Raw genomic sequence first — 57165 nt, 5'->3', positions numbered from 1 at the left:
GGGAGGCTGACGGCGGGCTGGCCGGAGACGTTGTAGAGCGCCGTGAACGGCGTGAAGTGCGTCTGGCGGCGGAAGTTCTCGGCCGGGTCCTGGTCGTGGAAGTGGCCGATCGGGGCGGGCGGCTGGGCGAGCGTGGGGTGCAGGACGGCGTCGTACTCGTTCATCAGCGGCATGGCCGCCCGCAGCGCGGCCTGGAGGGCGGCCAGGGACGCGATCAGCTCGGGCGCCCGCGTGGCGTCGCCGCGTTCGCGCAGCCAGCGGGTGAGCGGCTGGAGGCGGTCCTCCTGGGACGGGTCCACGGGCGTCAGCGTGGCCATGACGCTCCACAGCGTCTCGAACTGGGGGAGCAGGTCGGGGGTGAAGACGTCGGGCAGCTCGACGACCTCGTGGCCCAGTTCCTCCAGCAGGACGCTCGCCGCCTCGTAGGCGGCCAGGCAGTCGGGGTGGACCTCGGCGCCGGGCACCACGGGCTTGGCGCTGCGGGCGATGCGCAGCCGGCCGGGCGGGCGCTCGACGGCCGACAGGTAGGTGGAACCGGCGGCTTGCGGCGGGGCCAGATAGAGGTCACCCGGACGCGACCCCGTCATGACGTCGAGCAGGAGCGCCGCGTCGGCGACGGTCCGCGCGATCGGCCCGTCGGTGGCCAGGCCGAACAGGTCGGGCACGATCGGGCCGTGCGAGATGCGGCCCCGGGTGGGCTTGAGGCCGAAGAGGCCGCAGACGCTGCTGGGGATGCGGATGGAGCCGCCGCCGTCGCTGCCCTGTGCGACGGGGGCGAGCCCGGCGGCGACGGCAGCGGCGGCGCCGCCGCTGGAACCGCCGGCCGAGCGGGTGAGGTCCCAGGGGGTGCGGGCCGGAGCGGACACGCCGTTCTCGGTGTAACAGGGCAGGCCGAATTCCGGCGTGTTGGTCTTGCCCAGCATGATCGATCCCGCTTCGCGGAGCCGGACCACCACATTGTCATCGGCAAAACCGGTCAGATCGGTAAATACCTCCGACCCGAGCGTGGTGCGCACGCCCTCGGTCAGGTTGAGGTCCTTGATCGGGACCGGAACGCCCAGCAGCGGCGGCAGCAGTGCCGGATCGGACGCGTCCATGACCGCCTTCTCGGCCGCGCGCGCCTGCTCGCGGGCCAGCTCGGCGGTGACCGTCACATAGGCGCCGACCTGCTCGTTCAGCCGGTCGACGCGGTCGAGATAGTGGTCGGTGACGTCCACGGGGGACAGGTCGCGGGAACGGATCGCGGCGGCGAGCCGCACGGCCGTCAGATCATGGGTATGGGTCACACCGGTGAACGGTAGACGCCGGGCTCATGACCCTCAACGGTGGCGTGCGGGTGCGAGACTGGGAGAGCGCACGGGGAAAGAGGGGGTGAAGGCTGCCCTACCCGGCGTCTGGGTGGGCGAATCCCCCAAGTAAGGCGACAAAAGTATTAACCCGGCATGGCTAGTCGCGGAACGCGCGAACTGATTACTCTGCGCTCGGAGGATCATGCTTCCGGCGCGAAAGGAACACGGAGCGTCACCAATGTCGACCATGGAGAGAGGCGACGTGCCCCCCGACGGAGGCGACGTGTCCCCGGAGGCGGGCGGGCGCCCCCGGGGAGAGAGCGCGCACCACCCACCCGAACCCCGAACCTACGGCGATCTGCTCGGCAGCCCGCAGATCCGGCGCTGGATCCAGCGCGCGGTGATCGGCCTGGCCGTCGGCGTCGTGCTGACCGTCCTGTTCGACCTCCGCATCGGCGTGACCGCCGCCGCGCTGGTCGTCATCTACGACGTCGTCCGCCGCGCCCGCAGCACGTCCAGCGTGGCGGCGTGGCAGAAGTCGTCGGCGGCCGAGCGGCGGACCGAGAAGCAACTGCGCGCCCTGGAGCGCGACGGCTACCGCGTGCTGCACGCCCGCGCCGTCCCGCGCGACGACGAGGGCAGCAGCGACGGCCGGATCGACCATCTCGTCATCGGCCCGAGCGGCGTGTACGCGATCGACTCCGAGAAGTGGGACAAGCGGCTCCCCGTCCGGACGATGTCGCACCGCAAGCTGTTCCACGGCCCGTTCAACAAGAAGGAGAAGCTGGACGAGGCCCGCTGGGAGGCCGACCAGGCCAGCAAGACGCTGTCGGGCCGCGTCGGCTTCGAGGTGCCGGTGCAGCCGTCCGTCGCGATCTACGGCCCGGCCATCCCGTGGAAGGTCATGCGCGTCCGCGACGTGGACGTCTACTCGGGCACCCGCGCGCGCGGCTACCTGCGCGGCCGCCCCAAGATCCTCACCGAGACGGACGTGCAGCGCATCTACCAGGCGGCGGAAAGCTCGCTGCCGCCGAAGTACCCGGGCGAGGAGTGACCCGCGCGGCTCAACGACGAGCCGCGCGCCACCCGCGGAGCGCTCTACTCCTCGCTCTCCTCCAGGCGCGGATCGCCCTTGCGGAACCACTTCTCGGTCTCGGACTTGCCGACGTGGGTGATGCTCAGCGTCCTGCCGTCCTCGACGGACCTGAACCGCGAGCGGGACTTGACCATGCCGCAGTCGACCTCGCTCTCGTACCAGCCGCCGTCGATCTCTTCGAGCGGGGTGCCGGTACAGCTGAAGCCGCCCCCGGCGATGGAGACCTTGCCGTCCTCGTCGATGACCAGGGTCTCGTCGTCGGCGCCCTTCTCCATCCAGGTGCCCTGGAGGGAGGACGGCACGCCGGAGCCGCACGCGCTCAGGGACGTCAGCAGGGCCAGTGCCGCCGCCGTGGGCAGGCCGCGTCGCAGCAGGGGGGAGATCATCGGGTTCCTCTCGTCGGTCACGGTGCCGTGCGGCCCGTGGATCGGGATCACCTGCGTCGCAGGGGGACGGTTTCGAGGTCTCCGCGGGGGGTGTAGCGCCGCCAGGTCAGGGAGGCGGCCGCGGTGACGTCGAAGATCTGGGTTGAGTTGGTGGTGCAGTCGCCCTCGATGCGCCTCGTGATCCGGGTCGAGAAGATCACCAGGGGCTCGGCGGCGCTGATCAGCAGGGCCGTCGCCTCGCAGTCGGCGCCGTCGGCGGTGATCCGGATGTCCACGGCCTCGGTGCCGACGCTGCCGGTGCCGAAGGTGAACTGGCGCTGTACCGGGGAACTGCCGGGGGACGCGGTGCCGGACCAGCGTCCACGCAGCCGCGCGTCGACCTGGTCGCGCGTCACGCGGTGCAGGGTCTGCGCGCCGTCCAGCGCGAGCCGGTCGCCGCGCGCGGACAGGCGCCGCGGCTCGTCGGTGCACGCGGTGTCGCGCGGGAGCCGGTAGGTGACGGCGGGACGGAACGTGACGGAGCCGCCGTCCGCCGTCAGCGCGCCCTCGTACTCGCACAGCGCGCGGGTGGCGGCCTGGCGGTACTGCACCACGACGTCCCCGAGCCGGCCCCGCTGGATCGTGTAGCGGTGGTGCCGCTGCCCCTCGCCGTCGCCGGTCCAGCCCTCCCAGGAGCCGACCAGTGCGGCGGGGACGCCGTCGGAGGCTTCCGGTGCGGCGTCCGTGCCGGTGGCGGTGGGCGGCGCGTCGTCGTCGCGGACGGCGAGCCGGACCGCGAACGCGGTGAGGACCGTGACCGCGACGACGGCCGCTCCGGCGCCGAGCAGCCACGCGCTCCGGGCGCTCCTGCGGCGTGCCGGGGGCGGCGCCATCGGGCTCGGTGCCGGGGCGGGGGCGGGGGCGGGGGCGCGGGGGTTCTCCAGTTCCAGCAGGCGGGCGGTGTGGCGGCCCAGCGCGGCGACCAGGGCGGGCGGCAGCCAGGACGCGTCCCGCGCGTCGGCGGGCGTCGCGGCGTCGGCGTCGGCGCGGACGCGGCGCACGTCGGGGCGCGCGCGGGCGTCCTTGGCCAGGCAGCGTTCGATCAGGTCGCGGAGCGGACCGGGCGGCAGCGCGCCCAGGTCCGGTTCCTGCGTGACGACGCGGAACATCATCGCGTGCGCGCCGCTGTCGGGGTCGGTGCCGGCGAACGGGGGCCGTCCCGTGGCGGCGAACGCCAGGACGGCGCCGAGGCCGAAGACGTCGCTGGACGCGTCGAGCCGTTCGCCGCGCACCTGCTCGGGCGACATGTACCCGGGCGAGCCGATCACCGCGCCGGTGCGGGTGTGCGAGGTGCCGGCGGCGGAGCGGACGATGCCGAAGTCGATGACCAGCGGGCGGTCGATCGTGAGCAGGACGTTCGACGGCTTGAGGTCGCGGTGCACCAGGCCCGCCTCGTGCACGGCGGCCAGGCCCTCGGCGAGTCCCGCCGCCAGCGCCAGCGCCGACGCCGGGGGGAGCGGGCCGTGCTCGCGCACGGCGTCGTGCAGGGAGGGGCCGGGGACGTAGCCGGTGGCGACCCAGGGGACGGCGGTGCCGGTGTCGGCGTCCAGCACCGGTGCCGTCCACCGGCCGCCGACCGCGCGGGCGGCCCGGACCTCGGCGTCGAACCGGCGCCGGAACTCGGGATCGCGGGCCAGTTCGGGGTGGACGAGCTTGACCGCGACCATGCGCCCGCCGGGCGACCTGCCCAGGAACACCCGGCCCATGCCGCCCGAGCCGAGCCGCGCGAGCAGCCGGTACGGGCCGACTTGCGGCGGGTCGTCGTCGCGCAGTGGCCGCATGAACGCGAACCTTCCTCACGGTGTCGGCGCGGCGGACATGCTCCCCGCCGGAACGTGATCATCAGATGTGCCCGCCGAAGATAGTTGAAATTGTGACAACTGGGAAGGGCACCCGGACCCTGGACGGCCGGATGCGGCGCGGAAGCCGCGCTTGGAGCGCGTCGCGCGGGGCATGAGGCAGGCGTGGCAGACGATGGCGTGGACGGCCTGTCCGACGACGAGGTGATCGAGCGCGCACGCGCGCACGGGGTCGCGACCCGGTACACCGACTGGCGCGACCGCGAGACCGAGGTGCCCCCGGCGACGCTGCGCGCGGTCGTCGCCGCGCTCGGGCCGCCCCCGGCGGGCGAGCGCGACGGCTGGACGGTCCCGCCCGTCGTCACCTGCCGCGTCGGCGGCTCCGGCGAGGCGACCGTCTCCGGCATCGAGGTGGACGGCCCGGTCGAGGTCATCGTCGAGATCGGAGACCCGCCCCCCGCGCCGCCCCCCGGCCCGGACGTGGTCGCGGGCCGAGCCGTGCCCCACGAACTCGACCCCCGCGCCGACTCCCGCCCGACGCCCCCACCGAGCACCACCCCCGACGCCGCCCCCCAGGGGCCTGACTCTCGCCCGAACGCGCGTTCGGCGGTTCCGCCGGGCGACGCGAACGGCGCCCCCGACGGTGGCACGGCGGCCGTTTGGGAGGAGTCGGGCTCCCGCTCGGCGGTTCCGCCGGGTGGCGGTGCCGTGGTTGCGGGTGGGGCTGTTCCGCATGAGCTGGACTCGCGGGCTGACGCGCGGCCGGGTGCCGTGGGGCGGGGGCGGGCGCACGGTGTGTGGCAGAGCGAGAGCGGCGCGCACGGGCACGTGACGGTGCCCGGTGATCTGCCGGTGGGGTGGCATCGCATCCGGCTGCGCCGGGGTGGGCGGGAGGAGAGCGCCGCGCTCGTCGCGGCGCCCGCGCGGTTGCCGGACGTGCCGCCCGCGTGGGGACTGACGACGCAGCTCTACTCGGTGCGGTCGCGGGAGTCCTGGGGCCTCGGTGACCTGCGCGACCTGGCGGAGCTGGCGCGCTGGGGCGCGGGCCGGGGCGCCGGGTTCGTCCTGATCAATCCGCTGCACGCGGCCGAGCCGCTGCCGCCGATCACCGCGTCGCCGTACTCGCCGCTGAGCCGCCGCTTCCCCAGCCCCCTGTACCTGCGCGTCGAGGACGTCCCGGAGAACGGCGACGTCGGTGACCGCGCCGAGCGGCTGGGCGAGACGTGCCGGAACGTCACCGCCGACCCGCTCGACCGCGACGCGGCGTGGAAGGCGAAGCGGATGGCGCTGGAGTCGCTGTTCCGGGTGCCCCGCGACGACGCGCGCGAGGCCGCGTTCCGCGCGTTCCGCGAGCGGCAGGGCCGCGAGCTGGAGGACTTCGCGACGTGGGCGGCGCTCGCGGAGGAGCACGGCGCCGACTGGCGCACCTGGCCCGCCGACCTGCGCTCGGCCGACGCGCCGGGCGTCCCGGCGGCGCGGGAGCGGCTGGCGGCGCGCGTCACCTACCACGCCTGGCTTCAGTGGCTCCTGGACGACCAGCTCACCGCCGCGCAGCGCGCCGCCCGCGACGCGGGCATGCCGATCGGCATCCTGCACGACCTGGCGGTCGGCGTCCGCTCCGGCAGCGCCGACGAGTGGACGCACCCGGAGGTGTTCGCGGCCGGGATGAGCGTCGGCGCCCCGCCGGACGCGTTCAACCAGCAGGGCCAGGACTGGGGCCAGCCGCCCTGGCATCCGGCGCGGCTCGCCGAGGCCGAGTACGGCCCGTACCGGGCGATGCTGCGCGCGGTGCTGCGGCAGGGCGGCGGCCTGCGCCTCGACCACGCGATGCAGCTCTCCCGCCTGTGGTGGGTGCCGGAGGGGGCGTCCCCGGCGGACGGCACGTACGTGACGTACGACCGTGAGGTGCTGCTCGCCATCCTCACGACGGAGGCGGAGCTGGCCGGCGCGGTGATCGTCGGTGAGGACCTCGGCACCGTCGAGCCGGGCTTCCGCGAGGACCTGGCCGACCGCGCCGTGCTCGGCACGTCGCTGCTGTGGTTCGAGCGCGACGAGCGCGGCCCCAAACCGCCCGGCCAGTGGCGCGAACGGTCACTGGCGACGGTCGGCACGCACGACATGCCGCCCATCATCGGGTTCCTGCACGGCGACCACCTCGCCCTGCGCGACCGCCTCGGCCTGCTGACCCGCCCGCTGGACAGGGAACTGGCCGAGCACCGCGCCGAGATCGCGGAGTGGATCGGCCTGCTGAACGCCGAAGGGCTGCTCGCCACCGATCCCGGCACGATCCTGGCCGCGCTGGCCGACGGCTCGGGCGCGTACGACGAGGAGATCACGCTGGCGCTGCACGCCTTCCTCGGCCGCACCCCGGCGCGGCTGCTCGGCGTCGCCCTCCCCGACGCGGTGGGGGAGCGCCGCACGCAGAACCAGCCCGGCACGGTCGACGAGTACCCCAACTGGCGCGTCGCCCTCGGCCGCGCGGACGGCACCCCGGTCGCCCTGGAGGACCTGAACGACGACCCGCTCGCCGCCCAGGTCCTGGACCTCGTCGCCCGCGCCCGCCCTGCGGGCTAAGGCGGGTCGCGTCGGGCCGGGACGGGCTGGTCGGGGCACGACGACTCGCTGGTGGCGGGTGTTGGAGGTGGTGGGTCGCGCGCGTCCGGTGGGTTGAGGCGGGGCGTCAGGTCAGGGCTCGGGAGAGGCGGGTGCTGACGTCGTCCAGGAGGGTGTCGGGGAGGATCGGTGCGGCGGCCACCGCCGAGAACAGTGCGGGGAGGCCGGGCAGCGGGTAGCCGTCGTCCGGTCCGGCTAGGGCCTGTTGGCCGAGTGGCCGGTGCCGTAGTGACGCGCGTGCCCGGTTCCACGCCGTGCGGACCTCCTCGGGGGAGGGGACGCCGAACCCGTGCCCGACCGGCGCGGCGTGCCGGAGGCGGACGACGGCGGTGTCCCCGAAGTCCAGCGCGAGCCCGCACCGGGCCGCCAGGTCGGCGCGGACGCCGTCGTCGAGCCGTGTCACCACCGAGCACGGGGTGCGGCAGCGGGCCGCGCAATCACCGAGGGCGGACGCGACCTGGCTGTGCTGCCGGTCCAGATAGGCGCGCCAGCCGGACGGGGGTTCGGCCGCGACGCGCAGCGCCCGGTCGCACGCCGACCGCTCGGGCCGGGTGTGCTCGCAGTCGCGCGGTCCGCCCTGCTCCAGGGGCGCGCCGAACCGGCTGCCCTCGCCCGTCACGGCCGGGCCGATGAGCGCCGGGTCGCCCGCGTGGCCGAGGACGGTCTCCCACGCGAGCAGCGGCAGGTACTCGGCGGCGATGTGCACCGCCGCGACCAGCGCCGCCATCTCGCGCCGCCGCCACCGGATGTCGATCACCTCCAGCAGCAGCGCGTAGGCGGGCCGCAGGCTCGCCAGCGCCCCGCGCGGGCGCTCGCGCGGCGCCTGCGGCATCCGGGACGCGCGCGCCCGGTCGAGCAGGTCGCGGGGGACGTCCCCGGCGGCCTCGGGCATGCCGAAGTCCTCGGCGTCCAGGTCGAGCACGCGCTGCCCGAACGCGCACAGCCCCGCCAGCCCCGCCGACGACGGCGCCGCCCCGACCAGCGCCTCCAGGTCGCCGAACGCGTGCCGCCGCGCCAGCACGCCCAGCACGTCCCGCGCCGTCTCCATCGCGCCCCCTCACCCCTCCGCGCCCATGCTGGCACGCCCGGACGCACCGCGTGCGCCGGTCCGGGGACCGGCGCACGCGGAGCCGGTCAGGACGCGGCGTCGCGGGCGCGGGCGCGCAGCGCGCGGGCCACGCCGTCGCGGCCCTCCGACAGCAGCCGGGCCAGCGCCGCCGGAGGCCGCTCGGCCGCCAGGTACTCCTCGGTGCGGTCGACCGTGGACGGCTCGATCACCAGGAACGGGTAGGCGACCTCGGCGAACGTCTGCGCCATGTCGCTGCTCCACGCCGACCAGATCCGGCCGACCTCGGCGAAGTACCGCTCGACGTAGGGGACGAGCAGCTCGGCCTGGTCGGGGTCGACGAACCCGCCGAGCGTCGCGCGGTACACGGCGTTGGGCAGGTCGCCGGAGGTGACCGCGCCCCAGGCGGCGGCCTTGGCCTCCGCCGACGGGATCGCGGCCCGGCACGCGGCGGCGTTGCGCTCACCGGCGGCGGTCGGGTCGCGCTCCAGCTCGGCGCCGATCGCGGCGGCGTCGGCCCGGCCGGTGACGACGAGCCGCCGCAGCAGCGCCCACCGCAGGTCGGTGTCGACGGTGAGGCCGTCCAGCACGACGGACCCGTCCAGCAGCGCCGCGACGTAGTCCAGGTGCTCGGCCGACCGCGCGACGGCCGCGAACGCCTGCACGAACGCGAGCTGGAAGTCCGAGCCGGGCTCGGCGTCGCGGGCCAGGTCGTACAGGGCGTCCGCGAGGAGCTGGAGCCCCTCCTCGCGCCAGGCCGGGTCGGCGTACTGGTGGACGGCCGTGCGCGCCTGACGCAGCAGCGTCTGCGCGACCGAGATGTCGCTGACGCCCCGGATGCCGCTGACGACGAGCTTGACGTAGTCGCGGGTGGCCATCTCGGCGTCGCGCGTCATGTCCCACGCCGACGACCAGCACAGCGCGCGCGGCAGGCTGTCCTTGATGTCACCGATGCCGGACACGAGGGTGCGGAGCGAGTGCTCGTCCAGCCGGACCTTGGCGTAGGTGAGGTCGTCGTCGTTGACGAGCACCAGGTCGGGCCGGGCCTCACCGACCAGCTCGGGCACGTCGGTGCGGGCCCCGACGACGTCGAGTTCGACGCGGCGCCGCCGCACGATGCCCGCGTCCGTCCGGTCGTACAGGCCGATCGCGACGCGGTGCGAGCGCAGCGTCGGGTGGTCGGCCTTGGCCTCCTGGAGCACCGTGAACGACGTGAAGTTCCCGTCGCCGTCGACCTCGTAGGACGGGCGCAGCGTGTTGACGCCCGCCGTCTCCAGCCACTCCTTCGACCACGACGCCAGGTCGCGGCCGGACGCCTGCGCGAGCGGGTCGAGCAGGTCGGCCAGCACCGTGTTGCCCCAGGCGTGCCGGTCGAAGTAGTGCCGCACGCCCTCCAGGAACGTGTCCCGGCCGACGTAGGCGACGAGCTGCTTGAGCACGCTCGCGCCCTTGGCGTAGGTGATCCCGTCGAAGTTGACCTCGACGGCCCGGATGTCGGGGATGTCGGCCGCGATCGGGTGCGTGGACGGAAGCTGGTCCTGCCGGTACGCCCACGCCTTCTCCACGTTGGCGAACGTCGTCCACGACCCCGTCCACTGGGTGGACTCCGCCTGGCACAGCACGCTCATGTACGTCGCGAACGACTCGTTCAGCCACAGGTCGTCCCACCAGCGCATGGTGACCAGGTCACCGAACCACATGTGCGCCATCTCGTGCAGGATCGTCTCGGCGCGGCGCTCGTAGGCGGCGTCGGTGACGCGCGACCGGAAGACGTAGTCCTCCAGGAACGTCACGCAGCCCGCGTTCTCCATCGCGCCCGCGTTGAACTCCGGCACGAAGAGCTGGTCGTACTTCGCGAACGGGTAGGGGCGCCCGAAGACGTCCTCGAAGTACGCGAAGCCCTGCCGGGTGACGTCGAGGATGGCGCCGGCGTCCAGGTGCTCGGCCAGCGACGCCCGGCAGAACACGCCGAGGGGGATCACGGTGCCGTCCGCGCGGCGGTACTCGTCGCGGACGACGTGGTACGGCCCGGCGACCAGCGCCGTGATGTAGGTGGAGATCTCCGGGGTGGGCGGGAAGTGCCACCGGCCGCCGCCGGAGGTGTCGGCGGCCTCGTTGGTGACGACCTGCCAGCCCTCGGGGGCGGTGACGTCGAGCTGGAACGTCGCCTTCAGGTCGGGCTGGTCGAAGCAGGTGAACATGCGGTGCGCGTCGGCGGTCTCGAACTGCGTGTACAGGTACACGCTCTGGTCGACCGGGTCGACGAAGCGGTGCAGGCCCTCGCCCGAGCGCGAGTACAGCACGTCGGCGACGACGCGCAGCTCGTTGTCGGCGGCGAGGTCGTCCAGCGGGATGCGGCCCCGGGCGGCGTCGTACCGGGCCGGGTCGATGGCGGTGCCGTTGAGCGTCACCTCCCGGACGACGGCGTCGTGCAGGTCGACGAAGGTGGACGCGCCCGTCTCGGCGCTGGAGAAACGGACCACCGTGGTGGAGCCGAAGCGCTCGTCGCCGGCCGTCAGGTCGAGGTCCACCGCGTAGGACGCGACGGTGAGCAGCCGCGCCCGTTCCCGCGCCTCGTCGCGCGTGAGGTTGCCTGCCACAGGGACTCCTTGTTCATCGGATCGGCATGGGTGTCTTCGCAGTGCCCCCATGTCTACCAACCGGGCGGGCCGGGCGGCGGGAATGGGCGGGCGGGACGCGCGGTTGCCGCCAGAGAGACTGATCAATGAGAGAGGCGTGGCATGTCTGACGGTTCCCGGGAAGTGTCGTTCTGGTTCGATCCGCTGTGCCCATGGGCGTGGATGACGTCGCGGTGGATCACCGAGGTGGAGCGGCAGCGGCCGATCACCGTCCGGTGGCGGGTGATGAGCCTGTCGGTGCTGAACGAGGGCAAGGACGTCCCGGCGGAGTACCGGGAGATGATCGAGCGCGGCTGGGGCCCGGTGCGGGTGAGCATCGCCGTGGAGCAGAAGTACGGCACCGAGGCGCTGGGCCGTTTCTACACCGAGCTGGGCACGCGCCGGCACGTGGAGAAGGCCGAGTTCGACCGGGCGACGCTGGAGGCCGCGCTGACCGCCGCCGGGCTCGACCCCGAGCTGGCCGCCGCCGCCGACTCCACCGAGTACGACGCGGCGCTGCGCGCGTCGCACGCCGACGGCATCGACCGCGTCGGCCAGGAGGTCGGCACGCCCGTCATCGCGGTGGGCGAGAACGCGTTCTTCGGCCCCGTCGTCTCGCCCGCGCCGCGCGGCGCGGAGGCGCTGAAGCTGTGGGACGGCGTGCTCGCGGTGTCGGAGGTCGACGGCTTCTTCGAGCTGAAGCGCTCCCGGACGCGCGACCCCATCTTCGAGTAAAGAGTGACGCATCCGGTACCTGCATATGCCTTGCATCTACCACTTCGCCGCGATCACACTGGCGGGCGGAAGGATGGTGAGGTGCGGTGCACGTACCGGATGGATTCTTCGACGTGCCGGTGTCGCTGGCGGGCGGCGCGATCGCCGTCGCCGGCGTCGCCGTCGCCCTGCGCGGCTCCCGCCGCGAGCTGGACGAGCGGACCGCGCTGCTGGCGGGCCTGACCGCCGCGTTCGTGTTCGGCGCGCAGATGCTCAACTTCCCCGTCGCGGGCGGCACCAGCGGCCACCTGCTCGGCGGGGCGCTGGCCGCGATCCTCGTCGGGCCGTGGACGGGGCTGCTGTGCGTGTCGGTCGTGCTGGCGGTGCAGGCGCTGCTGTTCGCGGACGGCGGGCTGAGCGCGCTCGGCGTGAACATCGTGCTGATGGCGATCGTGACCGTGATCGTGGGATACGGGGTGTTCCGGGGGCTGCTGCGGGTGCTGCCGAAGACGCGCCCGTCGGCCGTCGCCGCCTCGTTCGCGGGCGCGCTGGTGTCGGTGCCCGCGTCGGCCGCGACGTTCGTGCTGCTCTACGCCGTCGGCGGCACCGCCGACGTGCCGCTCGGCACCGTCCTGTCGGCGATGCTCGGCGTGCACGTCCTCATCGGGATCGGGGAGGCGCTGATCACCGCCGTCACCGTGTCGAGCGTGCTCGCCGTCCGGCCCGACCTCGTCTACGGCGCGCGCGACCTCGCCCGGCCCCTCGAACTGCGCACCTCGCCCGTGGAGACGTCATGACCACCAAGCGGTTCTTCGTCGCTTTCCTGCTCGTCTCGCTCGTGCTGGCCGGAATCGTGAGCTTCTACGCGAGTTCCAGCCCGGACGGACTGGAGAAGGTCGCGGGCGACAAGGGCATCGCGGCGGAGGAGAAGGACCACGCCCTCGGTGACGGGCCGCTCGCCGACTACGGCGTCAAGGGCCTGGACAACGAGCGGCTGTCCGGCGGGCTGTCCGGGGTCGTCGGCGTCGGCGTCACGCTGCTCGCGGGCGGCGGCCTGTTCTGGGCGCTGCGCCGCCGCGCGGGTGCGCCGGACCCGTCCTAGATGGGCGCGGGTCACGCCCACCGCCTCTACGTGCCGGGGGCGTCGCCGGTGCACCGGCTCGCGCCGCAGTGCAAGCTCGTCGCGCTGCTGGCGTTCGTCACGGCCGTGGTCGCCACGCCGCGCGAGCGGATGTGGGCGTTCGCGGCGTACGCGGTGCTGCTCGCGGCCGTCGCGGCCGTCGCGCGCATCGGCCCCGGGCTCATCGCGCGGCGGGCGCTGATCGAGCTGCCGTTCGTGACGTTCGCGCTGCTGCTCCCGTTCGTCGCGCACGGCGAGCGGGTGAGCGTGCTCGGCGTCGCCGTCAGCCAGGACGGGCTGTGGGGCGCGTGGAACATCCTGGCCAAGGGCACGCTCGGCGTCGTCGGGTCGATCCTGCTGGCCGCCACGACCGAGCCGCGCGCCCTGCTGCTCGGCGCCGAGCGGCTGCGCGTCCCGGCGCAGCTCGTGCAGATCGCGGCGTTCATGCTGCGCTACCTCGACGTCGTCGCCGGGGAGCTGGCGCGGATGCGCGTCGCGCTGGCCGCGCGGGGCTTCGAGGCCCGCGACGTGCGGGCGACCCGCGTCCTCGCCCGTTCCCTCGGCGCCCTGTTCCTGCGCACCTACGAGCGCGGCGAGCGCGTCCACCTGGCGATGCTCGCGCGCGGCTACGACGGCCGGATGCCCGCGACGGGCGCCGTCGCCGCCACCCCCGGCCAGTGGGGGACGGCAGCCGTTCTCCCGGCGGCGGCGGCGCTGGTCGCGGCGGCTGCTTGGATGGGGGGATGACCCCGTCGCTGACCGTCTCCGGGCTCGCCTACGCCTACCCCGACGGGACGCAGGTGCTGTTCGGGATCGACGTCGAGATCGGGCGCGGCGAGCGGGTCGCGCTGCTCGGGCCGAACGGCGCCGGGAAGACGACGCTCGTCCTGCACCTCAACGGCATCCTGTCCGGCGGGCTCGGGCACGTCGAGGTCGGCGGGCTGCGGGTCGACGCCAAGGACCGCAAGGTCCTGCGCGAGGTGCGGCGCCGCGTCGGCATCGTCTTCCAGGACCCCGACGACCAGCTCTTCATGCCGACCGTCCGCGAGGACGTCGCGTTCGGCCCCGCCAACCTCGGGCTGCGCGGCGCCGAGCTGGACCGCCGGGTCACCGGCGCGCTGGAGCGCGTCGGGATGGCGGCCTTCGCGGACCGGACGCCGCAGCACCTCAGCTTCGGGCAGCGGCGGCGGGTGGCCGTGGCGACCGTGCTGGCGATGGAGCCGGAGATCCTCGTGCTGGACGAGCCGTCGTCGAACCTCGACCCGGCGAGCCGCCGCGAGCTGGCCGAGATCCTGCTGTCGCTGGACGTCACCGTCCTGATGGTGACCCACGACCTGCCCTACGCGGCGCAGCTCTGCCCCCGCTCCCTGGTCCTGTCGGACGGCGTGATCGTCGCGGACGGTCCCACGCCCGAGGTCCTGTCGGACGCCGGGCTGCTCGCCGCCCACCGGCTCGAACTGCCCTACGGCTTCGATCCCGCCGGTCGTCCGGGCTAGCCGGGCCGTACCGCCCGCGCTATTTCTGGACACGAAATATCCTGGACATATAGCATCCAGAAATGGACATCATCACGCACCCGCCCGGCCTGCACGACCCCGCCGGATACGGCTACAGCCATCTCGCCGCCACGTCCGGCCCGGTCTTCGTCGCCGGGCAGTACGCCTCCGACGCCGAAGGTCACGTCGTCTCCGCGGACTTCGCCGCGCAGGTCGAGCGATCCTTCGCCAACCTCGGCACGGCCCTGGCCGCCGCCGGGCTCGGCTTCGAGCACGTGGCGCGGCTGGGCACCTACATCGTCGGCCACGAACCGGCCCGGCTCGACGCGCTGCTCGCGGTGATCCGGCGGCACTGGGGCGACCGCCCGCCCGCGCAGACGCTGCTCGGCGTCGCGGCGCTGGCGCTGCCCGACATGCTCTTCGAGGTGGACGCGGTCGCCGTCCGGCCCTGACCCGGCGCACGACTCCCGGTGGCAGGCCGGGTCGGCCGTTCGGCTTGCCACCGGGGACGCGGTTCGGAAGACTGCCGGGCGACAATGGCAACGGTTTTCATATCCGATTCGGGGGCAAAAGTGAAGATTGCGTTCGTGGGCAAGGGCGGCAGCGGCAAGACGACCTGCTCGTCGCTGTTCGTCCGGCACCTGGCGGCCAAGGGGCTGCCGGTCGTCGCGGTGGACGCCGACATCAACCAGCACCTCGGCGTCGCGCTCGGGCTCGACGAGGACCGCGCCGCCAAGATCCCCGCGATGGGGGAGCGGCTCACCGAGATCAAGGACTGGCTGCGCGGCGAGAACCCCCGCATCCCCTCGGCCGCCGGGATGGTCAAGACGACGCCGCCCGGCAGCGGGTCGCGGCTGCTGCGCGTCGGCGGCGACGACGCCGTGCACGCGCTCGGGCAGGAGGTGGACGGCGTCACGCTGCTGGCCACCGGCCCGTTCAACGACGACGACCTCGGCGTCTCCTGCTACCACTCCAAGACCGGCGCGGTGGAGCTGTACCTGAACCACCTCGTGGACGGGCCGGGCGAGTACGTCGTCGTGGACATGACCGCCGGGGCGGACACGTTCGCGTCCGGGCTGTTCACCCGGTTCGACCTGATGTTCCTGGTGGCCGAGCCGACCCGCAAGGGCGTCGGCGTCTACAAGCAGTACACCGAGTACGCCCGCGACTACGACGTCGCCATCGCCGTCGTCGGCAACAAGGTCCAGAACGACGGCGACGTGGAGTACCTGCGCGAGCACGTCGGCGACGACCTGCTCACCTGGATCGGCCAGTCCCCGGCCGTCCGCGCGTTCGAGCAGGGCCGCACCGGCGTCACCCTGGAGGACGGCAACACCGCCGCGCTCGACCGGATGCTCGCCGCCGTCGACGCCCGCGCCAAGGACTGGGACGAGTTCCTGCGCCAGGCCGTCGAGTTCCACGTCAAGAACGCCCGGAGCTGGGCCAACCGCGCGGTCGGCACCGACCTGGAGGCCCAGATCGACCCGGCGTTCCGCTACCCCGCCTGAGCCCGCCCCCGCCCGCGCTCCGCGTCCCGGCGACGCGGAGCGTTCCAGGGCACCCCGCGGCCCGAGCGGTGCGGGGACCTGGGAGAATCGTGGGCATGCGCGTGTTTCTGGGATGTGACCATGCCGGCTACGAGCTGAAAGAGCACCTGCTCGGCTGGCTGAAGGACAACGGTCACGAGGCCGTCGACTGCGGCGCCTTCGCCTACGACGCCGTCGACGACTACCCGCCGTTCGTGCTGCGGGCCGCCGAGCGCGTCGCCGCCGAACCGGGCACGCTCGGGATCGTCCTCGGCGGCTCGGGCAACGGCGAGGCCATCGCCGCCAACAAGGTCGCGGGCATCCGCGCGGCGCTCGTCTGGAGCGACGCCACCGCCACCCTCGCCCGCGAGCACAACGACGCCAACGTCATCAGCCTCGGCGCCCGCCAGCACGACGCCGCGACCGCCACCCGGTTCGTCGAACTGTTCCTCGGCACCGCCTACTCCGGCGAGGCCCGGCACACCCGGCGCATCGAGATGCTCGGTGACTACGAACGCACGGGCGAGCTCCCGCCGCTTCCGCAGAGCTGATCCCCTTCCCCGACTTTCCGCGACTTCTCCGTCGCGGAAGGTCATGGGAGGGCATGATCTCCGCCGTGCGGGCCCGATGCTCGCTACAGTTCCAAGCGTCATGCTCGAACGTCTCGTCCAGGTCCTACCGCTGCGGGTCCGCGCCTTCCTGCGCCGGATCCCGGTGCTCGTGCGCCTGTACCGGTGGCTGCGCCGGGGCAAGCTCGTCCGCGAGCGGTACGTCTTCGTCGCGCTCGCGGTGCTCGCCCTGGCCGTCGGCATCGGCGGCGCCGACTCGCGGGCCTGGGCGACGTCCGGCACGCTCGTGCTGATCGTCCTCGGCGGCGGGCTGCTGCTGCGGGTGCGCAGCCTCATCGCGCTGCTCGCGGTCGCGGCGTTCGTCGTCGGCTACGACTCCTGGCTCGCCTGGGACCGCGACGAGCGCATCAGCATGGGCCTGATCACCACCGTCGTCATCTCCGGCATGCTCGCGTTCACCCTGGCCCGCACCCGGCAGCAGCTCGGCGTCCAGGGGCTGCGCGGCGACTCGATGCTGCTCGAACTGCGCGACCGGCTGCGCCGCCAGGGCGAGATGCCGCCGCTGCCGTCCGGCTGGGACTCCCAGATCGTGCTGCTCCAGGCGGGCGGGTCGTCGTTCGGCGGCGACTTCGTCGTCTCCGCGCTGGACGGCGACCGGCTGGAGGTCGCCCTGGTGGACGTGTCCGGCAAGGGCACCGACGCCGGAACACGGGCCCTCATGCTCTCGGGCGCCTTCGGCGGACTTCTTGGATCGGTCCAGCCGGACGACTTCCTCGCCGCCTGCAACCGCTACCTGCACCGCCAGCGCTGGGACGAGGGCTTCGTCACGGCCGTCCACGTCGAGGTCGACTTCGTCACGGGGGAGTACCGCGTCGAGTCGGCGGGGCACCCGCCGGCCGTCAAGTTCGACGGCGGCACCGGCACCTGGCGGGTCAGCCCCGCCAAGGGCGTCGTCCTCGGCGTCGTCCCCGAGGTCGACTGCACGCCCGACCGGGGCATCCTGCTCCCCGGCGACGCCCTCCTGCTCTATACCGACGGCCTGGTCGAGGCCCCCGGCAGCGACCTGGACGCCGGGATCGACCGGCTCCTCGGCGAGGCCGAACGGCTCGTCCCGCGCGGGTTCCGGGCCGGGGCCCGCGAGCTGGTGGAGATGCTGTCGGCCGAGCGCGACGACGACTGCGCGCTCGTCGTCATCTGGCGCACCTGACGGCGCCTGGGCGGTATGCCGGGCTCCGGCGAACTGGAAACCTGAATGTCATATCGCTGTAGCCCCCAGTGCACACCCGCCCGGCAGAGTGGTCCTCAGTTCGGCAACCACCTCGGACTCGTCGGATCCTCCTCGGCGCGCGAGGCTCCGGAGCGGTTGACGGCACCGAAGGCGATGCCCGCGCGATACGGCACCCCAGGGGTGGGAGGCGCCGTACGCGCGGGCATCGGTCGTCTCATATCCCGACATAACCTATTGACTTGGTAGGAATATTGCCCTTAGATGGGTGACGTGAGCTTCCTGGTCATCGTCGGAAACCCCCGGCCCGCCTCCCGCACCGCGACGGCCGCACGGGCCGCCGCGCACGCGGTGGCACGGGCGGCGGACCTTCCCGGCACCCCCGAGATCCTCGACCTTTCGGAAATCGGCCCGCGTCTCCTGGACGCCGACCCCGGACCCGAGGCCGGCGCCGCCCTGGACCGCGTCCGCGCCGCCGACCTGCTGCTCATCGCCAGCCCCACCTACAAGGGCACCTACACCGGACTGCTCAAGTCCTTCCTGGACCGGCTGCCCGGCGGCGCGCTCACCGGCAAGGTCGCGCTGCCGCTGCTCGTCCTCGGTGCCCCGCAGCACGCCCTGGCCGTGGAGGTCCACTTCCGGCCGCTGCTCGTCGAGCTGGGCGCCACCGTCCCGACCCCGGGGCTGGCGCTGCTCGAATCCGATCTCGACCGGCTCGACTCCGTCACCGCGGACTGGGCCGGTCATGTCTCCCCCGCCGTGAGGGGCGCTCTGTCGGCGGGGGCCGCCCGGTGACCGGGACGGCGACGGCACGGCCCGTCCCGGTCACCGGCGACTCCTTCCGCGACGCGCTGGCGCGGCACGCCGCCGGCGTCGTCGTGGTGACCGCCCGTCCCGCCCGCGACGAGCCCGCCGGGCTCACCGCGACCTCCTTCACGTCGGTCAGCCTCGACCCGCCGCTGGTGTCGTTCTACGTCGCGGCGTCCTCGTCCACGTTCCCCCGGCTGCGCGCCGCCGCGACGTTCGCGGTCAACGTCCTCGGCCACGACCAGGCCGAACTGGCCGCCCGCTTCGCGTCCCGCGACGTGGACCGCTTCGCCGCCCCGACCCGCTGGCGCCCCGGCCCCGGCGGCGAACCCCTCCTGGAGGGCGCGGCCGTCCGCCTCCGCTGCGACTGGCACTCCCTCCGAGAGATCGGCGACCACCTCCTGGTCGTCGGCCGCGTCATCGGCGTGGAGGTGGGAGCCACCGAAACCCCCCTCCTCTACCACCACGGCCGCTTCGGCCACTTCACCGCCCACCGCCCCCACTGACCCACCACCCCACCCACCCGGCCCCGCGCGCAGCCTGCGACGCGCCCGTACGGACAGCGTGCGGCGCGCCCCTGCGTGCGACGTCCGGCACGCTCCTGCGAACGGCGTCCGGCACGCTCCTGCGTTTGGCATGCTCCTGCGTGCGGCGTGCGGCGTGCGGCGTGCGGCGTGCGGCGTGCGGCGTGCGGCGTGCGGCGCGCCCCATGAACTGCGTGCGGCGTGCTCCTACAGGCGGCATACTGCGCGCCCCGAAGGACGGGCGTGCAGCACGCTCCTGCGTGCGATGTGGCGCGTGCCCCTGCGTGCGGTGTGCTGCGCAGCCCTGTGAGTGGCATGGAGCGCGGCCCATCACGCGGCATGTCGCTCGGCTTCGCGGGCGGCGTGCTGCGGGCCCCTACGAACGGCGCTGCTGCGCGCCCTGAGAACGGCGCGCTGCGCGCTGCTGCGGGCGGCGTGCGGTGCACCCCTGTAAGTGGCGTGCTGGGCACCCCTGCGGGCGGCGCGCAGTGCGGCCCTGTGAGTGACGCGCCCCACGGCTCATCACGCGGCATGTTGCGTGGCTGTGCGGGCGGCGCGCAGTGCGGCCCTGTGAGTGGCGTGCTGCGCGGTGCATCACGCGGCATGTTGCGTGATGCGCGGGTGGCGTGCTGCGCGGCCTGTCACGCGGCGTGCTGTGCGGTCCTGCGGGCGGCATATTGCACGGCTCCGCGGGCGGCATGTTGTGGGCCTCTGCGGGCGGCGTGTTGCGTGGCTCTGCGAGCGGGCTTCGGCGTGGCCGCCTGCGGGCGGCCGTGGCCGTGGCCCTGGGGCGGGTCTATGGGGTGAGTGTTCGGCGGATGCGGGCGAATGCCGCGTTCAGGTCGGTGGAGGCGGTGGGGTTCCAGGAGTGGGTGGTCACGGTCATGTCCTCCGGGCGGGGGTGTCCGACGCAGTGCGGGGCCAGGGCGGTGAAGAAGGCGTCGGGGTCCAGGAGGGTCTCGGGGGTGGCGACGCCGGGCGGGCGTCCGGCCAGGAGGCCGACGGCCGCGCCCAGGGGGATGCCGGTCGCCGCGCCCATCGTTAGGTCGCCGGGGACCTGGGCCAGCGCGCAGCCCACGGCCGCCGGTGCGCCGTCGCGTGCGCCGGTCGCCAGCGCGAACAGGGGCGGGAGCCGGCGCCGCCGGAACGCGCGGGCCGGGTCGGCGGGGAACCGGCGGTCGGCCCATTCGGCGACCGTCGCCGCGCGGTGGGGCGACACGAGTCGGTGGTCGACGGCGCGACCGAGCGCGCGCAGCCCCGCGACCGTCATCGCGTCCGCGAACGTCACGTTCACGCTGCCGCGCACCGACGGGAACGCCGCCGGGAGCGTGAGCGCCTCGGGGTGCCCGAACGTCCAGGCCGTGTGCCGTCCGGCGCCCGGGTAGTCGACGACCGTGCGCCGCAGGGGCCGTTCGTCCACCGCACGGCCCCGCCGCGTCACGCGGATCGTCCCGGTCACCTGCCGGACGGCGTGCACGACCGCCGCGTTCGGCACCCCCGGCCTGGCGGGGCCGTCGAGCCCGCCGAGCGTCAGGTCCCAGCCGGTGACGATCCGGTCGACACGGTCGAGTTCCCGCGCCGCCGTGACGGCCAGCAGGTTCGACACGCCGGGACTCGCCCCCATCCCGACCAGCGCCGTGACGCCCGCCGCCCGCGCGGCACCGTCGAGCCCGAGCATCTCGACGGTGGGCTCCCAGTAGTCACAGATGTCGATGTAGTCGCACCCCGCCGCGATGGCCGCCCGCAGCACGGGCACCCCGAACCGGAAGAACGGCCCGACGGTGTTCACGACGACGTCGACGCCCCGCATCGCCGCCGCGAGCGCCACCACGTCCCGCACGTCCAGCCCCAGAGCCCGCACCCGCACGCCCGCATCGCGCGGGACAGCCCCGAACGACGCACCGTCCCACGCGTCCGGGTCGAGGGCTCGTGTACTCGCGTCGTGGGGCACACCGTCGCGCGTGTCCGGGTCGGAGGCTCCTGTGCTCGCCTCGTCAGGCGCACCGTCCCGTGCGGCCGGGGTCACGGCTCGTGCGCTCGCGTCGTGGGGCGCACTGTCCCGTGCGGCCGGGGGCAGGGCTCGTGTGCTCGCGTCGTCGTCGGCGTCGTGTTTCTTAGCGCCGAGCGGCGTGCCGTCCCGCATGGCGGGGCCGGGAGGATTTGCCTGCGTGCCTGCGTCAGGCTGCGCTGTAGGCGTTGCCGCCGCCTGTGCGTCCGGGTTGGGCGATTGCACGCGTGTGCGGGTGTCGGCGGCGTCGCGTTGTGCGGGCGCGCGGGTGTCGCCGTCCTTTGGGCTCGGGCCGCTAGGACGCGTCCGCGCGTCTGTGCCGGGGGAGCGGGGGCCGGTGGTGGGCGTGGTCTCCTGTAGGAGGCGTGCGGCTGCGGCTGCGGCGCGGGCGGGGTCCAGGTCGGTGACGATCAGGTCGATATCGCGATGAAGTGCCAGCAGCGTGCGGCAGGCGTGCAGGCCCATGGTGCCCGCGCCGCCGAGGGCGAGGATGCGCATCCGGTCCACCTCGAATATATTGACTGACGTGACAGTCAAGAAATTAGGCCGCCCGTCCCTGGCGCGTCAACGGCGCGACGAGATCCTGCTGGCCATGGCCACCGTCGTCGCGCGTGACGGACTGCCGGCCACGACGCTCGCCGCCGTGGCCGAGGCCGCGGGGCTGCGGCGTACTCTGGTGCTGCACTACTTCCGCAGCCGGGACGAGCTGGTGGCGGCCTTCGTGGAGGAGGTCGTCTCCGCCTACGGCCGGGAGATGATCTGGGGCGACCCGTGCCTCCCCGCCGCCGACCGGCTGGACGCCCTGTTCGCCCCGGGCGCCTACGCCGACGAGGCCGACCTGCGCGTGTGGACCGAACTCGTCACGCTCGCCTCCCGCGACACCGCCGTCCGCGACCGGCTGCGCCATCTGTGGGCCGACCACTGGCTCCCCGAGGCCGAACGCCAGCTCGCCGCCGAGTACCCGTCGGCGCCGAGCGAAGACATCGCCGCGACCGCCTACACCCTCGCCTGCCTGGTCGAGGCCCACTGGACCTTCCACCTCCAGGGCATAGCCGAACCCCGCCGCCACCACCTCCACGCCACGGCCACCGCACTCCTCACCCGCCTAAGCCCCCCGGCAAACCACCCCGATCCGGCCGCACCCTGACCGGCGCAGACGCCGCCCAACCCGCACCGAGGCGCGCACTGCTCGGGCACGTGCTGCTCGGGCACGTGCTGCCCGTGGTCGACGTGCGCCGAGGCGGGCACCGACCGGGCGTGCGTTGATCGCGACCGATGTCGTCTCGGCGTGCGCGGAGGCGAGCACGTGTCGTCCCGGGCGCGCACTGATCTGGGTTGGCGCTGTCCGGGCGTGTGCCTAGGTGGGCGCGCGCTGGCTCGGTCCTGGGTTGGCTTGGCCGCGCACTTGATTTGGGCGCGTGCTGATTGGGGCTGACGCCGTCTAGGTGCGCTGAGGCGGTCGCGCTCTGACCGGGCGCGCTGGCTCGAGTGCGCCCTGGCTCCGGCGTGCACTGGCTCGGGCTGATGCTGTCCGGGCGTGTGCTGACTCGGGCGCGTGCTGGCTCGGTTGCGCGTTGGCTTGGCCGCGCGCTGACTCGGGCGCGTGCTGATCGGGCTGACCCCGTCTCGGTGTGCGGAGGCGGGCGTGCGCTGGCTCGGGCGTGTGTTGGTCCGGGTGCGTGGTGATGCGGGTTGGCGTCGTTTTGGCATGAGGTGGGCGGGCACTTGTTGGCTCGCGTGTGCGCCGGTCGGGGTGTACTTGGGAGGGCTCCTGTTGGCGGGGGTGGGGGTTGGTGTGGTGCGGGTTGGTTTGGGGGTTTGTTGACCTGGGTGGGTGCTGCTGGGGACGTTTCGTGGCGGCGTGGGGTGGCTAGGTAACGGACGACTGATCGTCCGCCCCCCGGTGACGCGCACGCCCGGCTGGGGGAGGTGGGATGGCGTACCGCCACAGGCTGTGGCCCCCCGCGTGCTGGTCGTTGCGGCTGCGGGTGACGGTGGTCGCCACGGCCGTGTTCGCCGTTCTGGTGCTGCTCGGCGTCTTCGGGTTCTACACGCTGATCCGCGCCACCCTTTACAGCGAGCTGGAGGGCAACGGCGCCGTCGCCGTCAGCGACGTCGCGGCCGCCGCCCGCAAGGCCGCACCGGGCGCGCTGGTGCCGCGCCGCCCCGGGTTCTCCCTGTTGCAGGTCGTGGACGAGAAGGGGCGGGTGCTGGCCGCCAGCCCCGAACTGTCCGGTGAGCCGCCGATGACGCGCGACCGCCCGCCCGGCCGGGAGGAGCGGCTGAGTCAGATCGTGTCAGTGCCCGGCGCGGGCGACCAGGTGTACGTCGTCGCGTCGTGGGTGCGGGCGCCGGACGGCTGGCGCGTCGCCTACGCGGCGGCGCCGCTGCCCGCGCTGGAACGTACCACGCGCACCCTCATCGGGGCGCTCGCGCTCGTCGTCCCGGTCACGCTGGCGATCGTCGCGTGGGTCGTGTGGCACGCGGTGCGCCGAGCGCTGCGGCCGGTGCGGCGGATGCGCGCCGAGCTGTCCGCGATCACCGGCGGCGACGACGACGGGCGCGTCAGCGTCCCGTCGACCGGCGACGAGGTCGCCGCGCTGGCCGAGTCGGTCAACGTCACGCTGCGCCGGTTGAACAAGGTGCTGGAACGGCAGCGCGCCTACGTCGCGGACGTCTCCCACGAGCTGCGCAGCCCCCTCACCGGCCTGCGCACCGAACTGGAGGCGGCCCTCGAACACCCCGACGACGAGGACTGGCCCACCGTCGCCCGCGCCGCCCTCGACGACGCCGAGCGGCTGCACCGGCTCGTCGCGGACCTGCTCACGATGGTGAAGCTCGACGCGGGCGTGCCGCTGGAGCGCGAGGCCGTCGACCTCGGCGATCTCGTGGCGAAGGTGGCGCACCGGCGCAAATGCCGGGTGTCCATCGGGGTTGAGGAGAAGCCGGGCATCCTGGTGTGGGCGGTGCCGTCCACGCTCGTCCAGGTCATGACGAACCTGCTGGACAACGCCGAGCGGCACGCGCGCAGCCGCATCGAGGTGCGGGTCCGGGTGCTGGGCGACGAGGCCGTGGTGACCGTCGCCGACGACGGCTCGGGCATCGCCGCAACAGACCGCGAGCGCGTCTTCCGGAGGTTCGAGCGGCTGGCCGAGAGCCGCGCCCGCGACCGGGGCGGCAGCGGCCTCGGCCTCGCCATCTCCCGCGAGATCGCGGAAATGCACGGCGGCAGCCTCCAGATCACCGACGACGGCCTGACATCCGATCCGCGCGCCGAGCCGGGTAGCGATCGGGACGCCGAGGCAGGCCCCGAGTGGGGCGCCGAGCCCGGCTCCGCGCGGGGTGGTGGGCCGGGCGTTGAGCCGGGTGCCGAGCCCGGGTCCGAGCGGGGCGTCAAGCGGGACGGTGGGCCGGGCGGTGAGCCGGGTGCCGAGCCGGGCTCCGAGCGGGGCGCCGAGCGGAGCACCGAGCCGGGTGTTGAGCGGGGCGTCGGGCGGGGTGTCGAGTGGGGTGCCGAGCCGGGCGGTGAGGCGGGCGCCGGGCCGGGTGTGGAGGGGGGCGCCGGGCGAGGCGCCGGGCGGGGCATCGAGTGGGGCGCTGAACCGGGCGGTGGGCCGGGTGCTGGGCGGGGCGCCGAGCCGAGTGCTGGGTCGGGCGTCGCGCGGCGTGCCGAGCGGGGCGGCGCGCCGGGCTCCGGGCAGGGCGGCGAGCAGGGCGGCGCGGGGGGCTCCGAGCGGGGCGGCGAGCGGAATGCTGGGCAGGGTGCCGGGTCGGATGGTGAGCGGGGTGTCGGGTCGGGCTCCGAGCAGGATGCCGCGCCGGGCTCCGAGCGGGCCGCCGGGCAGGGCGGCGAGCAGGGCGGCGCGCTGGGCTCCGAGTGGGGTGCTGGGCGGGGCGGTGAGCCGGGTGTTGAGCGGGGTGTCGCGCGGGGTGCTGGGCGGGGTGCCGGGTCGGGTGGTGAGCGGAGTGTCGGGTCGGGCTCCGAGCGGGGCGCCGGGCGGGGCTCCGAGCGGGGTGCTGCGCCGGGCTCCGAGCGGGGCGCCGGGCGGGGGGCTGCGCTTGAGCTTCGGTTGCCGCTTTCTACCGCGCATCGGCACCTGCCCAGTGAGCGGGGGTGATTCGGGTGCGTCGTTGTCGGGGGCGTACAAGAAGTTTCTTCATGTTTGTGGCAGGTGCGCTATAGCGTCGGCGCCGGGGATGGTCGGATCGTCGGAGGTGATCGCACCCTTCCTCCCCCCTGCGAGGTGCGCATGTCGCGTCGTCCGCTCGTGCTGCTGCTCGGTGTCCTGCTCGCGGGGGTGATGTCCGCCGGGCTGGTCGGCGTGCCCGCCGCCGGGGCCGGGGCGGTGCCCGAACCGTCCACCGGCGTCACCGGCGTCCCGTTCGCGGGCACGACGCCGTCCGGGGAGGTGCGCGGCTACCTCGACGCGCACAGCCACCTCATGTCCTACGAGGCGTTCGGCGGCAAGCTGATGTGCGGCAAGCCGTTCGACGAGAAGGGCGTCGCCGCCGCGCTGCGCGACTGCCCCGACCACGAGCCGCACGGGGTTCCGGCGTGGTTCGAGAACTTCACCCGGCACGGCACGCCGTTCGGGACGCACGACACGCGTGGCTACCCGGACTTCCCGTCCTGGCCGGCCGCGAACTCCCTCACCCACCAGCAGACCTACCACGCGTGGATCGAGCGGTCGTGGCGGGCCGGGCAGCGGGTGCTGGTGAACCAGCTCGTCGCGAACCGGGTGCTGTGCGAGATCTACCCGCTGAAGAAGAACGCGTGCGACGAGATGGACTCGCTCCGCCTCCAGGCCAAACGCACCCGTGAGATGGAGGCGTACATCGACCGGCGCGCGGGCGGGCCCGGCAAGGGCTGGTTCCGGATCGTGGAGAGCCCCGAGCAGGCCCGGCAGGTCATCCAGCAGGGCAAGCTCGCCGTCGTGCTCGGCGTCGAGGCGTCCGAGCCGTTCGGGTGCGGGCTGTCCAACGGGGCGCCGCGCTGCACCGAGGCGCAGATCGACAAGGGGCTGGACGAGCTGCACGCGCTCGGCGTCCGCTCGATGTTCGTCTGCCACAAGTTCGACAACGCGCTGTGCGGGGTGCGGTTCGACTCCGACGCGCTCGGCGTCATCCTCAACCTCGGCAACTTCGTCGGGACGGGCCGGTTCTGGCAGGCCGACGCCTGCTCCGCCGACGCCCCGCACGACAACCCCATCGCCCCGGCGGGCGGTCTCGGCGATCTCCTGGCCGGGCCGCTGCGCGACCTGCGCGGCCACGGGATCACCGCGCCGCTGTATCCGAGCGGGACGCACTGCAACGTCAACGGCCTCACACCCCTCGGTGAGCACGCGATCAAGGGGATGATGCAGCGCAAGATGATCGTGGAGCTGGACCACATGAGCGCCAAGGCGGCCGACCGGGCGCTGACGCTCCTGGAGGAGGCCCGCTACTCGGGCGTCATGTCGTCGCATTCGTGGACCGACGAGCGGTACGTCCGCCGCGTGTACGGGCTCGGCGGGATGGTCGCGTCCTACGGCCACGGCGCCGAGGCGTTCATCGCGACGTGGCGCCGCACCAAGGCGCTGCACGACGGCGGCTCGTTCGGCTTCGGCTACGGCCTGGACGCCAACGGCATGGGCCCGCTGCCGCCGCGCCGCGCGGGCGCCGAGAAGAACCCGCTCCGCTACCCGTACCGCTCTCCGATCGACCCGGGCGTCACCGTCGACCGGCAACGCACCGGCAACCGCACCTGGGACGTCAACACCGAGGGCGTCGCCAACTACGGCCTGGTCCCCGACTGGATCGCCGACATGGGCAACCTCGCCGGCGAACCGATCATCACCGACCTCTCCCGGGGCGCCGAGGAGTACCTGCGCATGTGGGGCCGCACGACCCGCTGACCAGACGGCCGCCCTGCTCGGCCTCGGGCGAAAACTTGGAGGTCGTCCAAGGCGTCCCCGGCATGGACGGGCGGCGCGCGCGGGCGGCACGACGCCAGCGTCGCGGAAGCCGCAGGCGGTCCGGCGGCACGAGAATGGCGCAGGGCGGTAGTCGTACGGAGTGCGCCGCTGCCTATGCTCGGCGGGACGGATCGGGGAGGCGTGGTGGTGGAGAAGGTCGGGGCGCGGGAGTTGGTGCGGCGGATTCTGGATGGGTTCACATCGTGGGATGTGGCGCCTCGGGTCGTTGCCGTGCCTGGGTCGGGGTATGCGGCCGATCTGGAGCGGGCGGCGGCGCGGAGCGGGTGCGACGAGGCCGTGCTGACGGGGGAGGGGACGCTGCGGGGGCGCCGGGTGGCGGTCGTGGTGTCGGAGTTCGGGTTCCTCGCCGGGTCGATCGGGCGGGCCACGGCCGACCGGATCGTCGCCGCCGTCGAGCGCGCCACCGACGCCGGGCTGCCGCTGCTGGCCGCGCCCTGCTCGGGCGGCACCCGGATGCAGGAGGGCACCGCCGCGTTCGCGCAGATGGCCCGGATCACGGCGGCCGTCGCGCGGCACCGCGCGGCCGGTCTGCCGTACCTGGTGTACCTCCGGCATCCGACGACGGGCGGCGTGTTCGCGTCCTGGGGGTCGCTCGGCCACCTGACGGCCGCCGAGCCCGGCGCCCTGATCGGCTTCCTCGGCCCGCGCGTCTACGAGGGCCTGTACGGCGAGCCCTTCCCCGACGGCGTCCAGACCGCCGAGAACCTGGCCGACCAGGGGCTCGTCGACGCCGTCGTCCCCCTCGACGCCCTCACCGACGTGGCCTCCGCCGCCCTGGCCGTCCTCGCCGCCGACCAGCCGCCCGGCCCCGCCGAGCCCTCCGCCGTGGACGCGCCGCGCCCGGCCGGCGGGGCGGCGACGGCGCCCGCCTCGGCGTGGGAGGCGATCGAGCGGTCGCGGCGCCCGGAGCGGCCCGGAGTACGGGAACTGCTGCGCGTCGGCGCGGCGGACGTGACGCCGCTGTCGGGCACCGGGCAGGGGGAGGCCGACCCGGGGCTGCTGCTGGCGCTGGCGCGGTTCGGGGACGCGCGGTGCGTCGTCGTCGGGCAGGACCGGGTCAGCCAGCGGACGGGCCATCCGCTCGGCCCGGCGGGGCTGCGGGTGGCGCGGCGCGGGATGCGGCTGGCCGCCGAGCTGAGCCTTCCGCTGGTGACGTTCGTGGACACACCGGGCGCGGTGCTGTCGGCGGAGGCGGAGGAAGGCGGCCTGGCCGGAGAGATCGCCCGCTGCCTGCACGACATGCTGGTGCTGCCCGCGCCGACGCTGTGCGTCCTGCTCGGCGAGGGCACCGGCGGCGCGGCGCTGGCGCTGCTCCCCGGCGACCGCGTCCTCGCGGCGACGCACGGGTGGCTGTCGCCGCTCCCGCCGGAGGGCGCGTCGATCATCGTGCACCGCACGCCGGACCGCGCGGCGGAGATGGCCGAGCAGCAGGGCGTCGCGTCGCCCGCGCTCGTCGCGGCGGGCATCGTGGACGCCCTCATCGACGAGCGCCCCGACGCCGCCGACGAACCCGAGGCGTTCTGCCGCCGCGTCGCCGCGACGATCGCCGCCGAGCTGCCCGGCCTGCGCGCGGGCGACGCGACGGCCCGCGCCGCCCGCTACGCGCGCTGACCTCAGAGCGTGAGGCCGGTGAGCACCATGACCTTCTCCTCGGTGTAGTCGTCCATGGCCGAGCGCAGGCCCTCGCGGCCGACGCCGGAGTCCTTGACGCCGCCGTACGGCATCTGGTCGGCGCGGTAGGACGGGACGTCGCCGATGACGACGCCGCCGACCTCCAGCTCGCGGTGCGCGCGGAACGCGACGTCGAGGTCGCGGGTGAAGATGCCCGCCTGGAGCCCGAAGGCGGAGTCGTTGACGCGCGCGAACGCGTCGTCCACGCCGTCCACCGGTTGCAGGACGAGGACCGGCCCGAAGACCTCTTCGCGCAGCACCCGGGCGTCGTGCGGGACGTCGGTGAGGATCGTCGGCGCGTAGGCGGCGCCGTCGCGCGTGCCCCCGGCCAGCACGCGGGCTCCGGCGGAGACGGCCTCGTCCACCCAGGACTCGACGCGTTCGGCGGCGTCGCGGGAGACGAGCGGGCCGACCTGCGTCTTGTCGTCCCACGGGTCGCCGGTGACGAGCCCGTTGACGGCCTCGACCAGCTTGGGGGTGAACGCGTCCAGCACGGAGCGGTCCACGTAGACGCGCTGCACCGCGATGCACGACTGTCCCGCCTGGTAGTTGGCGAACAGGCCGATCCGCGCCGCCGCCCAGTCGAGGTCGGAGTCGGGCAGGACGACCGCCGCCCCGTTGCCGCCCAGCTCCAGCGTGACGTGCTTGCGCGGCACCTGGTCGTTGATGGCCCAGCCGACCGGCACCGAGCCGGTGAACGACACGATCGGCAGGCGCGGGTCGTCCACGAGGGCGCCCGCGCGGTCGTTGGGCACCGGCAGCACCGAGAACATGCCGGGCGGCAGGTCGGTCTCGGCGAGCAGTTCACCGAGCAGCAGCGCCGACAGCGGCGTGGCCGGAGCGGGCTTGACGACGATCGGCGCGCCGACCGCGATGGCCGGGGCGATCTTGTGGGCGGTGAGGTTCAGCGGGAAGTTGAACGGCGAGATGCCGAGCACCGGCCCGCGCGGCACGCGCGTCACGTACGCCATCCGCCCGTTCGCGGCGGCCTCGGTGTCGAGCCGCTGCACCGAGCCGGACCAGCGGCGCGTCTCCTCCGCCGCGAAGCGGAACGTCGCGATGGCCCGGTTCACCTCGGTACGCGCCCAAAGCAGTGGTTTGCCGTTCTCGCCGGTGATGAGGCGGGCGACCTCGTCGTGCCGCTCGGCCAGCCGCCGCGAGACGTGCAGCAGCGCGTCCGCGCGGACGTGCAGCGGCAGCGCCGCCGCCTCCTTGCGGACGGCGTGCGCCGCCGCGAGAGCCTCTTCGACCTGCGCGGGCGTCGGCACCGACGCGACGCCGACGCCGCGGCCGTCGAAGGGGTGTGAGACGGCCAGTTCCCCGTCACCGGTCGCGGCGCGCCCGGCCAGCCAGAAAGGTGTCACGTTCATGTCGTCTGCGGCGCCCGGGGCGCCTGCTCCCTTCGCTCGGCGGCTACGGCTTTCACGCTATCTCCGCACGTGCCGCCGCGCGCGGGGCGAATCCGTAGATCTCGCTCACGAGCGCGTAGGAGCGCAGGCGGTCGGCGTGGTCGAAGACGCTGGTGGTGATCATCACCTCGTCGGCGGCGGTCCGCTCCAGCAGCGCGTCGAGCTTCGCGCGGACGGTGTCGGGGCCGCCGATGATCTGGTCGTCCAGGCGGGACCGGACGAGGTCCTGTTCCACCGGGCTGAGCGGCTGGTCGGCGACCTCCCGCGGCGTCGGCAGCGGCCCCGGCAGGCCCTGGCGCAGGCGGAGGAACTGGAGGGCCTGCGGGCGGGCCAGCTCGCGGGCGGTCGCGTCGTCGTCGGCGGCGGTGACGGACACGCCGATCAGCGCGTACGGGGCGTCCAGCACCTCCGAGGGCCGGAACGAGTCGCGGTAGAGCCGGAGCGCGGGCAGCGTGTGCTGCCCGCTGAAGTGGTGCGCGAACGCGAACGGCAGCCCGAGCAGCCCGGCCAGCCGCGCGCTGTACCCGGACGAACCGAGCAGCCACACCGGCGGCCCGTTCCCCGCCGCCGGGGTGACCTTGCTCGCGGGGTCGAAGTAGGAGCGCAGCTCGGCGACCTGCTCGGGGAAGTCGTCCACCGACATCGCCTCGGCGCTGCGCCGCAGCGCCCGCGCGGTCGGCTGGTCGGTGCCGGGCGCGCGCCCGAGCCCGAGGTCGATCCGGCCCGGGTACAGGCCCTCCAGCGTTCCGAACTGCTCGGCGACGACCATCGGCGCGTGGTTCGGCAGCATGATCCCGCCCGATCCGACGCGCATCCGCCCGGTCGCGGCCGCGACCTGCCCGATGAGGACGGCCGTCGCGGAACTGGCGATTCCCGGCATCGCGTGGTGCTCGGCCAGCCAGTACCGGTGGTAGCCGAGATCCTCGGTGTGCCGGGCGAGGTCGAGCGTGTTGCGGAGGGCTTGCGCGGACGTCGATCCCGACACCACGGGCGCCAGGTCGAGCACGGAGAACGGAACGGTCATACCAGTGGCAACCCGGCCCCCTACCGGCGTGTTCCCGGCGGACCTACCGCCGTTCGGACGGGGACCGGGGGAGGCGGCCGAGGCCCGGGAGGAAGCGGCCGACGCGGGCGGCGTAGTCGAGGTAGGCGGCGGGGTGGGCGCGTCGCAGGTAGGGCTCCTCGACCGCGCGGACCTGGAGCTGGATCGCCGCGACGGTCGTCGCGAAGCCCGCCAGCGAGACGACGTTGGGCACCATGAGGGCCAGGCCGCCCGCGGTCACGATCATCGCGGTGAAGATGGGGTTCCGGGCCAGCGCGAACGCGCCGCCGGTCACCAGCTCGGTGCGCTCGCTCTCCCGGACGCCGATCCGCCAGGACGCCCCCATCGAGCCCTGCGCCGCCGATGTCGCCACCACTCCGGCGACGGCCGCCACCACGCCCGCAACGCGCACGGCGCCGTGGTTCAGGAAATCGACGGCGGGCAGCCCGGCCAGCGCGGCGACGGGACCGGCGGCGCCGAGCAGCAGCGCGCCGGTGAACACCACCCGCGCCCACCACTGGAGGCTCCCGGCGGTCATTCCGCCGCCGCGCCAGCCGGTGTCGCCGGTGCGGCGCCACTGCACCAGCGTGCGCAGCCCGAACGCCAGCGCGGCCCAGACGAGATAGATCAGCAGCGCGGCGACGGCCACGACGACCTCCGGTTTCACGAGCACGTCCCCACCGGGCCGCCGCCCTCGGCGCCGTACGTGGGGCACAGGACGACGGCCCGGTCCGTGGCGGTCAGAAGGTGCTCGGCGGAGCGCAGCAGGTCCAGCAGGGCGGGGGCGGCGAGGAAGTAGAACGACTGGCGTCCCTCGGGGCGGTAGTCCACGAGGCCGCAGCCGCGCAGGCACCCGAGGTGCTTGGACACCGTGGACTGCGCCAGCCCCAGCTCACCGGTCAGGTCGACCACGCGCGCCTCGCCGCGCGCCAGGCGTTGCAGGATCGACAGCCGCACGGGGTCGGCCAGCGAGTGGAACAGCGCCGCCGCCGGGTAGAGCGGAGCGGCCCCGGACGCGTCCGGCTGCGGCCCGGACCACGGGCGGCCGGGCGCGCCGCCGAACTGCGCCGCTACGGGCGGCGCGGGGCGCCGGCTAGTCGTCGTCCTCGTCGTCCAGGCGGGCGAGCCAGGTGGCGAGGCGTTCGACGGGGGTCTCGAACTCGGGGTTGAGGTCGACGAACTCGCGCAGGCGCTCGGCGAGCCAGGTGAGCGTGACCTCTTCGGAGCCGCGGCGGTCGGCCAGTTCCTCGATGCCCCGGTCGGTGAAGTACATGGCGTTTCGCTCCTTTGCGACGACAAGGGCCCCGGCGCGTACGGAACGCGCCGGAGCCCTTCGGGACCGTCGTTACTTCTTCGCGCCGAACAGACGCTCGATCAGCGCGTCCTGCTCGGCCTGGTGGACCTTCGTCGAACCCACCGCCGGGGACGACGACGCCCGGCGCGAGACGCGGGACATCCGCAGGCCCTCGATGTGGTGCGGCAGCTTCAGCGCCATGAACGGCCAGGCGCCCATGTTGGCGGGCTCGTCCTGCACCCAGACGACCTCGGCGTCCGGGTACTTGGCCAGCTCGGCCTTCAGCTCGTCCACCGGCGGCGGGTACAGCCGTTCGACCCGCACGACCGCCGTGTCGAACGCGCCGCGCTCGTCACGCTCCCGGGCGACGTCGTAGTAGATCTTGCCGGTGGTGAGCGCCACCTTGCGGACGCCGGACGGCTCCACCTTCGGGTTGCTCTCGGCGATCACCGGCTCGAACCGGCCGGACGTGATCGCCTCGACCGGGGACGTGGCCGCCTTGAGCCGCAGCAGCGACTTGGGCGTGAACACCACGAGCGGCTTGCCCCGGCCCGACAGCACCTGCCAGCGCAGCAGGTGGAAGTAGTTCGCCGGGGTCGTCGGGTAGACGACCGTCATGTTGTCCTGCGCGCACTGCTGGAGGAACCGCTCGATGCGGGCCGACGAGTGGTCGGGCCCCTGGCCCTCGTAGCCGTGCGGCAGCAGCAGCACGACGGGGGACCGCTGGCCCCACTTCTGCTCGCCGGAGGAGATGTACTCGTCGATGACGGTCTGCGCGCCGTTGACGAAGTCGCCGAACTGCGCCTCCCACGCGACGAGCGCGTCGGGACGGGTCATCGCGTAGCCGTACTCGAAGCCCATCGCCGCGTACTCGCTGAGCAGCGAGTCGTGCACGTAGAACTTCGAGACGCCCTGCCCGAACTGCTTGAGCGGCGTGTACTCGGCGCCGGACCTGCGGTCGACCAGGACGGCGTGCCGCTGCCCGAACGTGCCGCGGCGGCTGTCCTGCCCGACGAGCCGCACGGGCCGCCCGTCGATGAGCAGCGAGCCGAACGCCAGCAGCTCGCCGGTCGCCCAGTCGATCGCGTCGTCGGAGATCGACTGCACGCGGCGCTGGAGGATCGGCTGGAGGCGCGGATGGACGCTGAACCCCTCGGGCAGGCTGACCTGCGCGTCGATGAGCCGCTTGACGGTCTCCGCGGAGATCGCCGTGCCCGCCGACGCGTGGTCGATCGGGATGCGCTCCTCGACGTCGGGCTTGACGACCGACCCCGGCTCCAGCGGCTTCTTGACCGCCTCGCGCGTCTCGGTGAAGGCGCGTTCGAGCTGCTCCTGGTAGTCGCGCAGCGCCGCCTCGGCCTCCTCGACCGTGATGTCGCCGCGCCCGATCAGCGCCTCGGTGTACAGCTTGCGGACCGAGCGCTTGGCGTCGATCAGGTCGTACATGAGGGGCTGCGTGAACGAGGGGTTGTCGGACTCGTTGTGGCCGCGCCGCCGGTAGCAGACCATGTCGATGACGACGTCCTTGTGGAACGTCCGCCGGTACTCGAACGCGAGCTGCGCGACGCGCGCGCACATCTCGGGGTCGTCGCCGTTCACGTGGAAGATCGGCGCCTGGATCATCCGGGCGACGTCGGTGGAGTACACCGACGAGCGCGAGTACTCCGGCGCGGTGGTGAACCCGACCTGGTTGTTCACGATGACGTGGACGGTGCCGCCGGTGCGGTACCCGCGCAACTGCGACAGGTTCAGCGTCTCCGCGACGACGCCCTGGCCCGCGAAGGCCGCGTCGCCGTGCACCAGGATCGGCAGGACGGTGAAGCCGCCCTCACCGGCGTCGAGCATGTCCTGCTTGGCGCGGACGACGCCCTCCAGGACGGGGTCGACGGTCTCCAGGTGGGACGGGTTCGCGACCAGCTCGATGTGGATCTTGGAGTCGTCGTCGGCGACGAAGTCGCCCGAGGCGCCCAGGTGGTACTTGACGTCGCCGGAGCCCTGGGCGCTGCGCGGGTCGAGGTTGCCCTCGAACTCACCGAAGATCTGCCCGTAGGACTTGCCGACGATGTTGGCGAGGACGTTCAGCCGGCCGCGGTGGGCCATGCCGACGACGACCTCGTCCAGCTCGTCCTTGGCGGCCGAGGAGATGACCGCGTCGAGCAGCGGGATGAGCGATTCGCCGCCCTCCAGCGAGAACCGCTTCTGCCCGACGAACTTGGTCTGGAGGAAGGTCTCGAACGCCTCGGCGCTGTTCAGCCGCCGCAGGACGTGGAGCTGCTCCTCGCGGGACGGCTTGTCGTGCGGGATCTCCACGCGCTCCTGAATCCAGGCGCGCTCCTCGGGGTCCTGCATGTGCATGTACTCGATGCCGACGGTGCGGCAGTAGGCCATGCGCAGCACGCCGAGGATGTCGCGGAGCTTCATCGTCGCCTTGCCGCCGAAGCCGCCGGTGGCGAACTCGCGCTCCAGGTCCCACAGGGTGAGGCCGTGCTGGAGGATGTCGAGGTCGGGGTGGCGGCGCTGGCGGTACTCCAGCGGGTCGGTGTCGGCCATGAGGTGGCCGCGGACCCGGTAGGCGTGGATCAGCTCGTGGACGCGGGCGACCTTGGCGACGTCGTCCTCGTGGGAGGCCGAGATGTCCTTGACCCAGCGGACCGGCTCGTACGGGATGCGCAGGGCCTCGAAGATCTCGTCGTAGAAGCCCTCCTCACCGAGCAGGAGCTGGTGCACGCGGCGCAGGAAGTCGCCGGACTGGGCGCCCTGGATGATGCGGTGGTCGTAGGTGGACGTCAGCGTCATGACCTTGCTGATGCCCATGCGCGCGAGCGTGTCGGTGGACGCCCCGGCGAACTCGGCGGGGTACTCCATGGCGCCGACGCCGACGATCGTGCCCTGCCCCGGCATGAGGCGCGGCACGGAGTGGACCGTGCCGATGGTGCCGGGGTTGGTGAGGCTGATCGTGGTGCCCTGGTAGTCCTCCAGGGTGAGCTTGTTGCCGCGCGCCTTGCGGACGATCTCCTCGTAGGCCGCCCAGAACTGGCGGAAGTCGAGGGTGTCGGCGCCCTTGATGCTCGGCACGACGAGCTGCCGCTGCCCGTCGGGCTTTTGGAGGTCGATGGCGAGGCCGAAGTTGACGTGCTCGGGCCGGACCAGCACCGGCTTGCCGTCGACCTCGGTGTAGGCGGCGTTCATCTCGGGCATCGCGGCGAGCGCGCGCACGATGGCGTAGCCGATGAGGTGGGTGAAGGAGACCTTGCCGCCGCGCCCGCGCTTGAGGTGGTTGTTGATGACGATGCGGTTGTCGATCAGCAACTTGGCGGGGACGGCGCGAACGCTCGTCGCGGTGGGGACCGCGAGGCTGGCCTCCATGTTGGTCGCGGTGCGGGCGGCGACGCCGCGCAGCCGGACCTCCTCGGCGCCTGCGGGGGCGGGCGGCGGGGCGGACTTGCTCTTGTCGGCCTTGCCCGCCGGCTTCTCGGCGCCCTTCGCCTTGGCGGGGGCCGGCTTGGCGGCGGCCTTGCCGCCGGAGCCGGAGTCCTTGGGGGCGGCCTTGCCCGGGGGAGGGGCGGGTTCGTCACGTGCGGCCGTGGAGCCGGGTTCGCGGCGTGCGGCGGGGGTGCCCGCCTCGCCGTTCCCGGCCGGGGCCGCCTCGGGGGAGGCGCTGGTGGTCGCGGCGGGCCGGGCGTCCGGCCGGTAGTCCGCGAAGAAGTTCCACCAGGCTTCGTCCACCGAGTTCGGGTCTTCGAGGTACTTCTGGTACAGCTCGTCGACCAGCCATTCGTTGGCACCGAAGTCAGGGGTCTTGGGGTCGGCACTTGTTTGCGACGACTCTGTCGACACGGCGGAGATCGCCCTCTTCCGCAGCTCGCAGGTGAGTTCTGAGACACGTCAAGGCTACTCGCATCCCCACCTCGTCTGTGCCAGCGCGGCAGGATACGGGGCCCGGCGGGGTGTTTCCGGCCGGTTCGCGGGGGCGGGACCGGCCTCCACCACGGGTTTGGAGGCCGATCCGCCGGGGTAGGGCTGAACGGCTGCGCGCTCAGTGGCTGTGGACGGGGACGGTCGGGCCCTCGCTGGCCTGGACGAGCACGAACCCTTGCCCCTGGAACGAGAGCTGGACGGCCTCGCCGCTGCCCCGGCCGATGAACGCCGCCGCCTTGATCGTCCGGTTGATGCCGGTCTGGAGCGTGGTGCTCCACGCGACCGCCGACTGGGCGTCGGCGAACGTGGGCGCGCGGCCCGCGTCCAGCATGACCGGCGTGCCGTGCACGTGCAGCGCCACCCAGCCGGTGCCGGTGAGCGTGGTGTTGAACAGCCCGCCCGCCATCATCCCGGCGCCCTGGACGCGGCGGATGTCGGCCTGGAGGTGCGAGTCGTAGGCGAGCAGGTTGGCGCCGTTGACGGTCAGCGACTCGTTCTCCAGGTAGAACAGGTGCAGCTCCTCGGCGTTGTGGGCGAGGAACAGCAGGCCCTGCCCGGTGGCCCGCATGAGCGGCGCGCCCTCGCCGGTGGCGAGCTTCTTGAGGAACTTGCCGACGCCGCCCGACCCCTGGAACTCGAAGTCCATCTGGCCCTGGAACGCCACCATCGCCCCCTGGCGGGCGATGACGTCGCCGTTGAGGTGGACGCGGAGCATGCGCGGGTTCTGGAGCGCGAAGTGACCGGGCGTCTGGTCGTCGAGGTTGTTGAAGAACGAGCTGCGCATCGCCGGAGGGCCTTCCAACTGGTCGGACGTGGTGGACCGCCAGCTTAGGGAGGATTTGCGGCGATCAGGCCCGGTCGTGCGGCTCCGTCCAGTCGGTGAGCGGCCCGATCGGGACGATGCCGGTCGGGTTCACGTGCGGGTGCGTGCCGTAGTAGTGCCGCTTGATGTGGTCGAAGTCGGTCGTCTCACCGAACGCCGGGATCGCGTAGAGGTCGCGCGCGTAGCCCCACAGGTTCGGGTAGTCGACGAGGCGGCGCAGGTTGCACTTGAAGTGGCCGTGGTAGGCCGCGTCGAACCGGGCGAGCGTGGGGTAGAGGCGCACGTCGGCCTCGGTGACGGCGTCGCCGAGCAGGTAGCGGCGGGTGGCCAGCCGCTCTTCGAGCACGTCGAGCGTGGCGAAGACGCCGCGCGCGGCCTCCTCGTAGACGTACTGCTCGGTGGCGAACCCGGCGCGGTAGACGCCGTTGTTGAGCGTCCGGTAGACGAGGTCGTTGATCTCGTCGATCTCGGGCCGCAGCGCCGCCGGGTACAGGTCGGGGGCGCCCTCGGCGTGCAGCGGCGCCAGCGTCGTCTCGAACTCCAGCGTGATGTTGGGGAAGTCGTTGGTGGTGAGCCGCCGGTCCTGCGTGTCCCACACGCAGGGGACCGTGTAGCGGCCGGTGAACGACGGGTCGGACGCCAGGTACAGCTCGGACAGGTACGTCGCGCCGGTGACCGGGTCGGCCTGCGGGAACCGCCAGCCGCGCTCGTCGCGGATCGGGTCGACGACGCCCACGGAGATCGCGTCCTCCAGCCCGAGCAGCCGCCGCACGATCAGCGTCCGGTGCGCCCACGGGCAGGCCAGCGAGACCAGCAGCCGGTAGCGGCCCGCCTCGGCGGTCAGCGGGTCGGTGAAGCGGTTGGGCTGGCGCACGAAGGCCCCGCCCTTGATCTCGTCCGTGACCATCTCGATCCCCTTCCGGTCGCCTCCCCCCATCGTTACGCGACCGGGCGGGACCCCGGAACCCCCCGGCGTCCCGGGGTCGAAGCCGAGCGAGATTCGGTCGGGTGGTACCACTGGGTAACCCCTTGGTGGTTACCTAGGGGAGTTCGCAGCGGGCGATGTGAGGAGACAGGGATGTCGGAACTGCGCTACGACGGCCGGGTCGCGATCGTGACCGGGGCCGGGCACGGGCTGGGCCGCCGGCACGCGCTGGAGCTGGCCGCGCGCGGCGCCAAGGTCGTCGTCAACGACCTCGGCGGCGACCGCGCCGGCGCCGGGGCCTCGGCCGGACCGGCCCAGGAGGTCGTGGAGGAGATCCGCAAGAACGGCGGCGAGGCCGTCGCCGACCCGGGCAACGTCGCGGACGCCGACGGCGCGGCGGGCATCGTCCGGACGGCGATCGACGCGTTCGGCAAGGTCGACATCGTCGTCAACAACGCGGGCATCCTGCGCGACAAGTCGTTCAAGAACATGACGGCCGAGGAGTTCGACTCGGTCGTCGCGGTGCACCTGCGCGGCTCGTTCCTGGTCTCCAGCGCCGCCTGGCCGCACCTGCGCGAGCAGGGCTACGGCCGCATCGTCAACACCTCGTCCCCGGCGGGCCTGTTCGGCAACTTCGGCCAGGCCAACTACGCGACCGTCAAGATGGGCCTGGTCGGGTTCACCAAGACGCTCGCGCACGAGGGCGCCAAGTACAACATCAAGGCCAACGCCATCGCGCCCGTCGCCTGGACGCGCATGACCGAGGACCTGCTGCCCGCCGACTTCGCGGACAAGCTCGGCGTCGAGCAGGTCACCCCGCTCGTCGCCTACCTGGCGCACGAGGAGAACCCCGACTCCGGCGAGGTCTACACCGTCGGCGGCGGCCGCGTCGCGAAGATCTTCGTGGCGGAGGGGCCGGGCTGGGGCAGCAAGGAGACGCTGTCGGTCGAGTCCGTGCGCGACAACTGGGCGGCGATCAACGCCGGCGAGCCGCTGACGGTGTTCAAGAACGTCGGTGAGCAGATGGGCCCGCTCATCCAGCACCTCACCTCCTGACGGGACGCCCATGGGCGACCTCCGGGTGGAACGGCGGGACGGGGCGGCGGTGCTCACCCTGTCCCGCCCGGATCGGCTGAACGCGGTCACCGCGCGCCTCACCGAGGAACTGCTCGGCGCCCTGGACGGGCTGGCCCGCGACACCGCGACGCGCGTCGTCGTGCTGACGGGGGAGGGCCGGGCGTTCTCGTCCGGCATGGACCTGCTGGCCGGTGACGAGAGTGACGGCGGCGAGGGCCGCGTGCAGCGCCTGCACCGCGGCATCGCCCGGGGCGGCGAGGTGACGGCGCGGCTGCGGGAGATCCCGCAGCCGGTCATCGCCGCGCTGCACGGGCCCGTCGCGGGGATGGCGGTGGCATGGGCGCTCGCCTGCGACCTCCGCGTCGCAGACCCGACGACGCGGTTCGTCGTGCCGTTCACCGACCTCGGCCTGTCGGCGGGGGACTGCGGGCTGTCGTGGCTGCTGCCCCGGCTCGTCGGCCCGGCGCGGGCGGCGGAGATCGCCTACCGGGCGGAACGGTTCACGCTCGACCGCGCCGACGACCTCGGGCTGGTCACCGAGCGGGCCGCCGCGGGCGGCGACCTGGCGGCGGCGCTGGAGCTGGCCGCCGAACTGCTCGGCAAGTCCCCCTACGGGCTGGCCCGCACCAAGGAACTGCTCAACATGGCGCTGGACGCGCCGGGGCTGCGCCGCCACCTGGCGGCCGAGACCGCCGTCCAGACCCTCGCCTTCTTCACCGAGGACCTGGCCGAGGGCATGGCGGCCACGCTGGAGAAGCGGCCCCCCGAGTTCCGGAACCGCTGAGCGCGGGGCGGGCCGCACCGGCCCGCCCCGGCGTTCAGGCGAGCGCGCCCGCCAGCGCCTCGGTGTAGCGCAGCGCGGCCAGCCGCGCGAGCGCGGGGTGCGCGCCGAGCGGCCCGGCGTAGCCGGCGCCGGACGCGGCGGCGACCTGGGCGACCGACGCGGCCTCGGGCTCGTGCCCGATGAGGTGCGGCGCGATCGCCACGTTGGCGGCGCCGGACGCGCGGAGCTGGTGCGCGGCGGCGGCGAGCGCCTGCTCGTCGCGGAGCGGAACGGTGAACACCGGGCACGCCAGCCGCGACGCCAGCAGGACGCTGGACACCTCGGCCTGCCGGACGGCACCGACGTCGCCCGGGGTGCCGACGATCACGGCGCCCGCGGCGGTGACCATCGTCATCATGCGGATGCGGTCGGCGCGGGCCAGTCCCGCGTCGGCGAGCCGGTCGTGCAGCGCCTCGGCGATGAGCGGGTGCGGGCCGAGCGCCTCGGCCGGGACGACGGGGACGGGCGCCCGCGCCGCGTGGTCGGCGACGGCGGCGGCCAGCGCCGGGTCGTGGACGGACGCGAACGGGACGACGACCGCCGCGGGTTCGTCGGGTCGGTGCTGCCGCAGCCCGGCCAGCAGCGGCGCGAGCGCCGCCTCCTCGCCGTGCAGGTGGCCCACGAGGGCCGGTTGGCCGGTGTGCTCGATCTCGACCAGCCGGGCGATCTCGGCGGCGATCTCCGCTCCGGGCCCGTGGGCCGGGCCGTTGACCGCCAGGACGAGGGCGGGGGAACCGGGGGGCAGCAGGAAGGATTCGTCGCCGCGGTGCCGCCCGCCCCGGGGGGCTCGGCGGCGTCGCGACGGAAGTGCCTCGGATGCCTGGCTTTCGGGACTCACGGCGGGAATCGTAACGCCGTCCGGTCCCGGGCGGAGATTCTCGCGCGCGGGATGTAGGGAACTGTGACCGCATCGCAGGCTGTCAGATTCACCAGATTTGTCGGGCGATGCCGGAAAGAACGGGGCAGGCGTGGCAAGGTAGTCATCGCGTCCATCAGGGGTATCTTCCGGCGTAGTAGGCTCCGGCAGACCCCCGCACAGCCCGTCTCGGAGGGTTTCTCCGCCATGTCGCGCCCTATCCCCCCACCGCGCCGCAGCGCCGGTCCGTTCCGCGGGCCGCGATGAACGGGCGCCTCAGTTCCATCCGCGCCCGGATCACCCTCGTGACGCTCGTCCCGCTGGTGGCCCTGGTCGGACTGTGGATCTTCGCGACGGGCATCACCTCCGGCGACGCCGTCCGGCTCATCCAGGGACGCGACCTCGGCGTGCAGGTCATCGAACCCACCCAGAACACGGTGGACGCGCTCCAGAAGGAACGACGGCTGTCGATGTGGCGCGTCGGGCACGGCGGCGACCCCGAGGGCGCCGACCTGGCCGCCCAGCGGCGCGCCACCGACGGGTTCCGCGCCGCGTCCCAGCGCGCCGTCGGCAGCCAGCACGTCCGCGAGCGCTTCTCCCCGGCCGCGCGCGGGATCTACGAGGCGTTCGTCCGGGGGCTCGGCGCGCTGGAGGCCGTCCGCGCCGAGATCGACGCCGGATCGGCGTCCCGCGCCGACGTGCTCCGCGCCTACACGGGCATGATCGACGCCGCCTTCGCGCTGTACTCCCTCCCCGTCCCGCAGGACGGGCGCGTCGCCGCCGACGCCCGCGCGGTCACCGCCCTCGCCCGCGCCCGCGAGTTCCTGTCCCGCGAGGACGCGCTGCTCAGCGGCGTGCTCGGCGCGGGCCGCCTCACCGTCGCCGAACGCGCCGACTTCGCCCAGCTCGTCGGCGCGCAGCGGTTCCTGTACGCCGACACGGTCGCGAACCTGCCCGGCCCCGACCGCGACCGGTACGGGCGCATGGTGTCCTCGCCGGAGTTTGCGCGGCTGCGGCTGCTGGAGGACGAGGTCGTGCGCGCGGCGCCGCGCGCGGCCGTCCCGGCCGACACCGGGCGTCCCGCGACCCGGGTGAGCCGCGCCGACCGGCCGCCGGTGTCGGTCCGGCAGTGGTGGTCGACCGCCGACACCGTCGGCACGCGGCTCTACGACTTCGAGAACGACGTGCTGGACGGCGTCACCGCGCGCGCCAGGGACATGGCGCTCGGCGTGTTCGGGCGGCTGGCCATCGCGGGCGGCCTCGGCCTGCTCGCCGTCGTCGCCTCGGCCCTGCTGGCGTACCGGGTCGCGCGGCGGCTGGTGCGCGAGTGCCGCACCCTCGCGGACGCCGTCGTCGGATTCGCCCGGTACCAGCTTCCGCAGCTCGCCGAACGCGTGCGCAGCGGCGAACCCGTGGACCCCTCCGCCGTCCCGCCCGACCCGCAGTTCCGCATCGACGAGATCCGCGCCATCTCGCGCTCCTTCCAGACGACCCGCGAGGCCGTGCTCATCGCGGCGGCGGGCGAGGTCGCCGCGCGGCGCGGCATCAACGAGGTGTTCGTCAACCTGGCCCGCCGCAACCAGGCGCTGCTGCACCGCCAGCTCGCGCTGCTCGACACGATGGAGCACCGCAGCGAGGACCCGTCCGAACTGGCCGACCTGTTCCGCCTCGACCACCTCGCGACCCGCATGCGGCGGCACGCCGAGGGCCTGGTCATCCTGGCGGGCAAGCACGCCGGGCGCGGCTGGCGCAACCCGGTGCCGCTCATCGACGTCGTGCGCGGCGCGGTCGCGGAGGTCGAGGACTACCAGCGGGTGCGGGTGCAGCCGATGCCCCGGCTGGCGCTGCTCGGCTCGGCCGTCGCGGACGTCATCCACCTCATCGCGGAGATCGTGGAGAACGCCACGACGTTCTCGCCGCCGCGCGCGCCGGTGACGATCAGCGGGCACGCCGCCGGGAACGGCTACGCCATCGAGATCGAGGACCGCGGCCTCGGCATGGACGAGGACGCCGTCGTCGCCGCCAACGCCAAGCTCGCGGACCCGCCCGATTTCGACCCGGCCGACAGCGCCCAGCTCGGCCTGTTCGTCGTGGCGCGGCTGGCCGCCCGGCACGGCATCAGGGTGACGCTGCGGCCCTCCCCGTACGGCGGCATGACGGCCATCGCCCTCATCCCCGGCAACCTGGTCGTGGAACCCGACGAGCCCGAGCCGGTGGCGCGCCGCTCCGGGCCGCTGGCCCTCACGCCCGGCCCCGCGCCGGGCGGCGGCGCCGAGACGGCCCGGGAGAAGGAGGGCGTGGTGCGGCTCGTCACCGACCCGCCCGCCGAGCACGAACCCGCGCCCGAGCCCGAGCAGGTCGCGCCGCGTCCGCAGCCCGCGCCCGTCGAGGCGACCGAGGCGGGCCTGCCGCGCCGCCGCCGCCAGCAGAACCTGGCGCCGCAGCTCCGCGAACGCGTGGACGCCCGGCTGGCCGCCGAACGCGGCGAGGACCCGGCCGGGACCGGGCGGCACCGCGCCACCGGGCCCGTGCCCGCCGCGCGGCCGGTCCCGCTGGCCGCGCCCGTCCCGCCGCAGGCCCCGCCACCCCAGAACGCGCCCGAGGGCCCCGCCGAGGACGCGCGGTCTCCCGAGTCCCTCCGCTCCATGATGTCCGCGATGCAGCGCGGCTGGGAGCGCGGCCGGGACGCCGCCGAACGCGGCCCCCAAGGCGATGCGAAGACCCACCCCGAGCAGGAGGACCACACCCCATGACACGAGCCCAGCAGGCCGGGCACGACGCGGCGTCCGGCGCGGCCGGCGACCTGAACTGGCTGCTGGACAGCCTCGTCCAGCGGGTCGCCCAGGTGCAGAACGCCGTGGTGCTGTCCAGCGACGGGTTGCGGATCGCCGCGTCGACCGGACTGGAGCGCGGCCAGTCCGACCACCTGGCGGCGGTCGCGGCCAGCTTCCAGAGCCTGGCGCGCGGCGCCGGGGAGTCGTTCGGCGGCGGCGCCGTCCGGCAGACGATCGTCGAGATGGAGTCGTCGTTCCTGTTCGTCACGGCGGCGGGACGCGGGGCGTGCCTCGCGGTGCTCGCCGAGGCGGGCGCCGACCTCGGCGTCATCGCCTACGAGATGGCGATGCTCGTGACGCGGGTGGGGCAGCACCTGTCGGCCGACCCGCGTGCCGCTGGACCCGGCGCCTGACATGCCGACCCCGTCCTGGTACGACGACGAGGCCGGCCCGGTGGTGCGCCCCTACGCGCTCACCGGCGGACGCACGCACTACGACGGCGCCGACCTGTTCGACCTGGTGGCGCTCATCGTCACCCGGGACGACACGGCCCCCGACGAGGGGGATTCGGCACCGGGCGCGCACCCCGCGCGGTGGGCGCCCGACCCGGAACATGAGATGATCTTGGCGCTTTGCCGCGCCCCGCTGTCGGTTGTCGAGATAGCGTCAGAACTGGAACTCCCCCTCGGGGTCGTCCGGGTCCTGCTCGGCGACCTGCTCGACCGCTCGCTCATCGAGGTCCGCCGCCCCGCGCCGGTGGCCCGCTTCCCCGGCGAGCGCGTACTCAAGGAAGTGATCGATGGAATCCGTGCGCTCTGACCGAGACCCGCAGCAGGCCGATTCCGCGCTGACCGTCAAGATCCTGGTCGCGGGCGGCTTCGGCGTCGGCAAGACCACGCTGGTGAGCGCGGTCAGCGAGATCCGTCCGCTGCGCACCGAGGAATCGCTCACCGAGAAGAGCGTCGGCATCGACGACACCTCGGCGGTCTCGCAGAAGACCACGACGACGGTCGCGATGGACTTCGGCCGCATCACGCTGCCGAACGGCCTCGTGCTGTTCGTCTTCGGCACCCCGGGCCAGGACCGCTTCTGGTTCATGTGGGACGAGCTGGCCAAGGGCGCCCTGGGCGCCGTCGTGCTGGTCGACACCCGGCGGCTGGCCGACTGCTTCCCCTCGGTGGACTACTTCGAGCGGCGGGGCGTCCCGTTCATCGTCGGCGTGAACCGCTTCGACGGCGCGGGGGCCCACACCCCCGAGCAGGTCCGCGACGCCCTCGACCTCAGCCCGGAAATCCCGGTCATCGAGTGCGACGTCCGCGACCGCGAGTCGGCGAAGCACGTCCTCATCGCGCTGGTGGAGCACATCATGCGCACGATGAGCAACGGCCGCCAGCCCGCCACCCACTAACTCCCCATACCGGCTGAAAGCCCGGCTGCGCACCCGGAAGGGCGCGCGGCCGGGCTTCGCCATGCCCGGAGTCGGCGGACGCTTACTTTGTCCTCTGACTGGAGAAAGTTCGCAGATTTCTAGGGAAAGGTCTTCTCAGGTGCGCGAAAGCCCGTTACGTTCTCGGCAAGCCCAGACCCGAGGGGAGGCGTGATGCGGATGTCGGCCCGCCCGCAGAACGAGCATCAGGCACGCCTGCTCCGGCTGCTGCGCGACGAGGGACCGCGCTCGCGCGCCGAACTCGGCGACGTCGTGCACCTCTCCCGGTCCAAGCTCGCGGTCGAGCTGGACCGGCTCACCGAACTCGGCCTGGTCGCGTCCGGCGGGCTGGCCGCCTCGCGCGGCGGGCGCCGGTCGGGGATCGTCCGGCTCGACCCGGGGCTGCGGTTCGCCGCGTTCGACATCGGCGCCACCTCCGTCGACGTCGCCGTCACCGACGGCGAGCTGGAGATCCTCGGGCACGTCAGCGAGCCGTGCGACGTCCGGCAGGGCGCCCCCGCCGTGCTCGACCGCGCGCTCGACCTGCTCGGCAAGCTGCGCGACGAGGGCCTGTTCACCCGCGTCCACGGCACCGGCATCGGCGTCCCCGGCCCGGTCAGCTTCCGCGACGGGATGCCGGTCGTGCCGCCGATCATGCCCGGCTGGGACCGCTTCCCCGTCCGCGACGCCGTCGGCCAGGAACTCGGCTGCCCCGTCCAGGTCGACAACGACGTGAACCTCATGGCGCTCGGCGAGCTGACGTCCGGGCTCGCCCGGTCGGTGGACGACCTGCTGCTCGTCAAGATCGGCACCGGCATCGGCTGCGGCATCGTCGTGGACGGCGCCATCTACCGGGGCGTGTCGGGCAGCGCGGGCGACATCGGCCACATCCGCGTCGACGACGACGGCCCGCTGTGCGCCTGCGGCAACCACGGCTGCCTGGAGGCGTACTTCGGCGGCGCCGCCCTGGCCCGCGACGCCCTGGCGGCGGCGCGGTCGGGCCGGTCCCCGCAGCTCGCCGCCCTGCTCGACGCGGGCGGCGACCTGTCCGCCCGCGACGTGGCCACGGCCGCGGCGGCGGGCGACGCCGAGGCCGTCCGGATCGTCCGCGAGGGCGGCCGCCACGTCGGCCAGGTCCTCGCGGGCCTGGTCAGCTTCTTCAACCCCGGCCTCGTCATCATCGCGGGCGGCGTCGCGGGTCTCGGGCACACGCTGCTCGCCGAGATCCGCAGCGTCGTCTACCGCCGGTCGCTGCCCCTGGCGACCGGCAACCTGCCCATCGTGCTCTCCGAACTCGCGGGCGCGGCCGGTGTCACCGGCGGCGCCCGCATGATCAGCGACTCCGTCTTCTCCGTCTAGATCCCACACCGCGACATCCCGGCCGGGCGACCCCCGGCCTGCCTCAGCCACCCCTTTTCCAGGAGGCCGGATGGGCCCGCCGCCCGAACCGCTGCTGCGCATGCGCGGCACCGTCAAGACGTTCCCCGGCGTCAAGGCGCTGTCCGGCGTCGACCTCGACGTCCGCGCCGGCGAGGTGCACTGCCTGCTAGGCCAGAACGGCGCCGGCAAGTCCACCCTGATCAAGGTGCTGGCCGGTGCGCACCGCCCCGACGCGGGCGAGATCACCCTGGCCGGGGAGCCGTTCGCGCCCGCCGGGCCGACCGCCGCGATGCGCGCCGGGATCGCCACGATCTACCAGGAACTCGACCTGGTGCCGGGGCTGAGCGTCGCCGCGAACGTGTTCCTCGGCCACGAGCCCGCCCGGTTCGGGTTCTCCCGGCGCGGCGCCGCCGAGACCGCCGCCCGCGACCTGCTGACCCGGCTCGGGCACGGGGAGATCCCCGTCCGCCGCGAGGTCGGGCGGCTGTCCGCCGCGCAGCAGCAGATCGTCAGCATGGCGCGGGCGCTGTCGCACGACGCACGGCTGATCATCATGGACGAGCCGTCCGCCGCGCTCGCCCACGACGAGGTCGCCAACCTGTTCCGCGTCATCCGCGACCTGACCGGGCAGGGCGTCGCCGTCGTCTACATCTCGCACCGGCTCGCCGAGATCCGCGAGATCGGCGACCGCGTCACCGTCCTCAAGGACGGCCGGTCCGTCGCGAACGGCCTGCCCGTCCACGACACGCCGACCAGCCGGATCGTCGCGCTGATGACGGGCCGCGAGGGCGACCACGCGTTCCCCGAGCGGCCCGGCGTCCCCGACGGCACCGACGAGGTGCTGCGCGTCGAGAACCTGACGCTGGACGGCGCGTTCGCGGACGTGTCGTTCACCGTCCGCGCCGGGGAGGTCGTCGGCCTGGCCGGGCTCGTCGGCGCGGGCCGCTCGGAGATCCTGGAGACGATCTACGGGGCGCGGCGGGCGACGTCCGGCCGCGTCCTGGTGGACGGGAAGGCGGTCCGGCCCGGCAGCACGGGCGCGGCCGTCCGGCACGGGATGGGCCTGGCGCCCGAGGAGCGCAAGAGCCAGGCGCTGCTGCGGTACGACACCGTCGCCGCCAACATGACGATCGCGGGCCTGGCCCGCTACTCGCGCGGCGGCTGGCTCGACCGGCGCCGCGAGCGCGCCGAGGTGCTGGACCAGCTCAAGGCCCTCGACGTCCGCCCGCCCGACCCGGACCGTCCCGTCGTGACGCTGTCGGGCGGCAACCAGCAGAAGGTCGTGCTGGCCCGCTGGCTGCTCGGCGGCGCGGGAGATCCGGGCGGGCGGCGGCTGCTCATCCTCGACGAACCCACGCGCGGCGTCGACGTCGGCGCCCGCTCCGAGCTGTACGGGCTGATCCGCGAACTCGCCGCCCGGGGCGTCGGCGTGCTGCTGGTGTCCAGCGAGGTCCCCGAGGTGCTCGGGCTCGCCGACCGCGTCCTCGTCGTGCGCGAGGGACGCGTCCTGCGCACCGCCGGAGCCGGGGAACTGGACGAGGCCGCGGTGCTCAACATGATCATGGAGGGAAGTGCCGGATGACCTTCACGCTCACGAAGAAGAAGGCCGATCCGCCGGAACGGGCGCGGCGCGGGCCGGGCGAGATCCGGCACCTCGGGCTGCTGGGGGCGCTGGGGCTGCTCGTCGTCGTCGGGCTGGTCACCCAGCCGGGCGAGTTCGCGACCGGCGGCAACATCTCCGGCATCCTGACGCTGGCCGCGACGATCGGCGTCATCACCGTCGGCATGACGTTCGTGATCATCGGCGGCGGCATCGACCTGTCGGTCGGCGCGCTGATGGCGCTGGCGTCGGTGTGGGCGACGACGCTGGCGACGCAGTCGTACGGGCCGGTCGTGATGGTGCTGTGCGCGGTGCTCGTCGGCACCGGCGCGGGCGTCGTCAACGGCCTGCTCATCGCCTACGGGCGGCTCGTCCCGTTCATCGCGACGCTGGCGATGCTCGTCGCGGCGCGCGGCCTCGGGCAGCGGATCTCCGAGCGCAAGACGCAGCTCATCCGCCCCGAGAACAACGCGATCGAGTCGCTGGCGACGACGCGCGTCCTCGGGCTGCCGCTCGTCGTCTACCTGTTCGCGGCCGTCGCGGCGGCGGGCTGGGTGCTGCTGAACCGCACCACGTTCGGCCGCCGCACCTTCGCCGTCGGCGGCAACCCCGAGGCGGCGCGGCTCGCCGGCATCGACGTCCGCCGCCACACCCTCGCCCTCTACGCGCTGTCCGGGTTCTGCTGCGGCATCGCCGCGCTGATCATCATGGCCCGGACGACGACGGGTTCCGCCACCCACGGGGACCTGTACGAGCTGGACGCGATCGCCGCCGTCATCATCGGCGGCACGCTGCTCACCGGCGGGCGCGGCACCGTCGTCGGGTCGATCCTCGGCGTGCTCGTCTTCACGATCATCACGAACCTGTTCGTCCTCAACGGACTCCAGACGACCGACCAGCTCATCGCCAAGGGCGTGATCATCGTCGTCGCCGTCCTGCTGCAACGCCGTGGCCTTCGCACCCCCACCTGACCCCACCCCCCAGGAGCAGTCATGAACACCCCTCGCATCCCGTCCCGCCGGGGCCTGCTGATCGGCGGCGCCGCCGTCGCCGCGGGCGGCCTCGCCGCCGCCTGCACGGGCAACACCCCGGAGGAGGCGTCCAAGCCCGCCGCCGCGATCAACGGCGGTGACAACGACAAGCCCGGCACCAAGGTCACGATCGGGTTCTCCGCGCCCGCCGCCGACCACGGCTGGATCGCCGCCATCACCAAGAACGCGCAGGACGTCGCCAAGAACTACTCCGACGTCACGCTGCGGGCCGTCGAGCCGACCAACGACATCAACCAGCAGATCTCGGCCGTCGAGTCGCTGATCGCGGCCAAGGTCAACGTGCTGGTGCTGCTGCCCAACGACGGCGCGCAGCTCAACCAGGTCGCCCGCAAGGCGATGGACGCGGGCATCCCCGTCGTCAACCTCGACCGCGTCTTCCCCGACAAGCTCTCCTACCGGACCTGGATCGGCGGCGACAACTACGGCATGGGCGTCGCCGCCGGACACTACGTCGGGGAGAAGCTGAAGCAGAAGAACGTGTCGAACCCGGTGATCGTGGAGATCCAGGGCATCGCGACGCTGCCCCTCACCCAGGACCGCAGCAAGGGCTTCGCCGACGCGCTCGCCACCTACGACTTCAAGGTCACCGCCAAGCAGGACGCCAAGTTCACCGTGGAGAGCGGCAACCAGGTCGCCGCCAACCTGCTCCAGGCGCACAAGAAGATCGACGCGCTGTGGAACCACGACGACGACCAGGGCGTCGGCGTCCTGGCCGCGATCAAGCAGGCGAACCGCAAGGAGTTCTTCATGGTCGGCGGCGCGGGCTCGGCCAACGCGATGCGCGAGATCCAGGGTTCGGGCGTGCTGGAGGCGACCGTCACCTACAGCCCGACGATGGCCGGGTCCGCGATCCGGATCGCCCGGCTCATCGCGCAGGACAAGGGCATGGCCGACCTCGTCGAGCAGCGGGCGCCGCAGTCGCTGACGCTCGCGTCCGAGACCGTCACCAAGGACAACGTCGCCACGTACCTGCCGCTCGGCTTCGAGTCCTGACGCGCGCCCGGCACCACGGAAAGGGGGACATCATGGCGGAACTCGGTGTGGGCATGGTGGGGCACGCGTTCATGGGACGCGCCCACTCGCAGGGCTGGCGCAACGTGGCGGCGTTCTTCGACCCGCCGCTGACGCCCCGGCTCACCGCGCTGGCGGGCCGGTCGGCGGAGCGCGCCGGGGCGGCGGCGCGGGCGCTCGGCTGGGAGTCGGTGGAGACCGACTGGAAGGAGCTGCTGCGCCGCGACGACGTCCAGCTCATCGACATCTGCACCCCCGGCGACACCCACACCGAGATCGCCCTGGCCGCGCTCGCGGCCGGAAAGCACGTGCTGTGCGAGAAGCCGCTCGCGAACAGCGTCGCCGAGGCCGCCGAGCTGGTCGCGGCGGCCGAGGCGGCGGCCGGACGCGGCGTCCGCTCGATGGTCGGGTTCAACTACCGCCGGGTGCCCGCCGTGACGCTCGCGCGGCGGCTGGTGCTGAGCGGGCGACTCGGTGAAATCCGGCACGTCCGCGCCCAGTACCTCCAGGACTGGCTGACGTCGCCGGACGCCGAGCACACCTGGCGGATGGACCGCGACCGGGCCGGGTCGGGGGCACTCGGGGACATCGCCTCGCACATCGTGGACACCGCCCAGTTCATCACGGGCGAGTACGTCACGGGCGTGTCGGCGCTGCTGGAGACGTTCACGGCGGAACGTCCGCTGCCCGGCGGCGGGGCCGCGCCCGTCACCGTGGACGACGCCGCCCTGTTCATCGCCCGCCTCTCCGGCGGCGCGCTCGCCTCGTTCGAGGCGACGCGCGTCGCGGCGGGCCGCAAGAACGCGCAGCGCATCGAGGTCAACGGGACCGAGGGCAGCCTGTCCTTCGACCTGGAGGCGCTGAACGAGCTGTGGTTCCACGACCACACCGAGGACGCCGAGACGGCGGGCTTCCGCCGGATCATGGTGACCGAGCCGGGCCACCCGTACGCAGGGGCCTGGTGGCCGCCCGGGCACCTGCTCGGCTACGAGCACACCTTCACCCACCAGTTCGCCGACCTGCTCAACGCCATCGCCGACGACGCCGACCCGGCACCGTCGTTCGCGGACGGGCTGCGCGTGCAGCGCGTCCTGGACGCCGTGCAGCGCAGCGCCGACGGCGGGACGGCGTGGGTCACCGTGGAAGGAGACGCGCGATGACGCGACCGATCACCCTGTTCACCGGCCAGTGGGCCGACCTGCCGTTCGCCCGGGTGTGCGAGCTGGCGGCCGGGTGGGGCTACGACGGGCTGGAGATCGCCTGCTGGGGCGACCACTTCGACGTCCAGGCGGCGCTGCACGACGACGGCTACGTGCGCGGGCGGCTGGACCTGCTCGCCGAACACGGCCTGAAGGTGTGGACGCTGTCCAACCACCTCGTCGGCCAGGCCGTCTGCGACGACCCGATCGACGAGCGGCACCGGGGCATCCTGCCGTCCCGGATCTGGGGCGACGGGTCGCCCGAGGGCGTGCGTCAGCGGGCGGCGGCGGAGATGGCCGACACGGCGCGGGCCGCCGCCCGGCTCGGCGTGGACACGGTCGTCGGGTTCACCGGGTCGTCGATCTGGCACACGCTCGCGCTGTTCCCGCCCACGCCCCCGTCGATGATCGACCGGGGGTACGCCGACTTCGCCGAGCGCTGGAACCCGATCCTGGACGTGTTCGACGAGGTCGGCGTCCGGTTCGCGCACGAGGTGCACCCGAGCGAGATCGCCTACGACCACCACACGACGCTGCGTGCCCTGGAGGCCGTGGGCCACCGTCCGGCGTTCGGGCTCAACTGGGACCCGTCGCACATGGTGTGGCAGGACATCGACCCGGTCGGCTTCCTGCACGACTTCCGCGACCGGATCTACCACGTGGACTGCAAGGACACCCGCGTCCGTCCGCGCGACGGCCGCCGGGGGCGGCTGTCGTCCCACCTCCCGTGGGGCGACGCGCGCCGCTCCTGGGACTTCGTCTCCACCGGCCGCGGCGACGTCCCCTGGGAGGAGTGCTTCCGCGCCCTCAACGCCATCGGCTACGCCGGTCCCGTCTCGATCGAGTGGGAGGACGCGGGCATGGACCGCCTGCGCGGCGCGCCCGAGGCCCTCGCCTTCATCCGCGACCTCAACTCCATCGAACCCCCGACCGCGTCCTTCGACGCCGCCTTCGGCTCGGACTGAGCCGCGCGTCAGGCGCGGAAGTCGGCGAAGTCGAAGCCGGGGGAGACCACGCAGGAGACCAGGACCTCGGTGTCGGCGGCGGGCCGGGCGGCCTGCCAGACGCCCGCCGGGACGAGGGCCTGCGGGACCTGGCCCGCCGCCAGGTCGGCGCCGAGGGTGATCGCGGACGGCTCGCCGGGCGCGTCGCCGGGGCCGCCGAGCAGCAGCGTCAGCGGGCCGCCCGCGTGCCACAGCCACACCTCGTCCGAGCGGACGGCGTGCCAGATCGACTCCTCGCCGAGCGGCAGCAGGAAGTAGATGCCGGTGGCCGCGTAGCGCTCGCCGGGATAGCCCGGCGGGGTGAAGCGCGGCGCGGCGCGCCACGTCTCCCGGTACCAGCCGCCCTCGGGGTGCGGGACGAGGTCGAGCGCCTGCGCGGTCGCGGGCCGGTGCAGCAGCGCGGTGTGCCGGCCGTCCGGGCCGCGCCGCAGGAAGCGCAGCTCGCCCGCGGGCGACCGGTCGACGACGCCCTGCGCCAGGCCCGGCAGCGGCGTCAGGTCGGCGGCGACGACCTGACCGGACGGGAACGTCTCGTCGGCCAGGGTGAACAGGGCGGCGTCGTCGTCCGGCGCCCAGACGCCCCCGGCCTCCGACAGGACGAACCGGTCACCGGCCTGGGCCCGCCACGCGTCGAGCGTCGTCAGCAGCACGCCGCGACCCTATTCCATCTCCGACAGGCGCGCCGGATCGAACGCGACGGGGAAGGGTTCCGTCACGCTGACGGTGTCCCCGGACCTGGCCCGGCCGACGACCCGGTATCCGGCGTCGGTGAGGCGCAGCAGCGTCACCGACGGGCGCGGCTCCAGGTCGATGATCCAGTAGTGCGGGATGCCGGTGGCGGCGTACTCGGCGACCTTGCGGACCCGGTCGGCCTGCTCGCTGGCGGTGCGCGGCGTCACGATCTCCGCCGCGAGCAGCAGGTCGGGCCCGTAGTAGGTGCGGGTGCGGCGCTCCAGCGCGCCGCGCGCCACGTCGCGGGACACCACGAACACGTCCGGTTTGCGGATGCCCGCCGGTGTCGTGACGTCCTGCGGGGCGCCCGCGACGTGGATCTCCGCGTTCGCCTGCTGCGCGCCGTTGCGCAGGATGTCGCGCAGCCGCTCGGCCGCGTTGTCGTGCCACAGGTCGCCGGGCAGCTCGGTGAGCCACCCGTGCGCCAGCTCGTGGCGGCGCCCGTCGTCGGGCGCCTGGTCCAGGTCGTACAGGGTGTACGGGCCATGTTCGTGCCCGGCCGTCACTGTCACGGGCCCCCGTCTCCGGTGTTCGATGATCGGCTTGAGCCGAATCTAGCCGAGGGAGGGTGCGCGGCCCGGCAGGCGCGCGGCCGGGTCCGGCCGGGGTCTCCCGGCGGGGAGCCGGTTCAAGTTAAGATACATCGCGAGTCGGGGCTTGACCTTCCAACGGTGGAAGCGTGCAGGCTCGGGCGGCGAGACCGCGAAGGGAAGATCCGATGAGCCTCGATCAACGCCCCGCGCAGCGCGCCTCGGATCTCGACCGGGACGCCGTGCTCGTGCGCCTGCACACCGCGTTCGCCGACGGCCGGATCGACGAGGCCGAACTCGACGAGCGCATCGAGCGCACTTTGCGCTGCCGCACGACCCCCGAACTGGCGCTCGTCGCGGCCGACCTGCCCGCGCACGCGCCCGCCGCGCCGGGCGCCCGCGTCGCGGGGCGCTTCCAGCTCGCGTGGAAGAGCGTGCTGCGCCGGTCGGGCCGGTACCCGCTGCCGCCGGTGTCGACGGTCGTCGTCTACAAGGGCCGGGCCGTGCTCGACCTCACCGCCGCCGAGTACGGCGACGTGGCGCGGCTGCGCGTCGTCGCCTACAAGTCCCGCGTCGACATCCTCGTGCCGCCCGGGGTCCGGGTGGAGTCCGGCGGCGCGGGCGTCTCGACGGACCTGCGCGGCGACGCCCCGCCGCGCACGCAGTGCGTCCGCGTCCAGGGACTCGCCTACAAGGGCACGATCGAAGTGACGGACCTTCCGCCCTCCGCCTGACAGGATGGACGGCACCGTCCCACGGGGGAGGGCGGCCGTACGCACCGACGTCCCGGCCGCGCGCGAGCACGCGGAGGGGAACGAGTGACGGCGAGGACACCCGAGCACGACGACGCGCCCGGCGCGGAGAACACCGCGTCCCGCGAGGCCCGCCGCATCCTCACGGTGACCGAGGCACCCGCCCCGAAGGGCTCCCACTGGCGCGCCTCCTACGACGCCTGGCGAACGGCCGGCGTCCCCTGGCAGACCCCGCGCCACCCCACCCCCGCCCCAGACGACACCGCAGGTGACGAGGACACCCCGAGCGTGCGCCCGGCTCCCCCCGCCACCGGCGCGGTTCCGGGCGAAACGACGCACGACCGGGATGAGCCGAGCATGCGCCCGGTCTCCCGCACAGCCGGTGCGGCTTCGGACGAACCGGGCGACCGGAATGCGCCGGGCGTGCGTTCGGCCGCCCCCACCACAGGCCCGGCTCCGGGTGATGCCGCGCGTGAGCGGGCGGTTCCCAGTGACGCGGTGTCGGGTGAGGCGGCGCGTCACCGGGACGTGCCGGGCGGGCAGGCGGTTTCGCGCGCCGTCGGTGCGGTTTCGGGTGATGGCGTGCGTGCGCAGGAGGTGACGCGTGGGCGGGCGGTTCCCGGTGACGCGGCGCCGGGTGAGGTGGCGCGTGGGCGGGATGTGCCGGGCGGGAGGGCGGTTTCCCGTGTCGCCGGTGCGGCTCCGGGGGGTGCCGCGCGTGCGCAGGAGGTTGCGCGTGAGCGGGATGTGCCGGGCGGGAGGGCGGGTTCCGGGGGTGCTGGGTCGGGCGGGGTGGCTTCGGGTGGCGTCGCGCGTGGGCGGGGGTGGCCTGTGGTGGCGGGGGGGGTCGTGGTCGGGGTGGTGGCGGCCGTCGGGGTTGCCGTGTTCGCTTGGAAGCCCGCACCGGCGCCTCGTCCGGGGGCGGACGCCGCGCTTCCGGGTGGGCGGTTCTTTCTGCCCGCGCCCGGTGGGTCGGACGGGCTCGCGCAGGAGCTGGGGGCCGTCGCGGCGGCGGGGCCCGTCATCGTGGCCGCCGGGGCCGAGAGCGAGCCGGGCGCGGCGGGCGGGGCGCGGGCGCAGTTCATCGTGTCGGACGACGACGGCGGCCGGTGGCGGCTGGCGTCCGTGCGCACCCCCGACGACAACGAGCCGCCGCGCGGCGCACGGCCCGCCGTCGTGGCCGGGACGCGGGACTCCTGGGTCGCGCTGGGCCGCGACGCCGCCGGGGCGTCCGTCGTCTGGACGAGCCCCGACGCCCGCACCTGGACCTACCGCACCGGCGGCCCGCCCGGCCGCGTCACGGGCCTGGCCCGCACCGCCGCCGGGTTCGTCGCCGTGGGCGCGGCCGGGAACCGGGCCGCCGTGTGGACGTCGCCGGACGGGCGCGCCTGGGAGCGGACGGCGGCGCCGTCCGCGCGCGAGCTGCACCAGGTCGCGGTCTCCGGCGGCGTGCTCCTCGCGCGCGGCACGCCCGCCCGCGTCACCGGGAAGCGCGCGCCGTCCGGCGTGTGGCGCTCGGCGGACGGCGGGCGCCGCTGGCAGGCCGTCCCGGTGCCGCAACCGCGTGGGGCGCCGGGCCCGGTGCAGGGGATCGCGTCCGGTCCGGGCGGGTTCGCGGCCGTCCGCGACGACGCCCGCACGACCGGCCCGAAGAAGCGCCGCACGACCACCCGCTTCGGCACCGTCGCGACCTCCCCGGACGGCCGCGTCTGGACGCCCGCCCCCGGGCTCGGCACTGAGCCGCACGGCATCGTCGTCCGGCTCGCGGGCTCCCCGGCGGGGCTGGCCGCCGTCGTGCGCGGCAAGGACGGCGGGCTCCGCACGCTGCGCAGCGCCGACGGCCGCGCCTGGACGCCCGGCACCGCGATCCCGGCCGTCACCGCGCTCGCCGTCGCGGGCGCCGGCACGCCCGTCGTCGCGGGCCGCACCGGCGACGACCCGCTGCTCGTCGCGGGCGCCCCCGTCGACCTCACCCGCGTCGGCGGCGCGATCGGCGTGCAGCGCAGGGTGGCGGCGGTGGCCGCCGCGCCGGGCCGTCTCGTCGCGGTCGGCGCCACCGGCGGCGACGCGGCCGTCTGGACGTCCGCGACCCCCACCGGCTGGACCCGCGCGGGCACCGCCCTGCCGCCGGGCCGCCGCGCCCTGGGCGCCGTCGCGCACGGCCCGTCCGGCTGGCTCGCGCTCGGCGCGGAGTCGTCCGGGAAGGCCGTGGCGCTCGCCTCGCCGGACGGCGTCACCTGGCGGCCGGTCCCCGCCCCGGGCCGCGCGACGAGCGTCGCCGCCGGTCCGCGCGGCTACGTCGCCGTCGGCCCCGGCGGCGTCTGGCATTCGGCCGACCTCACGTCCTGGCGCCGCGCGAACCTCGGCACCGGCACCGGCGCCGCGCCCCGCGCCGTCACCGCCACCCCGGCCGGTTACGCGGCCGTCGGCGGCCTCAGCGGCAAGGGCATCGAGATGCCCGGCGCCTGGACGTCCCCGGACGGCGTCGCCTGGAAGCCGACCCGCCAGCCGCCGGGCACCGCGCCGCCCACGGCCGTCGCCGCGCACGGCGCCCGGCTGCTCGCCCTCGTCCCGGGCGGCGCGCTGCTCAGCCCGGACGGCGGGACGACGTGGACGCCGCAGCACCTCAACGTCCTGCGCGACCCCGCCGCCGTCACCGCAACCCCGGCGGGCTTCGCCGCCGCCGGGGCCACCGGCGTCCCCGGCGCACGCACGCTCACGGTCGTCGCCGAACGCGGCGGCGCGTGGGAACGCCTCCCCGCCCGGGGCGCCGACGGCGACCAGCGCGTCGACGCCCTCGCCGCCGACGGCGGCGCGCTCCTCGTCATCGGCACGACCATGAGCCACCGGGGCGACGTCCCGTACCTCTGGCGCACAATGGCCCCATGACGGACGCGCTGACCACCCTGACCGCCCGCCTGGCCGAGCATCCCCGCCTTCCGCTCGGGCACTGGCCGACGCCGCTGGAGCCCGCGCCCCGGCTGACCGCCGCGCTCG

49 protein-coding genes (2 of these 49 cut by a window edge) are annotated in these 57165 nt (G+C 74.2%); 32 read left to right on the top strand and 17 right to left on the bottom strand.

Annotated elements, in window-relative coordinates:
• Positions 1-1286: the 5' portion of an amidase gene (locus C229_RS0113055; RefSeq protein WP_026313741.1), read on the bottom strand. The gene continues 145 nt to the left of window position 1, outside the view; only the first 1286 of its 1431 coding nucleotides appear in the window; the start codon lies at positions 1284-1286; the stop codon falls past the left edge of the window.
• A gap of 265 nt (positions 1287-1551) precedes the next feature.
• Here C229_RS0113055 and C229_RS0113050 point away from each other — a divergent pair, with 265 nt between their 5' ends.
• On the top strand, positions 1552-2343 hold the full coding sequence (locus C229_RS0113050) for a nuclease-related domain-containing protein (protein ID WP_240487225.1): 792 nt from the start codon (positions 1552-1554) through the stop codon (positions 2341-2343).
• Positions 2344-2387: 44 nt separating this feature from the next.
• Here the strand turns inward: C229_RS0113050 and C229_RS0113045 are convergent, their stop codons facing one another.
• Both C229_RS0113045 and C229_RS34940 read right to left on the bottom strand, forming a co-directional pair.
• Entirely contained in the window at positions 2388-2771 is a 384-nt protein-coding gene (locus C229_RS0113045; RefSeq protein WP_155884780.1) for a hypothetical protein, read from the bottom strand.
• 47 nt (positions 2772-2818) lie between these two features.
• Positions 2819-4591 carry a serine/threonine-protein kinase gene (locus C229_RS34940; RefSeq protein ID WP_018655526.1) on the bottom strand — a complete coding sequence of 591 codons (1773 nt, stop codon included), beginning with the start codon at positions 4589-4591 and terminating at the stop codon, positions 2819-2821.
• Between the two features lie 183 nt (positions 4592-4774).
• Here C229_RS34940 and malQ point away from each other — a divergent pair, with 183 nt between their 5' ends.
• On the top strand, positions 4775-7183 hold the full coding sequence (malQ, locus tag C229_RS0113035) for a 4-alpha-glucanotransferase (RefSeq protein ID WP_240487223.1): 2409 nt from the start codon (positions 4775-4777) through the stop codon (positions 7181-7183).
• A 106-nt stretch (positions 7184-7289) separates the two neighbouring features.
• Here malQ and C229_RS0113030 read toward each other — a convergent pair whose 3' ends face one another.
• Together C229_RS0113030 and pepN are read right to left on the bottom strand one after the other, a co-directional pair.
• Positions 7290-8270: a hypothetical protein gene (locus C229_RS0113030; protein WP_018655524.1), complete on the bottom strand. Its 981-nt coding sequence runs from the start codon at positions 8268-8270 to the stop codon at positions 7290-7292.
• A gap of 86 nt (positions 8271-8356) precedes the next feature.
• Positions 8357-10888, bottom strand: coding sequence for an aminopeptidase N (gene pepN, locus C229_RS0113025; RefSeq protein WP_018655523.1), 2532 nt, complete (start codon positions 10886-10888; stop codon positions 8357-8359).
• A gap of 141 nt (positions 10889-11029) precedes the next feature.
• Between pepN and C229_RS0113020 the strand changes: the two genes are divergently transcribed.
• The 11 genes from C229_RS0113020 to C229_RS0112975 all read left to right on the top strand — a co-directional run bounded on the left by C229_RS0113020 (position 11030) and on the right by C229_RS0112975 (position 18869).
• Positions 11030-11641: a mycothiol-dependent nitroreductase Rv2466c family protein gene (locus tag C229_RS0113020; RefSeq protein WP_026313740.1), complete on the top strand. Its 612-nt coding sequence runs from the start codon at positions 11030-11032 to the stop codon at positions 11639-11641.
• Between the two features lie 86 nt (positions 11642-11727).
• The gene (locus tag C229_RS30375; RefSeq protein WP_205624465.1) at positions 11728-12417 is read left to right on the top strand and encodes an energy-coupling factor ABC transporter permease; all 690 of its coding nucleotides are present in this window, start codon (positions 11728-11730) and stop codon (positions 12415-12417) included.
• The gene (locus C229_RS34935) at positions 12414-12722 is read left to right on the top strand and encodes a PDGLE domain-containing protein (protein WP_018655520.1); all 309 of its coding nucleotides are present in this window, start codon (positions 12414-12416) and stop codon (positions 12720-12722) included. Before C229_RS30375 ends, C229_RS34935 begins: the two co-directional genes overlap by 4 nt.
• Positions 12723-13487 (top strand): cobalt ECF transporter T component CbiQ, encoded by a 765-nt coding sequence (gene cbiQ, locus C229_RS0113010; RefSeq protein WP_018655519.1) that lies wholly within the window; start codon positions 12723-12725, stop codon positions 13485-13487.
• A complete protein-coding gene (locus C229_RS0113005; protein ID WP_018655518.1) occupies positions 13484-14236 on the top strand; it encodes an energy-coupling factor ABC transporter ATP-binding protein in 753 nt (250 codons plus the stop codon). The genes cbiQ and C229_RS0113005 overlap by 4 nt, the downstream gene beginning before the upstream one ends.
• 62 nt (positions 14237-14298) lie before the next feature.
• Positions 14299-14688 (top strand): RidA family protein, encoded by a 390-nt coding sequence (locus tag C229_RS0113000; protein WP_018655517.1) that lies wholly within the window; start codon positions 14299-14301, stop codon positions 14686-14688.
• 120 nt (positions 14689-14808) lie between these two features.
• The gene (locus tag C229_RS0112995; protein WP_026313739.1) at positions 14809-15744 is read left to right on the top strand and encodes an ATP-binding protein; all 936 of its coding nucleotides are present in this window, start codon (positions 14809-14811) and stop codon (positions 15742-15744) included.
• Between the two features lie 95 nt (positions 15745-15839).
• Entirely contained in the window at positions 15840-16313 is a 474-nt protein-coding gene (locus C229_RS0112990; protein ID WP_026313738.1) for a ribose-5-phosphate isomerase, read from the top strand.
• A 100-nt stretch (positions 16314-16413) separates the two neighbouring features.
• Positions 16414-17538: a PP2C family protein-serine/threonine phosphatase gene (locus C229_RS0112985; protein ID WP_018655514.1), complete on the top strand. Its 1125-nt coding sequence runs from the start codon at positions 16414-16416 to the stop codon at positions 17536-17538.
• A gap of 282 nt (positions 17539-17820) precedes the next feature.
• Positions 17821-18351, top strand: a complete 531-nt coding sequence (locus tag C229_RS0112980) for an NADPH-dependent FMN reductase (protein WP_018655513.1) — start codon at positions 17821-17823, stop codon at positions 18349-18351.
• Complete coding sequence (locus tag C229_RS0112975; RefSeq protein WP_018655512.1) at positions 18348-18869, top strand: flavin reductase family protein; 522 nt, start codon at positions 18348-18350, stop codon at positions 18867-18869. The genes C229_RS0112980 and C229_RS0112975 overlap by 4 nt, the downstream gene beginning before the upstream one ends.
• 814 nt (positions 18870-19683) lie before the next feature.
• Here C229_RS0112975 and C229_RS34670 read toward each other — a convergent pair.
• Positions 19684-20754, bottom strand: a complete 1071-nt coding sequence (locus C229_RS34670) for a saccharopine dehydrogenase family protein (RefSeq protein ID WP_018655511.1) — start codon at positions 20752-20754, stop codon at positions 19684-19686.
• A 667-nt stretch (positions 20755-21421) separates the two neighbouring features.
• Between C229_RS34670 and C229_RS0112965 the strand changes: the two genes are divergently transcribed.
• The 4 genes from C229_RS0112965 (at position 21422) to C229_RS0112950 (ending at position 28481) form a co-directional block, all read left to right on the top strand.
• Entirely contained in the window at positions 21422-22042 is a 621-nt protein-coding gene (locus C229_RS0112965) for a TetR/AcrR family transcriptional regulator (RefSeq protein WP_169513832.1), read from the top strand.
• Positions 22043-22829: 787 nt separating this feature from the next.
• Entirely contained in the window at positions 22830-25013 is a 2184-nt protein-coding gene (locus C229_RS32815; protein ID WP_018655509.1) for a sensor histidine kinase, read from the top strand.
• Between the two features lie 132 nt (positions 25014-25145).
• The gene (locus tag C229_RS30355; RefSeq protein ID WP_018655508.1) at positions 25146-26789 is read left to right on the top strand and encodes an amidohydrolase family protein; all 1644 of its coding nucleotides are present in this window, start codon (positions 25146-25148) and stop codon (positions 26787-26789) included.
• 174 nt (positions 26790-26963) lie between these two features.
• Positions 26964-28481, top strand: coding sequence for a carboxyl transferase domain-containing protein (locus C229_RS0112950; protein WP_026313736.1), 1518 nt, complete (start codon positions 26964-26966; stop codon positions 28479-28481).
• A 2-nt stretch (positions 28482-28483) separates the two neighbouring features.
• Here the strand turns inward: C229_RS0112950 and C229_RS0112945 are convergent, their stop codons facing one another.
• From C229_RS0112945 to C229_RS0112910, 8 genes are all read right to left on the bottom strand, one after another.
• A complete protein-coding gene (locus C229_RS0112945) occupies positions 28484-29911 on the bottom strand; it encodes an aldehyde dehydrogenase family protein (RefSeq protein WP_018655506.1) in 1428 nt (475 codons plus the stop codon).
• 52 nt (positions 29912-29963) lie between these two features.
• Complete coding sequence (locus tag C229_RS30350; RefSeq protein WP_018655505.1) at positions 29964-30974, bottom strand: LLM class flavin-dependent oxidoreductase; 1011 nt, start codon at positions 30972-30974, stop codon at positions 29964-29966.
• A 43-nt stretch (positions 30975-31017) separates the two neighbouring features.
• Positions 31018-31665, bottom strand: coding sequence for a methyltransferase family protein (locus C229_RS0112935; protein ID WP_240487221.1), 648 nt, complete (start codon positions 31663-31665; stop codon positions 31018-31020).
• Positions 31656-31973 carry an ArsR/SmtB family transcription factor gene (locus tag C229_RS30345; RefSeq protein WP_051108962.1) on the bottom strand — a complete coding sequence of 106 codons (318 nt, stop codon included), beginning with the start codon at positions 31971-31973 and terminating at the stop codon, positions 31656-31658. The genes C229_RS0112935 and C229_RS30345 overlap by 10 nt, the downstream gene beginning before the upstream one ends.
• 112 nt (positions 31974-32085) lie before the next feature.
• On the bottom strand, positions 32086-32265 hold the full coding sequence (locus tag C229_RS0112925) for a DUF6104 family protein (RefSeq protein ID WP_018655502.1): 180 nt from the start codon (positions 32263-32265) through the stop codon (positions 32086-32088).
• Between the two features lie 72 nt (positions 32266-32337).
• Positions 32338-36123, bottom strand: coding sequence for a multifunctional oxoglutarate decarboxylase/oxoglutarate dehydrogenase thiamine pyrophosphate-binding subunit/dihydrolipoyllysine-residue succinyltransferase subunit (locus C229_RS0112920; RefSeq protein WP_018655501.1), 3786 nt, complete (start codon positions 36121-36123; stop codon positions 32338-32340).
• A 199-nt stretch (positions 36124-36322) separates the two neighbouring features.
• Positions 36323-36988, bottom strand: a complete 666-nt coding sequence (locus tag C229_RS0112915) for an AIM24 family protein (protein ID WP_018655500.1) — start codon at positions 36986-36988, stop codon at positions 36323-36325.
• 64 nt (positions 36989-37052) lie between these two features.
• On the bottom strand, positions 37053-37934 hold the full coding sequence (locus tag C229_RS0112910; protein WP_018655499.1) for a glutathione S-transferase family protein: 882 nt from the start codon (positions 37932-37934) through the stop codon (positions 37053-37055).
• A 171-nt stretch (positions 37935-38105) separates the two neighbouring features.
• Here C229_RS0112910 and C229_RS0112905 point away from each other — a divergent pair, with 171 nt between their 5' ends.
• Positions 38106-39008: an SDR family oxidoreductase gene (locus C229_RS0112905; RefSeq protein WP_018655498.1), complete on the top strand. Its 903-nt coding sequence runs from the start codon at positions 38106-38108 to the stop codon at positions 39006-39008.
• Between the two features lie 10 nt (positions 39009-39018).
• Positions 39019-39813 carry an enoyl-CoA hydratase/isomerase family protein gene (locus C229_RS0112900; protein ID WP_018655497.1) on the top strand — a complete coding sequence of 265 codons (795 nt, stop codon included), beginning with the start codon at positions 39019-39021 and terminating at the stop codon, positions 39811-39813.
• 34 nt (positions 39814-39847) lie between these two features.
• On the opposite strand, the gene C229_RS0112895 is transcribed toward C229_RS0112900, so the two are convergent.
• Positions 39848-40690 (bottom strand): sirohydrochlorin chelatase family protein, encoded by an 843-nt coding sequence (locus C229_RS0112895; RefSeq protein ID WP_018655496.1) that lies wholly within the window; start codon positions 40688-40690, stop codon positions 39848-39850.
• A 281-nt stretch (positions 40691-40971) separates the two neighbouring features.
• Between C229_RS0112895 and C229_RS0112890 the strand changes: the two genes are divergently transcribed.
• From C229_RS0112890 to C229_RS0112845, 10 genes are all read left to right on the top strand, one after another.
• The gene (locus C229_RS0112890) at positions 40972-43461 is read left to right on the top strand and encodes a sensor histidine kinase (RefSeq protein ID WP_018655495.1); all 2490 of its coding nucleotides are present in this window, start codon (positions 40972-40974) and stop codon (positions 43459-43461) included.
• Positions 43458-43895 carry a roadblock/LC7 domain-containing protein gene (locus C229_RS0112885; protein WP_018655494.1) on the top strand — a complete coding sequence of 146 codons (438 nt, stop codon included), beginning with the start codon at positions 43458-43460 and terminating at the stop codon, positions 43893-43895. Before C229_RS0112890 ends, C229_RS0112885 begins: the two co-directional genes overlap by 4 nt.
• 1 nt (position 43896) lies before the next feature.
• Positions 43897-44301 carry a DUF742 domain-containing protein gene (locus C229_RS0112880; RefSeq protein ID WP_033424333.1) on the top strand — a complete coding sequence of 135 codons (405 nt, stop codon included), beginning with the start codon at positions 43897-43899 and terminating at the stop codon, positions 44299-44301.
• Positions 44282-44890, top strand: a complete 609-nt coding sequence (locus tag C229_RS0112875) for a GTP-binding protein (RefSeq protein WP_018655492.1) — start codon at positions 44282-44284, stop codon at positions 44888-44890. Before C229_RS0112880 ends, C229_RS0112875 begins: the two co-directional genes overlap by 20 nt.
• A 192-nt stretch (positions 44891-45082) precedes the next feature.
• Positions 45083-46267, top strand: a complete 1185-nt coding sequence (locus tag C229_RS0112870; protein WP_018655491.1) for an ROK family transcriptional regulator — start codon at positions 45083-45085, stop codon at positions 46265-46267.
• Positions 46268-46337: 70 nt separating this feature from the next.
• Positions 46338-47870 carry a sugar ABC transporter ATP-binding protein gene (locus C229_RS0112865; protein ID WP_018655490.1) on the top strand — a complete coding sequence of 511 codons (1533 nt, stop codon included), beginning with the start codon at positions 46338-46340 and terminating at the stop codon, positions 47868-47870.
• Positions 47867-48859, top strand: coding sequence for an ABC transporter permease (locus C229_RS0112860; protein ID WP_018655489.1), 993 nt, complete (start codon positions 47867-47869; stop codon positions 48857-48859). Before C229_RS0112865 ends, C229_RS0112860 begins: the two co-directional genes overlap by 4 nt.
• 21 nt (positions 48860-48880) lie before the next feature.
• On the top strand, positions 48881-49933 hold the full coding sequence (locus C229_RS0112855; RefSeq protein ID WP_018655488.1) for a substrate-binding domain-containing protein: 1053 nt from the start codon (positions 48881-48883) through the stop codon (positions 49931-49933).
• 32 nt (positions 49934-49965) lie between these two features.
• The gene (locus tag C229_RS0112850; protein ID WP_018655487.1) at positions 49966-51111 is read left to right on the top strand and encodes a Gfo/Idh/MocA family protein; all 1146 of its coding nucleotides are present in this window, start codon (positions 49966-49968) and stop codon (positions 51109-51111) included.
• Entirely contained in the window at positions 51108-52115 is a 1008-nt protein-coding gene (locus C229_RS0112845; RefSeq protein ID WP_018655486.1) for a sugar phosphate isomerase/epimerase family protein, read from the top strand. The genes C229_RS0112850 and C229_RS0112845 overlap by 4 nt, the downstream gene beginning before the upstream one ends.
• Before the next feature lie 8 nt (positions 52116-52123).
• Here the strand turns inward: C229_RS0112845 and C229_RS0112840 are convergent, their stop codons facing one another.
• Positions 52124-52804, bottom strand: coding sequence for a cupin domain-containing protein (locus C229_RS0112840; protein ID WP_018655485.1), 681 nt, complete (start codon positions 52802-52804; stop codon positions 52124-52126).
• Positions 52805-52813: 9 nt separating this feature from the next.
• Complete coding sequence (locus C229_RS0112835; protein ID WP_240487219.1) at positions 52814-53398, bottom strand: Uma2 family endonuclease; 585 nt, start codon at positions 53396-53398, stop codon at positions 52814-52816.
• A 206-nt stretch (positions 53399-53604) separates the two neighbouring features.
• On the opposite strand from C229_RS0112835, the gene C229_RS0112830 reads away from it, so the two are divergent.
• From C229_RS0112830 to C229_RS0112820, 3 genes are all read left to right on the top strand, one after another.
• The gene (locus tag C229_RS0112830) at positions 53605-54150 is read left to right on the top strand and encodes a DUF1707 SHOCT-like domain-containing protein (protein WP_018655483.1); all 546 of its coding nucleotides are present in this window, start codon (positions 53605-53607) and stop codon (positions 54148-54150) included.
• A gap of 900 nt (positions 54151-55050) precedes the next feature.
• Positions 55051-57057, top strand: coding sequence for a YML083C domain-containing protein (locus tag C229_RS0112825; protein ID WP_155884776.1), 2007 nt, complete (start codon positions 55051-55053; stop codon positions 57055-57057).
• Positions 57054-57165 carry the start of a D-cysteine desulfhydrase family protein gene (locus tag C229_RS0112820; protein WP_018655482.1) on the top strand. 884 nt of this gene lie beyond the right edge of the window, so the window shows 112 of its 996 coding nt (coding positions 1-112); it begins with the start codon at positions 57054-57056; its stop codon lies off the right edge, out of view. The genes C229_RS0112825 and C229_RS0112820 overlap by 4 nt, the downstream gene beginning before the upstream one ends.

The sequence above is a fragment of the Actinomadura flavalba DSM 45200 genome, assembly GCF_000374305.1.
Lineage (GTDB): Bacteria > Actinomycetota > Actinomycetes > Streptosporangiales > Streptosporangiaceae > Spirillospora > Spirillospora flavalba.
This window is presented reverse-complemented; position numbering and strand designations above follow the sequence as displayed.

What these genes read in the sequence shown, in the direction of transcription:
- C229_RS34940 (WP_018655526.1), bottom strand. Translation starts at nt 4,591, where the DNA reads ATGCGGCCACTGCGCGACGACGACCCGCCGCAAGTCGGCCCGTACCGG.
- C229_RS0112850 (WP_018655487.1), top strand. Translation starts at nt 49,966, where the DNA reads ATGGCGGAACTCGGTGTGGGCATGGTGGGGCACGCGTTCATGGGACGC.
- C229_RS0112870 (WP_018655491.1), top strand. Translation starts at nt 45,083, where the DNA reads ATGCGGATGTCGGCCCGCCCGCAGAACGAGCATCAGGCACGCCTGCTC.
- C229_RS0112925 (WP_018655502.1), bottom strand. Translation starts at nt 32,265, where the DNA reads ATGTACTTCACCGACCGGGGCATCGAGGAACTGGCCGACCGCCGCGGC.
- C229_RS0112915 (WP_018655500.1), bottom strand. Translation starts at nt 36,988, where the DNA reads ATGCGCAGCTCGTTCTTCAACAACCTCGACGACCAGACGCCCGGTCAC.
- C229_RS0112880 (WP_033424333.1), top strand. Translation starts at nt 43,897, where the DNA reads ATGCCGACCCCGTCCTGGTACGACGACGAGGCCGGCCCGGTGGTGCGC.
- C229_RS0113005 (WP_018655518.1), top strand. Translation starts at nt 13,484, where the DNA reads ATGACCCCGTCGCTGACCGTCTCCGGGCTCGCCTACGCCTACCCCGAC.
- C229_RS0112900 (WP_018655497.1), top strand. Translation starts at nt 39,019, where the DNA reads ATGGGCGACCTCCGGGTGGAACGGCGGGACGGGGCGGCGGTGCTCACC.
- C229_RS0112990 (WP_026313738.1), top strand. Translation starts at nt 15,840, where the DNA reads ATGCGCGTGTTTCTGGGATGTGACCATGCCGGCTACGAGCTGAAAGAG.
- C229_RS0112950 (WP_026313736.1), top strand. Translation starts at nt 26,964, where the DNA reads ATGCTCGGCGGGACGGATCGGGGAGGCGTGGTGGTGGAGAAGGTCGGG.
- C229_RS0112980 (WP_018655513.1), top strand. Translation starts at nt 17,821, where the DNA reads ATGGGTGACGTGAGCTTCCTGGTCATCGTCGGAAACCCCCGGCCCGCC.
- cbiQ (WP_018655519.1), top strand. Translation starts at nt 12,723, where the DNA reads ATGGGCGCGGGTCACGCCCACCGCCTCTACGTGCCGGGGGCGTCGCCG.
- C229_RS0113020 (WP_026313740.1), top strand. Translation starts at nt 11,030, where the DNA reads ATGTCTGACGGTTCCCGGGAAGTGTCGTTCTGGTTCGATCCGCTGTGC.
- C229_RS0112860 (WP_018655489.1), top strand. Translation starts at nt 47,867, where the DNA reads ATGACCTTCACGCTCACGAAGAAGAAGGCCGATCCGCCGGAACGGGCG.
- C229_RS34935 (WP_018655520.1), top strand. Translation starts at nt 12,414, where the DNA reads ATGACCACCAAGCGGTTCTTCGTCGCTTTCCTGCTCGTCTCGCTCGTG.
- C229_RS0112945 (WP_018655506.1), bottom strand. Translation starts at nt 29,911, where the DNA reads ATGAACGTGACACCTTTCTGGCTGGCCGGGCGCGCCGCGACCGGTGAC.
- C229_RS0112905 (WP_018655498.1), top strand. Translation starts at nt 38,106, where the DNA reads ATGTCGGAACTGCGCTACGACGGCCGGGTCGCGATCGTGACCGGGGCC.
- C229_RS0113045 (WP_155884780.1), bottom strand. Translation starts at nt 2,771, where the DNA reads ATGATCTCCCCCCTGCTGCGACGCGGCCTGCCCACGGCGGCGGCACTG.
- C229_RS0112875 (WP_018655492.1), top strand. Translation starts at nt 44,282, where the DNA reads ATGGAATCCGTGCGCTCTGACCGAGACCCGCAGCAGGCCGATTCCGCG.
- C229_RS0112910 (WP_018655499.1), bottom strand. Translation starts at nt 37,934, where the DNA reads ATGGTCACGGACGAGATCAAGGGCGGGGCCTTCGTGCGCCAGCCCAAC.
- C229_RS0112890 (WP_018655495.1), top strand. Translation starts at nt 40,972, where the DNA reads ATGAACGGGCGCCTCAGTTCCATCCGCGCCCGGATCACCCTCGTGACG.
- C229_RS32815 (WP_018655509.1), top strand. Translation starts at nt 22,830, where the DNA reads ATGGCGTACCGCCACAGGCTGTGGCCCCCCGCGTGCTGGTCGTTGCGG.
- C229_RS0113000 (WP_018655517.1), top strand. Translation starts at nt 14,299, where the DNA reads ATGGACATCATCACGCACCCGCCCGGCCTGCACGACCCCGCCGGATAC.
- C229_RS0112855 (WP_018655488.1), top strand. Translation starts at nt 48,881, where the DNA reads ATGAACACCCCTCGCATCCCGTCCCGCCGGGGCCTGCTGATCGGCGGC.
- C229_RS0112845 (WP_018655486.1), top strand. Translation starts at nt 51,108, where the DNA reads ATGACGCGACCGATCACCCTGTTCACCGGCCAGTGGGCCGACCTGCCG.
- C229_RS0112830 (WP_018655483.1), top strand. Translation starts at nt 53,605, where the DNA reads ATGAGCCTCGATCAACGCCCCGCGCAGCGCGCCTCGGATCTCGACCGG.
- C229_RS30350 (WP_018655505.1), bottom strand. Translation starts at nt 30,974, where the DNA reads ATGACCGTTCCGTTCTCCGTGCTCGACCTGGCGCCCGTGGTGTCGGGA.
- C229_RS0112865 (WP_018655490.1), top strand. Translation starts at nt 46,338, where the DNA reads ATGGGCCCGCCGCCCGAACCGCTGCTGCGCATGCGCGGCACCGTCAAG.
- C229_RS30355 (WP_018655508.1), top strand. Translation starts at nt 25,146, where the DNA reads ATGTCGCGTCGTCCGCTCGTGCTGCTGCTCGGTGTCCTGCTCGCGGGG.
- C229_RS0113030 (WP_018655524.1), bottom strand. Translation starts at nt 8,270, where the DNA reads ATGGAGACGGCGCGGGACGTGCTGGGCGTGCTGGCGCGGCGGCACGCG.
- C229_RS0112885 (WP_018655494.1), top strand. Translation starts at nt 43,458, where the DNA reads ATGACACGAGCCCAGCAGGCCGGGCACGACGCGGCGTCCGGCGCGGCC.
- C229_RS0112985 (WP_018655514.1), top strand. Translation starts at nt 16,414, where the DNA reads ATGCTCGAACGTCTCGTCCAGGTCCTACCGCTGCGGGTCCGCGCCTTC.